Below are 56,869 nucleotides of genomic sequence, written 5' to 3'. Positions count from 1 at the left end.
CACCGCGATTAACGGAACCGACATCAACAACTCCATGGAACTACGGAAACTCCTTTATTCCGAACTTAAAATTGGTGACAAAGCGACGCTCACCGTTTACTCAGGCTCCCAAAAACGTTCGGTCGAATTGACATTGACAAGTAATTCACCTGTTGAATAAATAGATAAACGCCTCTGCCATTTTCAGTTGTGGTAGAGGTTTTTATTTTTAATTCATAAACTATTCTTAAAAGTAATTCCATCTCAATTGGAGTGACGATATAATTATTGGTATCAAAGATAATTTTTAAAAAGGGGGAATGAGGATTGAAACCGATTATCGGCATTACTTCAAACATCGATTCCACTGCACACAAACTTCAAAACACTTACATCCAGGCAGTCATCACTGGAGGCGGCATACCTTTCATCATACCGACAGGGGTGGAAAGCGACGTCCGGCAGATCACCAAGCTCCTCGATGGATTGATCATTTCAGGCGGGGGCGACATGAATCCTCATCTTTTCAATGAGGAACCCTTGCCGCGGCTTGGCAACGTGACGCCCGAAAGAGATAAAATCGAGTTAAAACTTGCAAAGCATATGCTAACGCTGGATAAACCGATTCTCGGCATATGTCGAGGCCACCAGGTGCTGAACGTCGCATTCGGAGGAACACTTTTTCAGGACATCGACTCCCAATGCACCAACCCTATACTACAACACAATCAAAAAGCGAAAAGGGAGTACCAATCCCACACGGTGCATATTGTGAAAGGGACAATTCTCGAGTCCATCGCGGCCTCGGATAAAATCATGGTCAATTCATTTCATCACCAAGCATTGAAGGATGTCCCTTCTCCACTCGTCGTCTCAGGCAGGGCAAGTGACGGAATTGTGGAAGCAGTTGAAAGTACGGTCCATCATTTCGTTGTTGGCGTGCAATGGCATCCCGAGGCTTTGATGCAAAACGCTGACCAGGTTTCCAAGCGCTTATTCGAGGCTTATATGAAGGCTTGTATGGAGAGGATGATTGCCGTTGAATATCATTGATCTCCATTGTGATGTACTGGCAAAAATGAATCATGCAAAAGGGAATCTTTCATTTACGGACTCCAAAGATCTTGATGTCACGTACGAAAAGCTGAAGCAAGGCGGAGTCCGCATCCAAGCATTTGCCATATTCATATCACCGTCCATTAAGACAGACCAGCAATTCCAAGCGGCACTCGACCAGATTCATTATTTTTACACCGAAGTGATTGGCAAAAACCCGAATATGAAAGCACTGAAAACATGGGCTGATTTTGATCAGCTTCAAGAGGGGCAAATCGGTGCATTTCTGACGCTTGAGGGAGTCGATTGCATCGGAAATGATATGAATAAGCTGTCGATTCTACGTGAATTGGGTGTCCTTTCAGTCGGATTGACATGGAATAATGCGAATTTGGCAGCTGACGGTGTCGAGGAAGAGCGTGGAGCTGGTTTGACAACATTCGGGAAAGAGATTATTACATTCTGCAATCAATTCAAGATTCTTACGGATGTTTCCCATCTAAGCGAAAAAGCTTTTTGGGATGTAATGGAGATAGCCCACTATCCGATTGCAAGCCATTCCAATTCGAAAACGATTTGCAATCACCGGCGGAACTTGACGGATGAGCAGGCGACGCATTTATTTAACAGCAATGGAATGGTTCACGTCGTATACTACCCGCCATTCGTTATTGAAGAAGGCTCTGCATCTGTGTCAAACCTTATTACTCATATTGACCACTTTTGTTCCCTTGGAGGTAGTAGCCAGATAGGGCTGGGATCCGATTTTGATGGCATTACAGACAAGATCACCGGTCTTGAAGATGCTTCGATGCACCCCGTATTGCTCAACGAGTTGTTGAAAAAGTATAGCGAGGACGAAGTGAAAGGATTTGCATACAAGAACTTCCTTGACCACTGTCCTGGCACACGACTAACCCACTCACCTGCTTAGATGGCTAAGCGGGTTTTTCTTCTTCATTCCGTTATAATCATAGAATAGAAAAACCTTTACATAGGAGGCCTGAGATATGAAAATCCTCGTAATCGAAGACAATGAAAGTGTATCTTCCATGATTGAACTGTTTTTCGAAAAGGAAGGGATTTGCGGCGAGTTCGTAAAAGATGGACTCCAAGGCTATGAACAGGCTGTCTCGGGTAATTGGGATTGTCTGATTATCGACTGGATGCTGCCTGGCATGGATGGTGTGACAATCTGCCGGAAGTTGCGAAAAGCCGAAGTTGCAGTGCCGATTATTATGCTGACAGCGAAGGATAGTGAATCCGACCAGGTGCTGGGGCTTGAGATGGGTGCGGATGATTATGTAACAAAGCCGTTCAGTCCGCTTGCGCTCATGGCTCGCATTAAAGCTGTTACACGCAGGTATGCGATTGCGAAAGAAGATCGAGTTGATGTCGTCACACTGAAAACGAAGCACTTCACTATTAATACCGCTACCCGCGAAGTGCTCTTGGACGGCAAGCCGGTACCGAATTTGACGCCGAAGGAATTCGACCTTCTCCATTTCTTCATACAACATCCAAAGCAGGTGTTTTCGCGCGAGCAGCTTCTTGATCGAGTGTGGGGCTATGACTTCTACGGTGATGACCGGACAGTCGATGTGCATATCAAGCGATTGAGGTCGAAGGTGTCGAAGGCGGATCAGCCGTTTTTCCATACGGTATGGGGCGTAGGCTACCGATTCGACGAAGCGGCCGGTGAGCAAGAATGAAGATCAAATACTTCTATCAGCAGCTTGCAAGCCATTTCAGTGTCATCATCATCGCTTTTCTCATCCTGAGCCTGCTTTTTTCCCATTTTGTCGAGCAATTCGTCTATGATAATAAAACCGAGGAACTCGCCTCCTACGGACAATCGATTTTGACAGATATCGAGCAGGACCAACGAGACTCCCGATCCATTTTGAAATCATACGGATATGTGTTGGAGAGCAGGGATATCCAATACAGCTTGTTCGATGAAAAATCCGTCATCATTTATTCTACCGGGCTGAACACGCCTTTAATTGAACTGAATGAGGAAGAATGGCGTGCACTGCAAAGCGGGAAAACGATTACCGTGAAACAAGAACTCAAACGGTTCGGGCAGGCAGTCACTTTCGTCCTCCTCCCCTATTTCCATAGAGACCAGTTTGTCGGTGGTGTTTTATTAACCTCACCGATCAAAGGCTCTCGGGAAATCATCTCGCAGATGAACAGCTATTTGATTTACACAACTGTCATTGCGCTCGCAATTGCATTGTTATTGAGCGGGTTGCTATCGACGTTCCACGGCCGTCGCATCAATCGGCTTCGTTCGGCAACCGCGAATGTGTCGCAAGGCGATTATTCCGTGCGCATTCCGACCGAAGGCGTCGACGAAATCGGAGAGCTTGCGGGAGATTTCAACAGGATGGTCGAGAAGCTTGAAGCAGCAGCTGAGGAGATCGAAAACCTCGAAAACCGCCGCCGGCAATTCATGGCGGACGTGTCGCATGAACTACGGACGCCGCTCACCACAATCCGGGGTATTATCGAAGGATTGCGCAATGATATGATCTCTGAGTCTGAGAAAGAGCGCGGCCTGCAACTCGCAAGCAGCGAAACGATGAGACTCATCCGGCTTGTGAATGAAAACCTCGACTACGAGAGAATCCGTTCGAATCAGGTGACACTGGTAAAACAGGAAATCCAACTTGGTGAACTGCTCGAAATTATTCAGGAACAACTGGAGGATGCCGCTGCCGACCGCGGCGATGAAATTGTTGTAGAGGTCGCAGAGGATGTTCCGGTGTTTGCCGACTACGACCGTCTCACCCAAGTGTTGATCAATATCGCCAAAAACAGCATCCAATTCACGGAAAACGGAACGATCTGGCTACGTGGATATACGGCGGAGAAGCGGACTATCATCGAAATCGAGGATACAGGCATCGGAATGGATCCCGGGGAAATCGAAAAGATATGGAGCCGATTCTACAAAGCGATCGACTCACGGACAACGAATCCATACGGCGAATTTGGATTAGGATTATCGATTGTGAAGCAGTTAGTGACCATGCATGGTGGAACGATTGCTGTCGAGAGCGCAAAGGGCACGGGGACGAAATTCCGGATTGAGCTGCCCGGTGACGGGAAGGGCTAGGAATAATGGCAGCGTAATCTATTTAAAATATAGAAAGGTCTGTCACCGGCTCCCCGCCGATTGACAGACCTTTTTGGAGCTATGATTATTGTTCAATCTGATATTTTACTCCCTCTATAGGCTATTTCAAAGGGAAGTTGGCAGTAATTTCAAATTCATTCAACTCAAAAACGCATAAAGTCTTTTAAAAGCTCATAAATGTCTCCAAAAAAGCATAACCCACAGTAAAAGTCCATAAATCCCGAGAATCACGCATGAAACTTTTTATTCACGCATAAATTTAAAAAACCGACCCCTACAGGATCGGCTTTTCAAGTTAAAAATTCATACGATACCATTCCGCTGCCGCGTCCACTTCCGTCCGGGTCAACGAGTGGCCGTTCATTTCCCAATGGACTTCCGTTGAAGCGCCTGCTCCTGCCAGCAACTCCTGCAAATCGATTGTCTCCTGCGCCGGACAGATTGGGTCATTCTTCCCTGCAGCGATGAACACTGGAAGGTCCGCCATATCGGGCAGCTGGATCCCCCGCCTCGGTACCATCGGATGATGCAAGATGGCCCCTTTTAACGAATCCGCATAATGGAACAACAGGCTCGCCGCAATATTCGCTCCGTTCGAATAGCCGACTGCGACAATAGTCGACCTGTCAAATCCATGCTCTTCCGCCGCTTCGTCAAGAAATGAATGAAGTTCCTTCGTTCGGAAAATCAAGTCCTCCTCATCAAAAACACCTTCCGCGAGACGCCGGAAAAACCGGGGCATCCCGTTTTCCAGCACATTCCCCCGCACACTTAGTACGGAGGCTTCAGAATCGATCAATCCTGCGAGCGGTAATAAATCCTCTTCCGTTCCACCGGTTCCATGCAATAAAAGAAGAGTCGGTTTCGAAGGGTCGGTTCCTTGCTTAAAAATATGTCTCATAGTTGCTCCCCCTTGATTTCTCAAATTGAAATGAACACAACGAGTCGTTCACGATAGTTAAGCTGCTAGTTAACAGCCTTTGAATCAAATGTAATTTATCTCGAATTCAAGGTAATGGTAACAGAACAATTACCCGCTGTCAAAAGGGCTGTTTTATTCAAAATTCGAGCAACGCCAATAATGGTAGGCAATTGCTTCAGACATGAAGGCAAGCCCTCTGCTTTCGACTTGCAGGATAGGCTGCCATTCCTCTCCTCTTCCCTTCATCAAATAGATCTCATGATGGGGAGCAGGATCGAAATAACCTGACATATCATATGTTCCATGCCTTCTAAACACAGCATTCACTTCATAGTCGATCTTCGGCGCGGCCGTCAACGGATTACCGACAGAATGCTCCAATAAAAAACCGCTTTCCCCTTTTTTGTGGTCTGTCCTACTCATCGTTATTCCATCAGCTGAAGCCTTCGCTTTTACCCTGAAGCGCTTCAGATGATCATAGGCGACTGTCGGCCCTACTTCCTTCGAAAACTTCATCGGCTCGCCTTTCTCATCATAAGCCAGCTCAATATCGACGCGCGTCCGGAAGCCTTCCCCGTTCGGATCAAAACTTCTCTTATCACCTTCAAAAAAATGATTCGGTGACAGGGGATTCGGATTTCGTATCCACTTATCCGCGAGGAACGTCGTGTAGCGGAATTTCCACCGATCAACAGTTTCTATTTCCTGTTCGCGTTCGTTGACCGGCCGAAGCAACTTGGAGGGCTTGCCGATTGACTTGATTGTCGTAAACGTTTCGACTGCTGATTCTGATGTGGACGTAGATGGATTCAACATGCCGAACAAATTGGATACTGCCGATTTCACTGACGTCAACATCTCCTCTGACTGATTCAGCGGGCGTCTGGAACGGATGGAATAGACATATGATTGGTCCGCATCAATGTCACGGTCGATGAAACTGTTGCCGCCGACTTTCGCCATAAACTCCCCATTCCGGTACACTTCATATTCATCGACTTCTTTAATCCTCTCCCATGAGAGAGCAATTTGCGTTTTCGCGACGATTGTCGTCATGACAAGCGACTTCAACGGGTTTTCAATACTCTTCTCTTCAGCGAAAGCCGATGTCTGTACTGCAATGACGTCGACGACTTGATTATTTTCCACTCGCTCAATTATATAGTGATAGAGCTTGCCATGTTTGAAGTCGCCATCCTGGAATTCCGGAACGGACCCTTCATACAAGTGCTCGCCATCTTTGTACACATTGTAAAATCCACCGACATCATTCCATGTGAATGAAATCAGGTCATGCTTGTGCTTCACTGATTTGATTTCAAATAGCATACGGACGACCTCCTATTTTCATTTTGCTGCATTGACGGATTGCCTAAACACTTACGACTTTTTTATTGTCAATGCCCTTGTTGCAGTTCTGTGAAACAATTGCTTGCACGGGGCTTAAGTCACTTTTCGGCGATAAATTCGTAAATAGATATCTCGCTGAATTCAATAGATAACTTTCCACATTCAACAGATAACTCTACCTATTCAATAGATAAAGTTTGGATAGCATAAAAAAATCCCTTCGTTCATAACGAAAGGATCGCGAATTACAGCCAATACTTCATCTGAGAACCTCTTCCTTCCAAATCCGATCTACTTGCGCACCGTTATCGGTCACATGAACTCGAAACACATCCGGATTCGTCAACGCCAGCCATTCCTGAAAACCAATCCGTTCGTTATAGCATCTCAACAGCAAAGTCATCAGATTTCCATGTGTCACGAGCACGGTTTTCGAACCGTCAGGCAGTTCATCCACCACTTTACAGACGCGCTCCATCGCTTCCTGGGAAGACTCTCCGCCTTCATATTTCAACTGTAAATCTAGAAATGAATCCTCCAATTTCAATAGCCAATCCTCAAATGCATGCGAACTCAATGTCCGTTCCGCCAATCGGCTGTCCTCTTCGATGTGAATCTTTTTTCCGTCCGCAATCGGCTCCGCGGTTCTTCGCGCACGGATGAAAGGACTCGAAATGACCCGGTCTACATCCAACTCCAAGAAAAATTCTGCCAGCTTCTCTGCCTCCACAATTCCTTCCGCAGTCAAATCCGCATGCGGCGACTGACCTTCCGCTGAACAATGGCGCACAATATAAATCACCTTTTCCAATTCAACCACCTCCATTCCTATTTTTCCCTTGGTTGCTTCAAAGAAAACATTGTTGCTCTTTTCTAAATAATAACACTTCATGCAAGGGCATAAATAGCAAATTATATGGAACTCTAATGCCATGGAGGTGGAGCATATGAAGATTTCAAAAAAAATCACTGAAGCAGGAACCGATATCGAAGAAGTGAAACGGCAAAATGCTAACTCGGGGTTGACCTATAATGAAGTGAAAGAAGTTCTTGCCCGCACCGGTGGCATAGGAACTGCGCAATACAGTGACACCGATCCTGCGCAAGTCCGAAAAGCAAACGAACCGGCTGATTCAAAAGCGTAGGGTGGCGGTTAACTGCGACAGGCATAAGACATTCAGAGGAAGGCAGTCTAAAATCGCCACCTCCTGTGGCAAAGACTGCATACCCGCATCCATGCTGGCACGAAACGGCGCTCTTTGCCGTGCAGCAGAGCTGACTTATGACCCGAGCTGTTGCCACCCGGAGTCTAGACGAATAAAAAAACGGTTCCCATGACGGGAACCGAATTTTATTCACTTCATATAGCGATTCAAGAAATGACCGACCTTCACTTTATAGGTCTCCCCGGCAAGCGCAAAGGCTTCGCCGTGGTTTGCGTTCGGGACGAGGAATATTTCACTGTCGCTCGAAGTGTTCCGCTCCAATTCCCCGGCCATTTCGGTCGGCACGAATGTATCATTCATTCCGTGGATATAAAATACAGGCACGCTCGTTTTCTTCACCTGCTTCAACGCGCTGGCTTCTCTGAATGAATAACCTGCACGGACTTTCGTCATTGCGCTTGTGCTATCCAATAACGGGAAAGCCGGCAGATGGAACATCCGATTCATTTGGTAGGTAAATAATTGGTAGACTGATTGGTACGGACTATCCGCGATGATGGCTTTCACTTGCCGCGGAAGCTCTTCCTCGCCGCTCGCCATTAACACAGTAGCCGCCCCCATCGATAATCCATGGTAGGCCACTTCCGACTTCGGTCCAAGCCTCTGTACCAACAAATTCGTCCAATCGATGAGATCGAGCCGATCCGGCCATCCGAACCCATAATAGTCACCTTCGCTTTTTCCATGACCCCGTGCATCCGGCATGAAGATGTTGTAGCCTAGATCATTATGATAATACTGTCCGAAAAGCCCCATCTGTTTGGCGTGGCCTAAATAGCCATGCGGCAAAATGACAAGTTTATTCGTCGGCTTGGCGGCAGGTAAATAGTAGCCCGATAGCTTCAGTCCATCCCGTGAAGTCATATGGAGCGTTTCGAACTTCTGGGCGGCGACCCATTTCTTCCAATCCCCTTTTAAATAAAGATCCAATGTCTCTTCTGACACTTCCAAATCGGCATTTCCCTGCAAGTATTCTTTCGGTCCGCGCTTGACAGCCAGTTCAAAGAAAAAGAAGCTGCCCGCAATCTGTATGACTAGGAAGACGGTTGACAAAATAACCAATAATTTCTTCCAATTTATTTTAATTGTTCTCATTCCCTCTTATAGTCTCTTGGCAGTTAACTGCCTGCTCTTATTATATCGGATAAAAGTTAAGTTTATATATACTATTTAATAGTTCTTTAAATTACCAATATGAAATGATTGTTTAACTCAATCTGCACAGGGTAACGATTAGCATACATGAAGTCTATGTGAAATAGGTGACTGACATGAAATTTTTTACAATCGGTCATTCATCCCATTCAAATGAGCAATTTCTGAAACTGCTGCATGACGGAGAAATTACTCTGCTTATTGATGTACGTGCCTTTCCCGGCAGTCGAAAATTCCCTCATTTCCACGAAGACCGAATGAAGGAATGGCTGCCGGAAAGCGGCATTGGCTATAAGACTATGTAGTCGTTGGGCGGACGCAGGAATAAATCGAAAGTGATCGATAACGAGGTGAATGCCGCGTGGAATAATCAATCCTTTCATAAGTACGCGGATTATACATTGCAGCCTGAATTCCAGAAGAGGATTGAAATACTGAAAGAGGAAGTTGTCTCAAATAGGGTTGCCATTTGTTGCTCGGAACGCCACCCAGCCCGGTGCCACCGTTAGTAATCAGCAATTGGCTTGCGTTGAATGGATGGACGGTCTGCCACATCTTAGATGGAACAAAAGGCGTCACTCTCATCGAGCAGCATGAGCCCGGCAAATGGAGGCACCTCCGCGGCGAAATACAGATGGAACGATAACGTATCTGCAAACGAATTAAAAAAGCCGCGACCGATTGCAGGGGGGTTGCAATCAATCGTGGCATTTTCATTATTGGCCTTTTTTTCGATTTTTATTCCCATCTTCTTTAGCAGCTTTGTCTGCACTCTTGAATTCCTTTGCATATAACACTTCTTGGGTAGAACTCAAGCCATTGTTTTTTTCGGTGAACCTTTCATGTGGCTCTTTTTTCTGATTCAAAGTGAACGCTCCTTTCCGTCTAGCTATATTCAGTTTTCCCGGACCGCTGAAATTTAACCGATTGTTTTTATCGCATTGACCCCCTCTTCCTAATAAAATCTTCGTAGTAGCAATAAGTTCATTTCTCTTAACAATTAATAACGTGTATCGTTATAAGTTTTTTATTTCGTATGAAAACGGAACAACCGTCTTGGTTGTCCGCGCGAGAATCGAGTATAGTAAGAACAGGTGATGATATGAAAACAAAGATATATATTGAGAATGATACATTTGTTGCAGGAACGACGTTGAAGGACGGCACTGCAACTGAGCATAATAATATGGCGTTTCACGCATGTGAGAAGCCCGAATCCGTCCTCGAAAACAGGAAGCGATTGGCAGATTCCCTACAATGTGAGCTGACGGATTTTGTCAGCGCCAGTCAAACGCATAGTGCGAACTTCCATAAGGTGACGGTTGCCGATAAGGGGCGTGGCGCTGAGGTTGGAGCGACCGCCATTCCGGATACGGATGCACTTTACACCATTGAACCAAATATTCTGCTCTGCAGTTTCACCGCAGATTGCGTGCCCGTCATTTTTTGGAATGAAGCGAATGGCCTCATCGGTGTAATCCATTCGGGCTGGCAAGGAACAATAAAGGAAATCACATTTAAGTTGTTTGACCATCTGAATAAAGTTGAAGGGTGCAAGCCGGAAGATTTCCACGTGCAGATCGGAATGGCGATAAGTCAGGAGAAATTCGAAGTGGACGAGGATGTATATATAAAATTCAAGACACTCGGCTATGCTGATGATTTCATGTACTTCAATGAAGCGACGAATAAATACCATATCGACAACCAGAAAACCGTGAAGAAGCAACTCGAGCTAGCGGGCATCCCATCCGAACGGATTTCGCTTGATCGGACATGCACCTACATGAGCGCCGATGGCTTCTCGCATCGCCAAGACAAGAAAGCGGGAAGACATTTGAGCTTTATTATGAGAAAAGGCAAATGACTCAATACCTTAGTAAGCCGATCCGAGCATAAAAAGAGGTACCCGTCCTGCATGACGGGTACTTTTTTGTGTTGCTATTATGACTCACTGAACTTTTAATTGCTCAGATTGCTTGTTTTCGCTATCTAGAAAAATCGAGTTCGGCACGTAGCCCGGTTTCTACAATTCGGTCGGAAATGATGTTGCGTATCGAATACGTTGTTTCTTCGGTTACGCGAAGTGACGCGATTCCTGCTTGTGCAACGGCGATTACGGGATGTTACCTTCATTTTGTTTCCGCCACAACTGTTACATGACATAACCCGACTCGTGCTTTGGCGGCTTCGGAAAGTATTTCGAACTCGGCTTGTGTGTTTACGATTCTCCGCAGTGTTTCGTACTCTGCTTGTGCGCTTACGATTTTCCGAAGTGTTTCGTACTCTGCTTGTGCGTTTACGATTTTCCGAAGTGTTTCGTACAATACTTGTGCGATTGCGATTCCGCATAGTTACCCGGACTCTATTTTTGTGTTTGTGGTGCCAGAATGCTCCCCAAACATCGTTTGTACGACGACGCTTACGGGATGTTACCCGAACTCTGCTCGTATGACGGCGCTTGCGGGAAGTTACCCGAACTCTGCTCGTACGGCGGCGTTTTCGTGAAGTTACCCGAACTCTGCTCGTACGGCGGCGTTTTCGTGAAGTTACCCGAACTCTGCTCGTACGGCGGTGTTTTCGTGAAGTTACCCGAACTCTGCTTGTAAAGCGACGTTTTCGTGAAGTTACCCGAACTCTGCTTGTAAAGCGACGTTTTCGTGAAGTTACCCGAACTCTGCTTGTATGGCGGTGTTTTCGTGAAGTTACCCGAACTCTGCTTGTACGGCGGTGTTTTCGTGAAGTTACCCGAACTCTGCTCGTTCTACGTTTTTTCCGTGATGTCCTTTTGTTGCTTCGAGGATCTTGAAACATAAAGTCATCAAGCCCCAAACGACTGACCTTCTCTCTCGCTCTTTGAATTTCGTTTTCAAAAAAGAGTGACATGTCCAAACCTCCCCTCTCATGATGTAGAGAAAGTATCCGTGTGTTTCACATTTTCCTTCCTCTTCTTAAAGTACGTTGCATATTTAGCAGGGGTTGAGTTAAGTGCACAACTTAGGATAAATAATGTCATGGAAACATCTTTCATTATTATTCATAGAAATAGAATAATGAATGAAGGAGTGGGATTTTCATGGAAACTATCGAGAAATTACCTGAATATCGACTTTTTATTCACCCTTTGGATCTGAACGAACTCAGAAAAGATATTTGGATTGATGATCCTGTTTCTGCAAAACTCACGATTCACGGAAAAAAATACGAAGTTGATATCGCTTATCGTGGATCCCATATCCGTGACTTTCCTAAAAAGTCCTATCATGTCTCTTTCTATAAACCTTCAACTTATCGAAATGCTAAAGCATTACATTTAAATGCAGAATTTAAGGATCCATCAATGATTAGAAATAAACTTTCCTTTGATTTTTTCAATGAAATTGGTTGCCTAGCGCCGCAAGCACGGTTTGTTTTTTTGAAAGTGAATGGAAGAAATGAAGGAGTGTACTTGGAGTTGGAATCAGTGGACGATCGATTCCTTGCAAACCGAAAATTGCCGGATGGTTCTATTTTTTATGGAGTCGACGGGGATGCTAATTTTTCTTTAATGAGCGATTTGGACAAAGAAGTGAAGAAATCACTTACGTTCGGGTATGAACAACAATGCGGGGCAGAGGAAGATGCAAACCATTTACAAAAAATGATTATCGACATTAATACGATTCCAAGGGAAGAATTTGAAAAAGAAATTGTAGACTATATAAATGTGGATAAGTATTTGCGTTGGCTCGCCGGTGTCGTTTTCACTCAGAATTTCGATGGATTCGTCCATAATTATGCACTTTACCGAAACAAGGAGAGCGGATTGTATGAAATCATCCCTTGGGATTACGATGCGACATGGGGACGGGACGTGAATGGCGAGGAAATGGACAGTGATTATTTACGAATTACAGGATTCAATACACTAACAGCAAGGATTCTTGATGTGAAAAAGTTTCGGAACCAATACAAAAGTTTAGTGCAAGATATTTTAAGGAATCAATTCACCGTGGACTATTTGAAACCCAAAATACAAAGGATGCATGCATTGCTTCGCCCTTATTTATTATTGGATCCGTATAAAAAGGACAGTATCGATCACTTTGACAGAGAACCCGACTACATCTTTAATTTTATCGAAGAACGATCTGCATTTATTAAAAGAGAAATAGTGCTGCTTGATTAATTCAAAATAAAAAATCCACGCAGCTCTTTTTGAAGTTGCGTGGATTTCATTCTTATAGTGGACGAAGATCCACATATTCTATTTGCTTCAGCTCTTCGATCATATCCAGCCAACGTTGTGGTTTATTTGACAACACGGAATAATAGTCCGTCAAAAAATCGACGACAAGACTGGAAGCAATCTCTGTCACTTGCTCATCTGTCGGCATGAAGCAGAAATCCAAACCTTCCACCGCCACGCCGTCATTTTTCCATGATGGGTGGACGTAAGTGAAATCGAGGCGCTTGTAGCCGAGATGGGACAGCACTTCCCTCCGGACGTACGGATTCATGGCCATGACACCGCCGAAAGCGAAATCTTCGCGTTCATACGGATTGTAGATTTCAGCGAACATACCGAATAATGTCTTGCCATTTTCCTGCGCCAGCCGCTGTAAATCCTCTTCGCGCTTCTTTGCCAAGAAACGACCGATGCCGAGGCCAGACTGCCCGATGATCGTAAAATCCGTCATTGCGATATTCCAGTCCGGATAATAGCGGTACTCCGTTGCACCGACGACTTCCCCTTCATGCACCGCTACGAAAACGCGGATGCTCGGGTCTTCAAGCGGTTCTTTCCACAAATCGAACTCCAAAACCTCTTCCGGCGGAAAGATCTCCCCTAGCACTGTGTGCATTTTCGCAAACAGCGGATCTTCAATATTATTTACTCGAATAAATTCCATTCCCTATTTCCCCCTCTTGAACGGATTCTTCCATTCCATCAACAACGCATAGTTATACGAGTCTTCATCATCTAAATAGTTTTCAATTAATTTAACCGGCATGCGTCCGCAACGCAGTAGAAATGTAATGACCGGATCCACCAGTGTGCCTTGAACGATCTTCTCGACGTATTGACCAGCAGTCAACTCACCGGCGACCTTCCCGTACCCTGGCATCCGCCCTCCGCCAAGGACCCGCCCAACATCCAGCTTGACGGCCAGCTGGTAGACCGCCTGCATCATCCACTTGCCCAGCCCGGCCTTTCGGAACTCTGGGCTGATGCAAATATCGACAATATAGAGCGTATTGCCATCGGGATTATGGTTCCGAATAAATCCGCAATCCGTCGCCTCTTCCCACGTATGCATTGGCTCATCTGGATTAAAATACACGAGTAGTGTCGTGAGGGAACCGATGATCCGACCGTTGTATTCAACACAAATGGCCCCTTCCGGAAACAAGCTTACGTGATTCCCGAGCTGCTCTTCATTCCACCAAAGTTCCTCCGGGAATGGAGGCGGAAAGCAATCGGCCTGCAAAGCAATCATGGAATCGAAATCCGCCCTCGTATAATTGCGGACGGCAACAGGAATGAAAGTCCCGTTATGGGGGACCATCACTTCACTGTGATACGCCATTGCTCTCACTTCCGATTGGTTTTGCTCCCCAATCCGTATACAAATCCGTTCTGCGATCGCGCCAGGTTGTGACCGAACCTTTCTCACGGACTTCGTACAGCAGGTTCAAATCCAAATCAGCCGTAACGAGCATGTCGTGATTCAGTTCGCCTTCCGAAGCCAACCCTTTCGGCGGGAACGGTATGTCATTCGGTGTGATGATTGCGGCTTGCCCAAAGTTCGCGCGCATGAAATCAACAGTTGGCAAGGACCCGACAGTCCCTGTCAATACAACGTAGACTTGGTTTTCAATCGCCCGCGCGTGGCTCGTGTATCTGACGCGATGAAACCCATGACGATCGTCGGTGCAGGAAGGGCAAAAGATGACGTCCGCCCCCGCCGCTTTCACCATCCGGACGATTTCAGGGAATTCGATATCATAGCACGTCAAAATGGCGATTCTGCCCTTTTCGGTGTCGAACACTTTCAACTCCTCGCCCGCTGCCATATTCCAGCCTTCAATTTCGAATGGGGTGATGTGCAACTTCGCCTGCTCCTCCACTGTGCCGTCCGGGAAGAAAAGATGAGCGACGTTATAAAGGCGCCCCTCACGCTGGATGACGTGAGTGCCGCCGATAATATGCATGTTCGTCTCTTTTGCGAGTGCCGTGAACAATTTGATGTATTGATCCGTAAAGCCAGGCAACGCCTCGATCGACAGCGCTTTTCCGTTGTCATCACCAATGGAAAGCAGCTGTGTGGTGAAGAATTCCGGGAATAAAACAAACTCTGCGCCATATTCCTGCGCATTTCGGATATAGTGCTCACATTGCGCCGCAAACTCGTCAAAGGAGCTAATGGTATGCAGATGATATTGCACAGCGGAAACACGAAGTTTCATTGACAAAACCCCCTATTATATGTGATTAGCAACATCATAATATAGGTATGGGGTAAAGTCATGCTTTATTTTCCAAATTGATGGCAGAGCGAGGGCCATCTAGTAAGTCACGAAACGAGCATAACTGTGGCAAACTCGGGCAAAACCTGACTAGACTCGAGTAAAACTACCTCAAACTCGAGCAAAACCTGCTGTTACTCAACAAATGAAAAGGATGCCCCCGCAGCCGGAAGGCATCCTTGATAAGAATTTATTTCTTCTGTTGTCGTTTTACTTCATTCTGTGCTTCCTCTTTAATCGCATCTACTTTCATCTCCGCCTTTTTCGCGGCATCATTTGCCAGTGCAGCGGAGTCTTTCGGTTGCCCGTTCTGTTTATCTTCTTTGTCGCCTGCATAGCTTTTCGTCATGATGATCACTCCTTATGTTGATACAGATAGTATTCCCAACTAGGAGCCCATCCAAAACCTTTAGTTCATCTCATCAACGCATAATAAAGAACGTACAGCCAACTAAGGACTCCATGGAAGATTGCCCATAGGATTGATTTATGGACACTCCAAGAAATGACGACCGCCAGACAAGTGCCGAGACCGATGCCGCGCTCCAACATCTTTTTCTCCAACTCATCCCTCCCTTAATCCAATATAAGTACGGCCGCCTCCTTTCATGAAAGTTAACTGGGTGTGACGCTTATTTTTATTCTGCAAGGGTAAACTTCTACTAAAAAGGATGAATGGTTTCATGATGTATGACTGTGTCATTGTCGGCGGCGGACCGGCTGGCTTGAACGCCGCCCTCGTGCTTGGACGAGCGAGAAGAAATGTGCTGCTTTTTGATAATAATCAAGCCCGGAACCGGGTGACGCGCGAAGCCCATGGATTCATTACACGCGACGGCATCCTTCCTGACGAGTTCAGACGGCTTGCTCATCGGGATATCGGCAACTATCCGTCCGTGGAGATTAAAAGTGAAAAGGTTGCTGCTATTAAAAAGCTGGAAAACAACCATTTTGAACTGGAAACTGCAGAAGGCAACAGCTTTCAAACGATTAAAATCATCTTGGCGACAGGCTTGAAGGACGAGCAGCCGAACATCCCGAACATCGAAAAGTTCTATGGGACGAGCATGTTCAGCTGTCCGTACTGCGACGGATGGGAGCTTCGTGACAAACCGCTTGCCGTCATTGCAGATAAAAATGTGTATAAGCTGGCAAAGGAAGTTTTTGTTTGGAGCAAAGATTTGGCAGTGTTCACGAATGGCGAAGGACGGCTCGAGTCGGATGAATGTGAGAAGCTGCTCGCGAAAGGCATCCAAGTTTATGAAGATGCAATTGCGTCATTGGAGGGTGAAAATGGCCAGCTGAAAGGGATCTGCCTGGAGGACGGGACGCTCATTGAACGCGCCGGCGGGTTTGTCACGCCCCTTTGGAGCCATTGCAATCCGTTCGCCGAAGAGCTCGGCTGTGAGTTGAATAAATACGGCGGCATCCAAACCGATGGATACGGCAGGACGAATGTGTGGAATGTCTATGCCGCTGGGGACGTCGCCCATATTGTCCCTGCTCAGCTTGTCATTGCTGCGGGAACCGGGAGTGCGGCTGCTATCGGGGTGAATGGTGATTTGACGAATGAATATTTTGGCGATTAATTCGGATATGTATAAGCGCCTGTGCAGTAGTTGATGCACAGGCTTTTCTTGGCATTCTTCCTTTTCCATTCCTATTCTCTCGGCAACCGCTCTTTTACATCTCGTAGTTCTTCCACAATCTCATCATATTTGTGTGCCATCGCTTCCAATAAAAACTGATTACGCTTCTCCCTGGATTCACTGCTTTTCACTTGATACCAAAACAGCCATACGAATAGGACGGCAAACGGGCCCTGTGTCAAAAAATAACTTAGCAGCTCTTTAGTAGCCATGGCCATCCTCCTTTTTAGGAAAATAAAAAGATCTCCCAATGCGGATGACTTTTACACTGTAGATCATCCAGTGATAACCTTTCACTCCATGTTCCATTTCCTCCTTCAACATATCAATCACCCCTTATGGTGGTTTCACTAATGAAACCTATTAGCCATACTTTACCACGCCTTAGTTTCACTTGCAACTACTTAGTTGTCAGCCAAGAAACTTTGGTATATAATAACTATAACGAACAGGGGGTTTCATGATGTATTCAATAGGCCGCGAAATTAAAAAGATCCGGAGCGCACATGAATTGTCCCAAGAGGAATTTGCCGATCGGATCAATCAAAAGCTAGGTCTCTCGATTACAAAAGGGATGGTATCGAAGTGGGAGTCCGATTCAATCGAGCCGAAAACGAGGATGATCAAGGCGATTGCGGAGACATTCCATGTTTCATTGGATCAAATGCTTGGGTTGAAAATGCCGGAAAAGCCATCTACAGTTGAAACGATCGCCGCCCATATCGATGATGACCTGACCGAGGAAGAGCTGGCGGACATAAAAAAATACATCCAATTCATCAAGTCTCAACGAAAGTGAGGTGGTTCCATGACCTATGAATCCCTGATTGCCCAATACCCCCATTTGGTCATCAAGGAAGTCAAAACACTCCCATCCGGTCTTGCCGGCCTTTATATGGACGAAGTCGTACTCATTGATAAAAATCGGAGCCATTATGAAAAGCATTGCATTTTAGCGGAGGAAATCGGCCATTATGAAACGACGTATGGAGATATTACGGATCTTCAGAAGCTCACGAATTTGAAATTAGAGCTGGCTGCGAGGAGATGGGGATATGAAAAAATCGTCTCGTTGGATAAATTGATCGAATGCTATGAAGAGGGTTTTAAGACAGTTGAGGAAGTGTGCACGCATCTTGAGGTGACGGAGGAATATTTGATGACGTCCATCGCCCATTACCATTCACGGTTTGGCGTATCGACAATTCATGAGGGATATGAGATTTTCTTTGATCCACTTTATTTGCGGAAGCAATAATTTTTTTTGGAGGGAAGACGAACATACGTTTGATTATACGGTTGAAAAAAAGACCAAATCCATTATAGGTTTGGTCTCTTTTTGATGTTAATAATTATCGTAATTAGATTTATGAGCGAGTATAGCGATTTATGATCACTTAAATCGGTTTATGAGCGCATGCAAGGTTTTATAAGCACTTATCCGGATTTTTGAGCGCTTGCCACGATTTATGATCATTTATACAGATTTATGAGCATTGCCATTTTTATGTCCCGCAGAATGTCCTGTATGGGGTTGTCGCCGCTGAAGGTGCGACGTATTTTTCTTGTTCGACCGAGTAGGCGTATGGGTTTTCAAGTGCATTCAGCAATTCTTCCATTACGCTGAAGTCTCCTTCAGTTGCGGCTTTCAACGCTTCTTCCACACGATGGTTGCGCGGAATAATGGATGGATTGTTCTCTTGCATAAGCTGTTTAACGGCAGCCTCCGATTCCTGCTGCCTTTCTAGCCGCGATTTCCAGCGGGAATGCCATTCGTCGAACTCCGGCGTCTTGCACATCGGCAACGCGTTCAAATCGCCGATTGTCAATGCTCGGAACGTATTCGTGTAATCCGCTTGATTGTCCTTCATTATCTGTAACAGATCCTTCACGAGCGCTTCGTCATGCTCTTCTTCATTGAATAAACCGAGCTTGCTTCGCATTCCTATAAGCCAATGGCCATAATACAGCCTTGCATACCCAGAAAGCGCTTGTTGCGCGATGTGGACAGCTTTTTCCTGGTCTTCATGGAAGAGCGGTAAAAGCGTTTCGGCGAATCGTGAAAGATTCCATTCTGCAATTCCGGGTTGATTGCCATACGCATAGCGGCCTTGTCGATCGATGGAACTGAAGACGGTCGCCGGGTCATAAGTGTCCATGAAGGCGCACGGCCCATAGTCGATCGTTTCGCCGCTGATTGTCATATTATCCGTATTCATGACGCCGTGAATGAAACCGACCAGCTGCCATTTGGCAATTAACGACGCTTGCATTCCCATCACTTTTTGCAGCAATGATACGTAAGGATTCGGATCCTTCGCCACTTCCGGATAATGTCTTTCAATTGTATAATCCGCGAGCGTCCGTAAATCATCTGCGACTTGGCGCGCGGCTGCGTACTGGAACGTGCCGACACGGATGTGGCTTGCCGCAACACGCGTCAAAACAGCTCCTTCGAGTGTCTCCTCACGATAGACGGGTGCTCCCGTCACAGCAACCGCAAGACTCCGCGTCGTTGGGATGCCGAGTGCATGCATCGCCTCACTAATGATGAATTCGCGCAGCATCGGTCCAAGTCCCGCACGGCCATCGCCGCCCCTGGAAAACGGCGTCTTGCCTGAACCTTTCAGCTGAATATCGAACCGCTTGTCTTCAGGTGTCATCTGCTCGCCAAGCAGCACTGCCCGTCCATCCCCGAGCATTGTAAAATGGCCGAATTGGTGTCCGGCATATGCTTGCGCAATCGGTTCTGCACCTTCAGGTATCATATTTCCTGCAAAAATCTCTGCCCCTTCTTCGCTTTCCAATAACTCGGCATCCAGACCGAGCGATTCCGCCAAGGGATGATTAAATACAACCAATTCCGGTGAAGGCGCTTCTTCAGGATTAGTTTCCGCATAGAACGTATCCGGTAGACGGGTATAGCTATTATCGAAACGCCATCCGAACCCTTTTCTCTCTGTCATCGTCTTCAACTCCCGTTTCATAAGATGTCCGCTTCGAAATTAAAAGGGATTTATTTCTTTTCCAATACAGCAAAATAATTATCTTCATTGTCAGCAAAGTTGAACACTCTGCCTGTAGGCATCGTGACCAATTCACCGACTTTTACTTGTTTGCTTTTGAGGTCTTCATAAAGAGCATCCAAGTTTTCCGTGAATAATAGAAGTGAAGGAGGTGCAAGATTCAATTCAGGCTCCATTTTTGCGACCAGCTCTTTATTATGCAGAACGATGCTCGTTTCCGCCTCTGCAGTCGGTGCAATTTCAATCCACTTCACCCCATGGCCGTTGTCTTCTTCCGAGAGCACAGTGAAACCGACTTTTTCAGTCCAAAACGCTTTTGATTCGTCTTGATTGTTTACATACAACATAATTTGCCCGATTTTATGAATCATTTCCTATTCCCTACTTTCCATATTTTACATCGCGTTAGTTCTAATCCTCATCTTACAACATAGGGATTCGCTTCTCCATTATGAATAAAAGCTACTTTACCCTTGGTATACCCAATTCAAATGGATTCACATTAAGAACTGCATTCATAAATTGAAAAATACAGGGAACTGTATAGGTGAGGTTGAACAAAGAGGGGAAAGGAGGAATTTGGAAATGGTGAGAATTGCTGTTGAACAACCGTATGAAGACGTCATGAATGCACTCATGGCAAAAGGATATGAAGCGAAAATGTTTACCACGGATGAAGATGTCACCGGCTACGATATCGGCGTTGTCCGGGCTATCAATGAAGGGGATACACATGAATTCAACTTCCCAGTCATTACGATGAAGGGCATGTCGATTGACGACGTTGTCCAAGCAGTCGAAAAGAAAGCAAACCTCCTCCAGTAAGCTTCCCCGAAAAACAGAATCTATGGCAGTTGCCTTAGGTCTTGTGTTCCCCTAGTCTACAGGACATCCCGCCAATCGACTAACTGATTGGCGGGATGTATTGATTTCATGCATGATAATAATACGTCTGCCGTCTGCGAGATGCCTCGCGCTGTTCCGCCTTATACCTACGCTGAAATGCACGAAGTTCATCCAACTGTCCATTTAAACGGGGATCCTGCGACATCATTTCCTTTAATCCCGAAGGACCGACTTTCCTCTTCACTTTTTCTATTTCATCCTCAAAAAATAATGACATGTCCATACCTCCTCCCCTTTGATTGGCAAGGGATGGCGGATTAGCTATGCTCATTACTCACCATTCCCCCGTTACCGTATAGTACGTCGGTTTATCGACAGGACAAGAGGAAAGTGTACAGTTTTTTCTATTTTAGTTGAAAAAGGGTACATAAAACAGAACCTGCAGCAGCTGCCGCAGGTTCTATTTTTTCATCATGACTTGTTAGGATTCCATTAGGACCGTAATGATGATGCCAAGCAAAATTCCTGCGAAGACAGTTGCTGAATATAGAAGAACCCGCCTCATTTCCTCATCCTTCCGTCGCTCTTTTATCCAATATATTAATAGGCGGGACAAAACATGTAGACCCGAGCGTAAGATGCATTTCGGCTCAGTCCTAAGACGTATGTGAAAATCAATCATACGACTGGTAAGTTTTTCAATTGAATAAGGTAGAATAGAATAAAATGGGGCAGAAGGAGAATGAAAATGAATAAGGTATTAGGAATTGCATTGCTGACGGGTTTTCTAGTCGTTTTCGGCATCTACGGGTATAACAAATGGTTTGCTAAAGCTAGCGGGAATGAGGAAATTTTGATTGAGAAAGACAATGCTGATGCTCTGGATGTGGACATCGACTTCGGGATTGGCAAGCTATTCATCCAAGGTGGTTCCCCGGAATGGGTCAGTGGTGAATTCACCTACAATCACAAAAAACTTGAACCAAAAGTTACGTATAAGAAAAAGAAGGATGTCGGCTACGTCAAAATCAAACAAGGCTCAAAGACAACATTCGGTTTCAATAAACGAAAATTAAAAAACGAGTGGGACCTCCAGCTAACGAATGAGATTCCAATCAACTTGGACGTTGACATGGGCGTTTCAACTTCAACATTGAATCTGAAAGGTCTTCAACTGAACAGCCTATCAGTCGATAGTGGCGTCGGTGAATCGGTTATCGACATGAGCGGCGATTGGAAAAAAGGTTTCCGGGCCGATATGGACTTGGGTGTTGGAGATGTAACCATCATCCTCCCTAAAAATACTGGCGTTAGGCTAAACGTCTCGAAAGGAATTGGAAACGTAGATTTGAAAGATTTCACCATGCAAAAAGACGGTGAGTATGTCAACGAAGCCTTCGGGGGCGCAGACGTCATCATCGACATTACAGTCGACATCGGCGTCGGCGACGTCAAATTCAAAACCGCTGATTGAATTGTGCAAGAATTGTGTGGGTGCCTGTGCATGGTGCATTTATGACAATTCATTAACTTGAATAGAAATACAGCGGGAAGCCTACGAATTGTTGAATTCATTGGCTTCCCTTTTCTGCGATATACAATTGTAGTGCATTATCTGAATTGTGTCGTGCACAGGCACCAAAATAGGCACCAAAATATTAAATTCATTTTATTTTCATTTTTCACTTGCAATTGAATCGGGTTGTATGTAAACTGATAGTTAATTTAACAATATCTTATTTCGCAAGTTTTGAAGTAAGGATAGAGGCGCAAAGACCATCAGTATACAATCGGAGGATGATGAGATCCTATGAAGGTTGTGGAAAGGGGAATTTGCCGAAGTGGAGAGAGGCTCATTTATCTCGAAGCTGGTTCTGGGTTGAACAAGTCCAGGATTGTCATATAGGAAACTATATGGAGGGCTATCTTATGCAATGAAATAATTTAGTTATTATTTCAAGCAACAACGAGCCCTCGTTGTTGCTTTTTGCGTTCATTTTCAAACCGCCCTCTCCCCTCTAATTTTTTCAAAAAAATTAATTATAGGAGTGGAGAACTAATGAACTTTGGACAAATCGTAACTGCAATGGTAACACCTTTCGACGCAAACGGTGAAATTGATTTTGATGCCACACGGAACCTGATCAATCATTTGATCGCCAATGGATCCGACAGCTTGGTCGTTTCAGGTACGACCGGTGAATCACCGACATTAACAAGTGAAGAAAAGGTCAATTTATTCAGGTACACAGTGGAAGTTGTAAACGGAAGAGTCCCGGTCATTGCCGGTACAGGCTCTAACAACACGAGAGAGTCGATTGAACTGACAATGCTGGCAGAGGATGTAGGTGTCGACGCAATCATGCTAGTCACTCCGTACTATAACAATCCTTGCCAAGAAGGGATCTATCAGCACTTCACGACAATTGCGGCGGCAACTTCTTTACCGGTCATGCTGTACAATGTTCCTGGACGCACTGTTGTCAACATCGATGTCGATACAGTCGTACGCCTTTCCAAAATACCAAACATCGTTTCCATCAAAGAGGCGAGCGGCAATTTAGAGGCAATGGCCAAAATTATCGAGCAAACACCACCAAGTTTTTCATTATACAGCGGCGATGATGCATTGACACTTCCAGTATTAGCAATCGGCGGCACAGGAGTCGTTTCTGTATCAGCCCATGTGCTGGGGAATGAAATGCAAACGATGATCCGAAACTTCAAAATAGGCAATACCGCAGAAGCGGCAAGCAACCACCGCAGACTAGTGCCTATGATGAAAGCACTCTTTGCAGCCCCCAACCCATCACCTGTCAAAGCGGCTTTGAATCTGAAAGGAATTCCTGTCGGCGGAGTCCGCTTGCCAATGATCCCTTTGAATGAAGAGCAACAGCTTTCATTGCAACAGGCGTTGGCTATGTATGAAGAAAAAGTGAATATCATAGCGTAGGTCCCCTAAAGGGATCGCATATATATATAAATAACCCATCGGAGAGGCTGCCTCAAGGATGGGTTATTTTTTATGGAGAAATGACAATACGAGGAATTTCATTCTATAGATTGTTTAGGAACCACTGTTATCCCGTAACTCCTTCTCTTCATTACCAAAAATCCAAATGTGAATGTAATTAACATCAAGATATATGCACAAAACATAATCGTCGTCCCGTTACTGAGGAATGGCAACATTCTAGCTGCCCCATAAACAAATGCCAGCATATAGTGTTGCGATAACATTGCCAAATCCATACTTCTAGAAGCTCCATCCAGCACGACAAACTGCCAAACAAACAAGATGAACGAAATCAACCAAACGGAATTCCCCATCATAAAACTCTTCCAAACAGGCATATCCAATTTAGAAAATTGAGCACCTACATAGAACCAAAATACTAAAAGTACAAATTGCATGATAAAAGGAAATAAAGGAATCACCATTACATTTACGAAAAATCCATAAACGAACGGTACCAATAGCAATACGAAATGCAACGTATACCCACTTAAGCTTTTCATACAAATCCTCCAATCGCATCGTCTAAAGTAGACATTCTACAACTATCCCGAAAGTCCTTTATTCAAAGCTGATCGTTAATTGACATGGCACTTACTCCGGAAAATAAAACCCTTCCACCGGCAAGGGGCCAAAAAGGGTACATTGCGCCAAAATTATTTTTTGAAACAAAATTTGAGCAGCCAGTATTCTGGTGTATTTCTTACGACTTGAACAACTCGAATAGAATACGTATAATAAGGGTAGATAATGAATATAGTAAAAAAGACCGCCCAATGATTGCGCATTGAACGGTCAATATGATAGCGTAGGTTCCCTAAGGGGATCGGCGTTGACAGGAATAACCCATCAGAGCGGCTAACTCAAGGATGGGTTATTTTTTATGGTTAAATGACAATATTGCTACGACTAGTGCTGCGAATGTATATACAAGCATCTGCGCTTCGAATACTGTCATATCGACCACCTCCCTTCACGGGAAAATGGCCGATCATCCTTGAGTCACCTATTCTATTATTCATTTATTTTACCACACGTACGTTCCTACTTCTAGCATTATCCCAAACAATTAGAACAACTCTCTCCATTCTGCAGTTGTTAGATTAAACGAATTCCACTTCAACCTCACCTCTTCCGTCTTTCGGATATAATCCTTCAAATAATCCGCAGCATTGGAATTAGGCGAACCGCTGAAAATATTATTATAAAACACTCTTACTTAGCCGCCTGCATTAATTTCGCCGGCATAACCTCATGCAACCGCCAAACAAAACTAATCGGCTTATTCCCCTGATGACTGACATAGTCAGCAGTTCCTAAGAAAATAAACGGTGCCGTATAACCCTCCATCTGTTTATACTCCCGTACAAATAGTGCTATTTTATTCCCCGTATTTCGTTGGTTAATATATCTTTTTCCAGTTGGACTGGTATCAGATGTTCTATTTTGAGATTGCCAATGAAACAGTTTATCGCTTATGGCGTAATCTTCATATTGTGTGGAAGGCGAGAAGTCTTTATCCGACTTATTAAGGGTGATGAAAAAGATATCTGTCTGTTTGTCCTCAAGATATTTGACCCCTTCCCGAAATGCAGGTTTACCATCTTCATTAAAATAGCCGAATCCAGCGAGCACTTGATCAGTTGTGTATTGTGCATGCACTCGAAGCGGTGATACATAGTCAAACGGCGATGGCTTTTCTACCGATCGAATATTTTCGATACAAACATCAAGCACTTGTTGAATTTCGCGCCTAATTGCTGGCGTTGAGATTAAATGCTGAACCCCTTCGTGCATTGAAGTAAACTCAAGATTCTTTGGCGGTGTATCGAAAAAAGAATAATAAAGCATTCCCACCATAAGATGTTGCTCTTCATTTTCAATTAACCCGCATTCCAAATAACCTTTCAAAAACTTTAGTAATTCAATCGAATCCAAATGAAAAAGCGATTGAATTCTTCGGTTAATGGTACCCTCATACTCACTTTGAAAATCTTCCGAGAGCCCCGCTTCTACCTTAAGTCTTTCAAATGAGCGATTTCTGCTGTTTCCGTAAAAATCCGCAAGTGTTAAATGATGATATTGAAGGAAGTTTGATAACGCAAGCTTTTCCCCTGTATCTTCTTCAAAGTATTTAAGCTTCGCAATCAAATTTTGCTTTGTATTTTTTACGTCTTTTATGTTCCGTAGAATATACTCCTTAGCCTGCTTCTCCATTTGAATAACGGATCCTTTCGGTAAATGAAAGAAGCCGTTCTCAATATAGTGTTTGATGGAATGCTTTGTCCTTCCGACAAGGGCGCGAAACTTTTCTTCGAAGGGATAATCGGCGTGAGCTTGTCCTACAAAATCCAGGACAGTTAGACATTCCTTGTCATCAGCCAAGCGCAACCCTCGTCCTAACTGTTGTAAAAAAACAGTTAGACTTTCTGTTGGTCGCAGGAATAAAACTGTATTGACTTCTGGAATATCAATTCCCTCATTATATAAATCCACGACAAATATAAATTTAATTTCACCGCATACTAATTTTCGCTTTGCTGTATTCCGCTCCTCATCAGACGATTCCCCATGTAAAGCAATGGAAGGAATTTTCTTTGAGTTAAAGTAAGAAGCCATATACTTTGCGTGACACACAGAATCCTAAAGCTTTCACTTGATCTAGCGCAGTAACATACTTATTGACGCTACGGATAACAAGATCACTTCGACGGTCGTTGGAGGTATAAACATTCGTAAGCTCGTCAGTATCGTACCCTCTTCTTGACCATGTAATAGCCGAGAGATCGACATTATCGGTAACGCAAAAATAATGAAAAGGGCTAAGCAATTTACGATCAATCGCTTCCGTCAAACGCATTTCAGATGCGATCCGATCATCAAAATAACTAAGGACATTCTGATTATCCATCCGTTCAGGAGTAGCTGTTAGTCCCAACAGAATTGTTGGCTCATAAAACTCTAATAAGGTCCGGTACGTTGGCGCTGTCGCATGGTGGAATTCATCCACAATGATAAAGTCATAGAAGTCGGCCGTAGTTTTTTCTTTCATCTTTCTACTATTCCAGCTTTGAATACTCATAAATAGTTGATCAAATGATGTGGGTTCAAAACGACCTACAAACATTTCACCAAAGTTGGCATCTTTTAAAACAGCACGGAACGTATACATACTTTGTTTAAGGATTTCTTCTCGATGGGCAATAAAGAGTAACTTAGCGTTCGGCTTTTGCTGCAAAAAACGCTTGAAATCAAAGGCAGAAATAACTGTTTTACCAACCCCTGTGGCCGCTACTACTAAGTTTTTCATATGTCCATGTACAGTACGTTCAACTTCTAGTTCATCAAGAATTTCTTGCTGATAATGATATGGCCGAATATCGAGGAAATACTGCTCTTTCGTCTCTTCCACTTGCTCTTTCATCAATGATTGACGAACCTTTGACCAGTTTTCTTCTTCATCATCCGACAGACTTTTAAACTCTTCATCATTCCAATAACCTTCAAAGGTCGCTTCGAACTTTCGTATAATATCAAATGAATCTTTTTCCGTTACTTTTAAGTTCCACTCAAGTCCCGAAGTTAATGCTGGATTAGAAAGGTTAGAAGAGCCAATATACGCTGTACTGAACCCTGTTTTTCGTTTAAACAAATAGGCTTTTGCATGTAATCTAGTTCTTTCTTTATCTAACGAAACCCTAATTTCGGTATTAGCCAGCTTGCTTAATTCTTGAAGTGCTTTGTAATCAGTTGCCTCCATATATGACGTCGTAATAATCCTGAGACGGCCGCCACGTTCAGTGAAATTACGAAGCTCCTCGATAATAATCCGCAAACCAGACCATTTAATAAATGAAACAAGCCATTCTATTTCGTCAGAAGTAGCAATTTCCTTTTTTAACTCTTCCAACATGTTAGGCTCAGCATGTGATCCCGTGAATAAAGAGCTCTGTGTTAAAGGTGTAACTGGTCTAATCGGCTTTCTCCTACTCAGGGATTGAGCTGTGTTAATTGTTTTATAAATCGAGGTTAGAATTTCTGCATGGTCATCTAATTTAAGTCTAGCAAAATCATCGTCATTTAGTTTTTGGTGAAGCACATCAATTATTTCATTACAAATTTGTATTTGTCTAAGGAGTGCATCTTCCTTATTTCCACCATCTCGAATATGTGATAAAGCATTTCGAGTTACTGATGAAATGTAATTCGATAGAAGTACCCTCGCCTCAGCTTCATCTATTTCTTCCTTTTCCACAGCAAAAACATCTGGAAGATCGTCTAATTCAGCTTTAATTTTTTTATTAATTAATTGCTCATAAATTCCTTCTTGCATTGTTGTATCACCCTTTCAATGGCTGGGATACTTGCAGGCGTCCATTGTAATGAATTAGGTTCTTTGAATGGCACCCATTTTATTTCACTATGCTCATATGGAATTGGCGTTCCATAAATGATCTCGGCATAATAAGTTACTAAATGCACCGTAAATAGATCGTATGTAAATGTGGTATCTTCAACAAATTCCCCAATTTTAATTTGGCAATGAAGCTCTTCTTTTATTTCGCGAAGCAAAGCAGCCTGTGGTGTTTCACCTGGTTCTATTTTACCGACGGGAAATTCCCAATACCCAGGCAAAGTCATATTCCGCGAACGTTTCGCACAGAGAACTCGCCTTCTTCGTTATGTATGACCGCGCCGACTACATGAATAGTTTTAGTCATTCGAAATCCCCACCGTTTGACTTAATTAATCAGTTTTGATTTTTGTACAACCCTTATACTTTCAAAACCACATTTTTCACAGCAGCTTGTTTCATCCTCATGCATTTCATGGCAAGCTTTACAAACGTATAGCACTTATTCATTACTTTGCATTTGACGATAGACCTCCTGACTCTTTATCGAAAGCACTAACTGGATACTGTTTCCATTGTAGCATTTTTCTCAATTCGACCAATTGTCTTTTGAAAATTCAACAAGAAAATGGTCCTTCATGATTTTCCTTTCGTCTCGTAAATCCTCTTATTCCCCGCAATAATTAACAAACCCCTATTGTTCTCCCTAGTCCCTATCCATCACCCAATTCTCCTATTCATCTCCAACTAAAAATGCGAATTTACAAATTTCATATTAATTTGACAGTTTAATATATTGTTGCTACTATGAAAGCGCATTCAAAATCTATGATTGGGGGAATAGGAATGGCGAAAACAATGTACGCATTAGATTTGAGTAAGCCGATGGAAGAGCAAGCACATCCGGGTCACAATCGGTGGCATCCGGATATTCCTGCTGCTTTTGCTGTAGATCCTGGTACTTCTTTTAGGATGGATTGTAAGGAATGGACGGATGGGCAGATTGGAAATAATGATAGTGCGGAGGATGTCCGAAGTGTCAATCTTGCGCGTGTTCATGTTTTGAGTGGCCCGGTGTATGTAAATGGTGCGGAGCCTGGTGATTTGCTTGTTGTCGATATTTTGGATATCGGGGCGCATCAGGGGTATGAATGGGGTTTTAATGGGATTTTTGCAAAGGAGAACGGCGGAAGCTTTTTGGTGGACCAGTTTCCGGAAGCGCAAAAGTCGATTTGGGATTTTGAAGGTATTTATACGACGTCGAGGCATGTGCCTGGCGTGAAATTTGCAGGTCTAATTCATCCAGGTTTGATTGGCGTAGCCCCTTCTATGGAACTTTTGCAAAAGTGGAATGACCGGGAACAAAAACTGATCGATACTGATCCGAACCGTGTGCCGGCGCTTGCGAATGCTCCGAATCCAGAGAGTGTTGTGCTTGGTACGTTATCGGGTGCGGAGTTTGATAGAATTGCAAAGGAAGGCGCTCGTACAGTACCTCCGCGGGAAAATGGTGGAAACTGTGATATTAAGAATTTATCTAAGGGATCTAGGATTTTCTTCCCGACATTTGTCGACGGGGCGAAGCTATCGGTCGGCGATCTTCATTTCTCCCAAGGCGACGGGGAAATTACGTTCTGCGGCGGGATTGAGATGTCCGGCTGGATCGAGTTGAAGGTGGACATTATTAAGGGCGGCATGGAGAAGTATAAAATTACTGAAAACCCTGTGTTCCAACCTGGTCCGGTTGAACCGAATTATAATGATTATCTCGTGTTCCAAGGGATTTCGGTTGATGATCGCAATGGCCAGCAGACGTATTTGGATGCTAATATCGCGTTCCGCAGGGCGTGCTTGAATGCAATCGAGTATTTGAAGACTCTCGGGTATACGGGCGAGCAGGCATATATGCTTCTAAGTACCGCACCGGTTGAGGGACGCATTAACGGCATTGTCGATATTCCGAATGCTTGCTGTACAATCGCAATTCCTACTAAAATTTTCGATAAGGATATTATGCCGAAATAAGGGGGGCTCATTTTGCCTAGTTATACATTCCGTTGTAAGGACTGCGGTGAATTTACGCTGTTCTTCAAATCAATGGCCGGCAATAAAGAGATGGCAGACTGCCCGGACTGTGGCCACGTGTCAACTAGAGTTTTTTTAGCACCTAACCTTCATACACTTTCAAGAGAAGTGAGTTCACGCATTGAAAAAGGGATGGAGCCTCAGCGAATGACGCGGGCTGAATTAGGCGCTAAACAGCCAAAGAAAAAGGCGAAGGTCAATCGTCCTTGGCAAGTTGGATAAGTGAATAGGACAAGCTTACATCCACGGAGGCTCTTTCGGCTTGTGTGGATTTTTTTGCGTCCAGTCCGCATTAGTATATCCCATCCCCGATTGGACACCCTAACCATAAATTTGAAAGGGTGTGTATTCCAATGATGCCAGAACGGGAACTCTTTGCGGAGTTGAATGAGGATCAGTTGAAGGCATTGAGTGCTTTAGAGGATGAGCTGGGTGTAACGCTCGTTGCGTATGAAAGTCCGATGCATGATGATCATCACATTGTGGAGTCGGAAGTTTGATTGGTGAGGGCTATCTTCGGGTAGTCCTTATTTTGATGGGCGGAATAGGTTATTACCGACTTAGCAGGATTTATCACCGATTCCCGATTGCTTATCACCGACTTGAAGCACTTTATCACCGGCTCTATACCGTTTATCACCGACTTGTTTGAATTTATCAGTGTTTGGCTACATATGAACGTATTTTATCCACAAAAAATTGAAAGCCCTCATCTTAGATTATCAGGTAATCCTCGATTCAGGCTCTTCAAAGGTGCTTCATATTAGTTAGGAAGATTGAGCTGCCATGAAACCCCGAAGCGGTCATTTAACCATCCGAATTTTTTACTGAAACCATAATCCCCTAACGGCATGAGTGCTGATCCACCTTCGATGAGTTCATGATAAAGATTGTCAAGTTCCTCTTCAGTATCACAAGTTACAAAAATGGAGAATGAAGGTGTGAATGAAAATTGATGCTTCACACTACTGTCAATACACATAAATTCTTGCCCTTTTAACGTAAAAGTAGCCTGCATGACAGTTCCTTCTTTCCCAGACTCGCCAGGCCCGTATCGAACAATGCTGGTAATTTTCGAATCCTCGATGAGGGATGTGTAAAAATTCATCGCTTCTTCTGCATTGTCCTCTTGAAACATTAAGAATGATGCTACCTTCTCCATTAACCATCTACACCTTTCCACTAGCTATCCTCTAAAGTATAATTCATTTCTTGTCAAAGTATCCATTCAATATGCGAGTAGTACTTCCCCGCTCACTCCTCATATACTGGTATCGATTATGCACTTTCTTAAAGAGGAGGAATGGCGTGGACATTACAGTGCGGCGGGGAGATTCGCTCTGGTACTATAGCCAGTTGTTTAGGCTTCCGCTTCAATTGATCATAGATTCGAATCGTGATGCAAACTTGCAGGCTCTCTCTGTCGGACAACGGATTCGAATTCCGGGGTATGTGGCATTCGAGGTGCAAATCAATCAGGGAGAAACGTTATGGTTGATTGCGCAGCGGAGAAATGTCTCACTTGAAGCGATTCTCCTTGCGAATCCACTGCTCAATCCAAATCGCCTGCGGGTCGGGGAGACAATCCGGGTTCCCCTGCGTATCACGTGGAGGCTCGTCAACGGAAGGCAGACGTACAGCTATGCGATGATGATTAACGACTTGAGAAGGCTTCAATCTGTGTATCCCTTCATCTCGAATACATCAATCGGAAGTTCGGTGCTCGGAAGGAATATTCCTGAGATCCGACTTGGAACGGGTCCGAAACGGGTTCATTACAATGCTTCCTTCCATGCAAATGAATGGATTACGACGCCCGTCCTTATGACCTTTCTCAATGACTATTTGCTTTCCCTTACGAATCAAATTCCGATACGCGGATTATCCACGTTCCCTTTGTACCAACAATCCTCATTGTCCATTGTCCCTATGGTGAATCCCGACGGCGTTACGCTTGTGCAGCAAGGGCCTCCTGAAACGGAGCCATGGAGAACTAGAGTCGTCGAATGGAACAATGGCAGCATGGATTTCTCTGGTTGGAAAGCAAATATTCGAGGCGTCGATTTGAACGATCAGTTCCCGGCGTTATGGGAATTGGATCGGCAACAGCCACGTAATCGGAAAACACCCGGTCCGCGTAATTACAGCGGAGAACGACCGCTCTCGGAACCGGAAGCCATTGCGATGGCAGACCTGACAAGGAGACGGGACTTTGCAAGGGTGCTCGCGTTCCATACACAAGGCCGGGTCATCTACTGGGGCTTCCAAGGGTTGGAGCCGCCGGAGTCGGAAACGATGGCCAATGAATTTAGCCGGGTAAGCGGCTATGAGCCGGTTCAAACAATTGAAAGTTACGCCGGCTATAAGGATTGGTTCATTCAAGATTGGCGAAGACCAGGATTCACCGTTGAGCTAGGATTTGGGGTTAATCCATTGCCAATTAATCAGTTCGGTGAAATCTATCAGGAAGCGTTGGGCATTTTTCTAGCTGGGTTGTATTTGTAGGGGGGTAAATTTGCGCTGCAATTGGTTTATGCGTGGCTTCAACGGTTTATGCGTGGCTTCAACGGTTTATGCGTGGCTTCAACGGTTTATGCGCGAAAAAACCGATTTATGCGTTTCTAAATGAATTTATGAGCTTTTGAATGGATTTATGCGTTTTTCTAGCGGTTTATGCGTTAAAATCGGCTTTTATGCGCTTTTGGGATTTACCCCATCAAAAAACCTCACTTCACGTGAGGTTTAGTCCCTTTCGAGGGGCATGGAGCAGCAGCGGAAGGAGCCGCCGGATTTGATGATTTCGGAGAAGTCGACTTCGATGACTTCGAATCCGTGTGCGCGCATGGCGGTGTTGACCTTTTCGTTCTGCGGGAGGCTGAATACTTTGCCGCCGCCGATTGATAATACGTTGGTGCCCATCGTAAATTGTTCTTCTGGGGACACTTCGATCAATTTATATGTGTTGGAAAGTGTTTCGACCATGTCTGCTGAAAGTGCATCCGGGAAGATGAGTCCGATTTCAGGCGACAGTATGTTGAATACGCAATCCAGGTGTAAATATTTTTCATTGAATGGTACGCGGATGATTTTGTGTTTTGGCAAATCGCGTTGCAAATTGCGGACGGCTTCGTCTGATGTACGGCTGCTGATGCCGACATATACTTTGTCGCGATCGACGATAACATCTCCGCCTTCGACCCGATCAATAGTCGTCTGGTATGAAATGTTTTCGTCCTCGAGAAATTCCTCGAGTGCCTCTTCCTCGCCTTTTCGGATATCGCTTGCCATTTCGGAGACGAATATTTCCTCCCCGACTGTGAATCCGATGTCCCTCGTGAATACTTGTTCAGGGAATCGTTCGGAGGAAGGTAGTTTAATTACTTCCACGCCGTGTTCACGGAGCAGCTTTTCGAATTCCCTATGCTGCTTCATCGCCAATTCCACGTCGATGTTTTCGTCTGCATATGCCTTTTGAGTATCGTTGATAATATCTTCGATTGCCATGAATTTCGGTTGGCAAAGAATGACTCGCTTTAATGAATCATATTCTGTATTGCACTTCGTTTTTGATTTATCGTTCACAGGGGAACTCATTAGTCCATCCTCCAAATTAATTTTATCCTTCAAACCTATTCCCTCTTCCAGTCAAATCAAACCAGTAGTTTAGGGTTCCCCGTTACGGGAATTGATAACCAAATAAAGGTTGGGGGGAAGATTGATTGATTGAAGAAAGAACAAATACGTTATTGACGAAAGAGGATTTTGCAAACCGGTCTGATTTGCCGGAGTGGTTATTGGACAGTTATCGGACGTTCCGCGAAACGGTGACGGATAAGACGTTTCCGTGTTATTTCGGCATGGGCGGAGAAATGAAAGGTGAGCTGCGTTATGCCTATGTGACGCAGAAGGATTGGTCGAACTTGCCTTCCGCACTTTATGCATTTTTGAAGTTATTTGAGGATCCGCAGCATAAACGGCATGGTCTGTTCGTCTTCGTAGAGCCTTTTGAGACGGAAAGCGATTTAGAGGCGTACCGGAAGCAATTCTGGGATATTCTGCAGTATTTGCATGACGTTGATAAAGTGGAATGGCCGGCTGACAGCCCTCGAGATCCAGATCATTACTTATGGGACTTCCATTTTGGCGGAGAACCGATTTTCGTGTTCGGAAATGCGCCTGCCTATAAGCAGCGGAAAACAAGGGATTTAGGCCAATCAATGGTGCTTGGCTTCCAACCTAGACGTATTTTTGAAGGATTGAAGGGCACTGAAAAAGGCGGCATCATGTCCCGCGAAAAGGTACGTGAACGCGTCGAAGTGTGGGATCAATTACCGAAGCATCCGGACATTAGCCATTACGGCGATCCGACGCATAATGAATGGAAACAGTTCTTCATTGGTGACGATATTGAACCGATTGTCGGGAAATGTCCGTTTTCACATAAAGAAATGAAAAGTGATTGAATGAAAAAGGTGCCGAAGGATTATTTCGGCACCTTTTCTTATTTCCCGCGTTCTATTTCCCGGTTGATTTCTGCTCGGGAAAGCCGTCATTTCCACAGTTTCTTGTCGTTGCTTGACGGAATATTTCCCGAAGTGTGTCGATTTCCCGGGAAATAGAGATTATTTCCTGCCGATTCCATAGTAGATATCCATTTCTGTTTCAGGCACCATCCCGCCCCCCGTCGCCCAGACGAGATGGATGGCTGAAGGCGCATCGGCTTTTTCCACTTTATTGCGAATGACTTGGAGTGGACCTGTCATTCCAGCAAGTGCCGACGGTTCGAGGCGGATGTCCTCGGTATCTGCAATCATTGTCAGCAGCTCAAACATCGTATCATCGCCAATTGTATAGCAGCCTTCAAGGAGCGGCTCCATCTTCTTACCGACAAATGCCGATGCTGTGCCGACAGCAAGTCCGTCCGCGGCAGTCTGATTGTCCAAACCGAAGTCCGCTACGGATACTTTGTCATGCAATCCCGTCATCATGCCGATTGTCATGCATGGCGAATGCGTCGGTTCCGCAAAGAAGCAGTGGACATTGTCGCCGAATTGAAGCTTCAGGCCGAAAGCGACTCCTCCCGGTCCCCCGCCAACACCGCAAGGCAAATAGACGAATAGTGGATTGTTTTCATCGACAAGGATCCCACTCTCTTTTAGTTGCGCAGCGACCCGTTCGCCTGCAACAGCGTACCCGAGAAATAGGTCGAGTGAGTTTTCATCATCGATGAAGTGGCAAAGTGGGTCCGCTTCTGCCTGGCGTCTGCCTTCCTCGACCGCCTTGCTGTAATCATCTGCATATTCGACGACTGTCACGCCTTTTTCACGGAGGAGATCCTTCTTCCATTGCTTCGCATCCGCGGACATATGGACCGTGACATTGAAGCCGAGCTTCGCACTCATGATTCCGATGCTTAACCCGAGATTCCCCGTCGAGCCGACAGCAATTTTATGCTTCGCAAATAAATTACGGAATTCTGGCTCCGCGAATTTTGTGTAGTCCCCATCCTGTTTGATGAGACCATGCTCCAAGGCAAGTGTTTCGGCATGCTTCAACACTTCGTAGATGCCGCCGCGCGCTTTAATAGAACCCGATATCGGGAGGGCGTTGTCTTGCTTCAACAGCAATTTCCCGGGAATTACAGTTTCATATGTAGATGCAAGCGCTTCTTTCATGTTAGGGATGGCTGTGATTGGTGACTCGATAATGCCATTGGTTTCTGCTGTTTCAGGAAATACTTTTGCGATATACGGAGCAAAACGCTTTAACCGTTCACTTGCATCTTTGACGTCGGCTGCTGTGATGCCTGATTGGGCAATTCCTATTGCGCTGTTGCCGTTCAACGGGTTTATCCATAGCACTTCCTGTTTTTCGATGATCTTTTGCAGTAATGGCAATTTTTCAATCCACTCGGATTTTTCTGTTTCATTCATGCTATCGTCCCCCATTAAAAGAATTTTCCCTATTATAGCATGCAGAGATCTTTTATTTATTTATTTAACACATATCGGTCGATTAAATCGCGGGTCAGTTCGAAACGGGGAGTGGACGTATCGCTCCCCTCCGCTTCGACGCCGATGACGACCGTAATGATCCGCTTACCTTCATAGATGCCTGTGCTTGCAAAACATGGCCCGGCTTCTTCGGTGTACCCCGTTTTCAACCCTTCCATGCCAGTCATCGCTTGCGGCATTCCCGGTAGCATGAGGTTCGTGTTCCACAGCTTCGTTCCTGCGCTCGTGGTGAAATCCGTCATTCGAGTGAATTCCAGTACTTCCGGATATGTTGTCAGAAGTTCATTCGCGATGGCGGCAACATCCCGAACTGTTGCGCGATTCGTCTCATCTTCATCCAATCCGGTTGCATTGATGAAGCTGGTGTTTTGCAAGCCGAATGAGTTGGCTTTCTTGTTCATCTGTATTACAAATTCCTCTTCCGTGCCGCTCACCATTTCGGCGAGTGCGACAGCCGCATCGTTTGCGGATGTGACGGTCATGGCGGCGAAAAGTTCGCGGACATTGTAGGTTTTATGCTTGTCCATTCCTAAAATGACCGCATCTTTCGGTTGTTTCAGCGCGGCTGTGGACGGCTTATATTGGCTGTCCCATGCGAGTCTATCAGCGGCAATCGCTTCGAGGACGATGTATTGAGTCATCAGCTTTGACATGCTTGCGATCGGCAACGCTTCCTTGGCATTTTGCTCATAGAGAATCTTTCCGGAATCCGCTTCCATGACGATGGCAGCCTTTGCCTCGCTGTAAAGGGGGTCCGCTTCTTTGCGAGCATCTTTGTCTTTAATAAAGAAGAAAAACGCCATTGCGGCGACGAATAGGATTGCGAGATTTTTTTTCATATAAAACCACACCTTTCTGTACTACTTCTATTGTCTACAACAAAGATGAAGATTCATTCATGGATTATCTGAAGAATTTCTGAAGATGGGCAACTCCCCGCAATAGGATCATAGCCCTTCTGCACACACCATCATCATCCGGGCTGAATACGCTAGTAGTAATAACGTCAGTGATGGTGGTGATTTGCATGGAGAGTGCGGGGATTTTAGCAGGGCCGATGTTACGGCGCGTCGATACAGAATCTGTTGCTATTTGGGTGGCGACGGACTGTCCTGTCGAGGTGAATGCTGCCATTTACTGTCTTCATACGCTTATTCAGCTCGACACCGAAACGAAGACGACATCTATACGAGCAGGCCATCGTTTGTTCATCCACCTAGTGCAGGTGCATGGGCAATTTCCAACGGAGACACTCCTTGGCTATGACCTGCTTTTTCGCGTTGAAAAAAAAGGATATAATTTGGCAAGCCTCGGATTAATTCACGATAATGAAGATTCCATCGCGTACGATGGGCTTCCTTATCCTTCGTTTTTCATCCCCGCAAGTGCAACTCCAACTTTTCTATATGCATCTTGTCGGAAATTTCACGGGAAGGGAGATGATGCTCTCGTTGCGGCGGATGTGCTTTTGCAAAGGGAAACGAGTAATCTTGCGGCACGGCCGTGCGCTTTGTTTCTTACCGGAGACCAGATTTACGCGGATGACGTGGCGGATCCTTTATTTCCAGTCATCAGAACGGTTGCCGAACACTATATTGGTAAGGAAGACCTTGGGCAGTTCGATTGGCGCTTGCGGGAGGAGCCTTTTTCTAGTGCTTTGACGCAAGTAAATGGCCGGCAGTTTATTACGGAGCGATTTTGCCGGTTTACTTCAGGCAACGCTTCGAATCATCTGCTCACATTCGGGGAGTACGCAGCGATGTATTTACTATCTTGGAGTCCCTCGATGTGGGCAGGTGTGTACCTCCCTACTTTCGATGAGTTAGTGAGGGAAGATGGCCTGTATTTATATTATCCTGACGATCATGGTGAGATCGAGAAATGCAGGGTCCGTTTTGAAGAACAGACCGGGCAGCTTTTACAGGCAATCGGTTCTCTCCATCGGATTCGTAGGCTATTTGCAAACGTGCCTACGTACATGATATTCGATGATCATGATGTGACGGATGACTGGAATTTATCTGCAGATTGGCGCAGTGCGGTGCTCGCTTCGCCTCTAGGAAAACATGTGATTGCGAACGGGCTTTGTGCATATTGGGCGTTCCAAGGTTGGGGCAATGAGCCACAACGGTTCGGGGAGGGGTTCCTACAGTCGATGTGTAGTCATTTCGACGGGTTCATTGCTGACTCAACTTCTTATAAGGTTTGGGCGGATCGTCTCTGGTCATTCAATGGCTGGCAATTCGTAGCGCCCACTACACCTGCTGCGCTGTTTTTTAGATACGAGGACAATGCGTCAATTTGAAGATGAGCCGAAACCGGTGAAAGTTGGACGGATGTATAAAGAGAGCGTCCAAACTCCGAGGTTGATCGGCACGTCCGGTTGGAAGGTGACGGCCCGGACGCTATTAAAATCCCGATGGACACGGGGAGACCCGCTGATCATTGTTTCACCGACGCCGTTATATGGATTGGGCCTCATCGAATCAGTTCTCCATTCGTATGTGTATCCGCTCAGGACGCTTGGGTTTCCGATTCATGAAGTGCTTGATTTCGAGGCATGGAAGTATAACGGCAGAGGGTTCACCGATTTTATCGGCCAGCTGTTCCATTGGAGCCTGTCCCGATGCATCATCCTGTCGGGGGATGTCCATTATGCTTCCTCGGTCCGGTCGCGCTTGACTTCGAAGCGGGAAGTGCTTGATATTTTGCAATTCACGAGCAGTCCTTCCCATAATATGAGCTTCTCGGGTGTTTGGGGAAAGCTTATGAAGATGGCGATCTGGGGAAATGCGAGGCGGCGGGTGAAGAAGACAATCTACAGGTATTGCGATGTTGGTTTTTCGATTCGGAATGGCGGGAAAGCGATTGACTGTCCGAAGGATGCCAAATGGCAGGAGGCTCTCCGTTATTTGGAGATGCAAGGCGGGACGATTGTCGAGACGGAGAACAATATCGGGTTGGTCACCGTCGGGGATGCCGTTATCAGGCATTCTCTGCTGCAGATGGTCAGAGGAGAGATGAAAGAGATTCATTTTGAGGATAGTGAAGCTTCGCCGGTGTGAGCCGGCGGGGCTTTTATGTGTGGACGCGGGGATTTATGCGTAAGTTTTATGATTTATGCGGCTTTCGGGACGGTTATGCGTACATTTTATGATTTATGCGTGATTGTGGGATTTTATGGGTTTCTGCTGGAGTTTATGCGTGTTTCGCGGCGGTTATGCGTGTTTGGATGTTTCTCGCTCGCGCTGAATGCCTTTCACAAACGTAGGATTAATTAAAAAAAGAGACTACCCATCGGATAGCCTCTCTCACTCTATTCATAGCTTCGTCCGTACATCCCACAGTTCAGGGAAGAATCTATGATCCAGGACAGATTTCAGATAGTCGACGCCTGAAGAGCCGCCGGTGCCTGTTTTGAAGCCGATAATCCGTTCTACTGTTTTCATGTGGCGGAAGCGCCATTGCTGGTGACTGTCTTCGATGTCGACGAGCTTTTCGGCAAGCTGGTACAATTCCCAATAACGTTCGACGTCGCGGTATACTTCCAGCCATGCGGATGCCACGGTCGGATCGCCTGTGTATGTGACCGAAAAATCGCGATTCAGCAAATCGGGATTGATCGGGAAGCCAGCACGTGCAAGTGCGCGGATGGCGACGTCATAAATACCCGGTACCCCGAAAGCTGTCTGCAAGTCACTTGCGAGCTCGGGGTCTTTCTCGTAGATTTTCAATATGTGCGGCTGTTTGTAGCCGAGCGCAAACTCGATCTGCCGATTTTGGTAGGATTGGAAGCCCGATGCTCGACCGAGGCTTTCCCGGAACTCCATGTATTCCGCTGGTGTTAATGTCGACAGGACATCCCACGCCTGGATGATCTGTGTCTGCACCCGGGAGACGCGCGCCAGCATTTTGAAGGCTTCCGGCAGTTCGTCTTTTTCAATCGATTCGATTGCCGTGTTCAGTTCATGCAAAATGAGTTTCATCCATAGCTCACTCACTTGGTGGATGATGATGAACAGCATTTCATCGTGATGGCCGGATAACCGTTCCTGGCTAGAGAGCACTTTATCGAGGCGCAAATATTCCCCGTACGTCATATTGTCCCGGAAATCGGTATGAATGCCATTTTCTTTTTCACTCATGACGGCCACCTCCTCATTACTGCGCGTACAGGACTGCCGTCTCCGCCCTCGATCGGCAGCGGCAAGGCGATCAATTCATAGTCGCCAGGTTCTACTTCAGTCAAAACGATGTTCTCCAAAATAAGCACGCGGTTGTCATAAAGCGAATGGTGGGCATCCAATGTCTTGCTATGCTCAGAGTCGACGGATGGGGTATCGACCCCGATCAGCCTTACACCTCGTTCCTTCAATAAAGGGCCGATATCCGCCCGCAAAACCGAATACGTTTCCGGGAACACATCGGGATCTGGACGGCTTGAGGTCTTCAATAAAATCCGTTCAACATTGCCGAAATCGATTCCTTCCAAATCGGATCGTCCAATGCTTTCCAGCCCCGAGACATCGATGACACGTGCCTTTCCGATATAGACATCGATCGGCAGCTCATGCACTTTCATTCCGTTGTCGTCATAATGGAAAGGCGCGTCAATATGCGTCCCCATATGCGTGCTCGTCGTTATCTTTCCGATATTGACGGAACCTGTTTCCGCTTTTGGGAACTCGATTTTGTAGGAAAACGGCGTATCTCCCGGCCATTCGGCGATTCCATTATGCAGACGCTGCGAAATATCAATCCACTCCCCCGTCATGCGACAACACCTCTTTTATTCTCAAACTTTTCATAACGCTTTTCATCCATGATCAATTTCAGCTTCTGTATTGTGCGCCAGACGTCTTCAAACGTATTGTAAAGGGCGACAGGCGCGAGCCGTATGCCGTTCGGTGCACGGAAATCCGGTATGACGCCATCTTCCTTCAACGCCTTGCATATGCGCGCCGCTTCTACATGTTCAAGCAGAAGGTGGCCGCCGCGTGTTTTGTCGACCGGATTGCCGATTGTGAAGCCAAAACCCTGTAGTTCCTGTTCAATCAATTCAAGCATATAGCCCGTCAGCTCGAACGATTTCGCACGGATTGCCGACATGCCGACTTCCTCGAACATCTCGAGCGAGCCGATGACTGGCGCCAAGCTTAGCACATGGGGAGTACCGATTTGATAAGCGCCAGCGTCTAGCGCCGGATCCATTGTATGTTCCATATCGAATTGCGCTTCCTTTTTCGAGCCGAACCAGCCAGCGAGTCCCGGTTCCATGCCGAAATGCTGTTCATGGATGAACAGGCCACCGACTGAACCTGGTCCGCCGTTCAGATGCTTATACGTGCACCAGAATGCGAAATCCGTTCCCCAGTCGTGAAGCGAATGCTCGACTGCTCCGATTGAATGGCAAAGGTCGAAGCCGATCGGGATATTCCGTTCATTCGCAGCCTTCGTCAATTTCTCCATATCGAGAACTTGGCCGCTTCTGTAGAGAACCGCCGGCAACACAATGAGCGCCACGTCGTCGGTCATCGCTTCGATAATGTCATCTTCTTTTAAATAGCGGCCGTCCCGACTTTTGATACGGATAAGATGCGTGTCCGGATCGTACCCTTTTAGTCGGAGCTGGCTTTTCAGTGCGTAGATATCAGAAGGAAAGTTCAATTCATCGGCGAGGATTTTTGTTTTATTGCCATCAGGCTTGTAAAACGTAGAGACGAGCTGATGCAGGTTTGTTGTCGTGGAGCCCGTCGCAATGACTTCGCTCTTCATTCCCCCGACGAGCGGCGCCATTTTCTCCCCTACCTGTTCGGATAAATAAAACCACGGATGTGTCCCTTCCGTCCACCCGTCAATGCCGAGCGTTTTCCATGAATTGAGCAAGTCGTGCAGCGTGCGCTCTGCCCGTTTGGATAATAAACCAAGTGAGTTGCCATCCATGTAGATTGCGTTCGCCGGTATGTAAAATTCGTCCCGATAAGAAGCGAGTTTGTCGAGTCGATCACGATCCTGTGCATTGGATAATGTGTGTTGTGACATACGGATCCCCCTTTTGTATTCTTATGAAAAGCATAGCATATTGGAGGAAGAGGGGACATTCTGAATTTGGAGATTCTTTGTGCGCGGGGCGGCTTGCTTTGGGTGCGGAACGCCTCGCTTTGGGCGCGAAACGGCCTACTTTGGGCGCGGAACGCCTTGCTTTGGGCGCGAAACGGCCTACTTTGGGCGCGGAGGCGGCTTGCTTGAGACGCGATTAAAAAAAAGGCGAAGGAAATAGCTCCTTCGCCTGTTAACACATCCTATTTGAACCATCCTTTTTCCTTAAAACGAGAAATCGCTTCAATTCGATTGCCGACCTCCAGCTTTTCGAGAATGACCGATATGTAGTTCCTCACCGTTCCTGGTGTTAAAAACAGCTCACTCGCGATTTCTTTCGTCGTCTTTCCCTCTGCGACGAGGCCAAGCACTTGGCTTTCGCGGTCAGTCAGCGGGTTTTCCGAGTCGTCTTCGTACGCGATATCGACGAGCTCAGGTGCGTAGATCCGGCGTCCTTCCTGAATTGCATGGATGGAACTGACAAGCTCCTCGATCGGACTGTCTTTCAATAAATAACCGCGGACCTTGGCCTTTCGCGCGCGCTCGAAATAGCCCGCCCGCGCAAACGTCGTCAAGATGATGATTTTGCAATCCATCCCGCTGAGTTCCTCCGCAGCATCCAAACCGGTCATGACCGGCATCTCGATATCCATGATGCAGATGTCGGGTTCCTGCTCCTTCACGAGGCGAACCGCTTCCTCGCCGTTCCGCGCCATTCCGACGACTTGCATATCATCTTCCATGTTCAAAAGGGAGCCTAATGCGCCTAACATCATTCCTTGGTCTTCCGCAATGACGATTCGTATCATGACTTACCCCTCCTCCACTTGATGTGTAATGACGACCGGAATCTGGATCGTCAATGTTGTTCCGTTCCCCTCTTCGATTTCGAGCGAGCCGTTCACAAATTCCAGACGCTCCCTCATGCCCTTCAATCCCGTGCTGACTGATTTTGCCGCTTTCATCCCTTTGCCGTTATCATGGACGATAATCGACATTTCCTCTTCCTTCTGCTTGAAAATGACATTGCAAACCGTCGCTTCACTATGCTTTACAACATTCGTGATCGCCTCTTTCAGGCACATGCCGAGTACATTTTCAAAGTTTGACGGAATATGGGTCACGGCCGGGTCTCCCTCAATCCTCAATTCGATTTCTGCGGCAGCCAGTATTTGGCGGGCGCGCATCACTTCATCCACGAGCCTTGTCGCACGCATATCCGCCACAAGTTCACGCACTTCCTTCAGCGCTGTGCTTACCGTTTGGCGGATATCGTTAAGTTCTTGCTCCGCCGCTTCCGGATTTTTCGAAATCAGCCTCCGGGCCAAGTCGCTTTTTAACCCGATCATCGATAATTTCTGCCCGAGCGTGTCATGCAGATCCCTTGCGATCCGCTCCCGTTCTTCCAGCAACATCAATTCTGAAATCCGGTCATTCGCATTCTCCAGCTGATCCTCCAGCTTTTCGCGCTTGCTTCGGTTGTACAGATTAAACGGAAGCAGGATGACGCCGATCACCGTTATAAGGATGAAATGGACTTGCGGCAAAAAGAGGTTGATCTCCAGGAAAAATCCTGTGACGATTGCTCCGACCGTAAAAAAGATATGGAGACCATACATGATGAAGAATCCGACCGTTGATCTGATATTCCCGATGAAGAATGCTGTGAAAATGGACAGGTACACGTAACCGAACAAAAGCGTCATGACGATATTGATGACGATTTCGAAGCTGACCCACATATAGACGAGGCCGCTCTTTGACTTGAATGAAAAGAAGTAAGAGATGAAGAAAAGCGCTAAAAGTCCGATGCCGACTGAAATTCCGACCGCCGACCATGTCCGGAAGATGAAGAAGAACGGCAAGAGGCAAAAGACGACCCATGCATAAATACTGAGCCACCGATTTTTCGGGAAGATACTGTACCATTTTTGCATCCAATTCACCGTCCTGTTTCTTCCATTGTACCAAAAACATACAGCCGCCTCATAGGAAGGCGGCTGCATCTTGTTATTTACTGTCAAAGCTAGTTCGTTTCCGTTTCAAATCATTCAAATCAATGCTTGGCGTTGCTCGTTTGACTGCACTTTTCACTTCTTTGAATGTGATGAACCGTTTGTTTTTCGGATCATAGAGTTTGTATCGGAGCGATTCCAAGCTCGTTTTGATATTGATTGTCGTCGCCATTTGAAGCGGCGGCGTGGATTCGTGCGCTTTTTCCAAGTTGTAGTTCGGAACGCGCGGCGCTAAATGATGGACGTGGTGGAAGCCTATGTTGCCTGTCGCCCATTGGAGGACTTTCGGCAATTTGTAATATGAACTGCCTTCCACTGCCGCCTTCACATAATCCCATTCGGATTCTTCTTCGAAATAAGAATCCTCGAATGTGTGCTGGATGTAGAACAACCAGATGCCGAGCGCTGCCGCCACAAACATGATCGATCCTTGCACGATGAGGAATGCCTGCCAACCGACGAGCCATACCATGAAGGCATAAAGCGCGACGAGAACGACATTCGTCAAGTATGTGTTGTTACGTTCTTTAGAACGTGCATCTTTTCGGTTTACCCTGCCTGTAATGAGTACCAAATATAACGGTCCAAATCCGAACATGACCAGGGGATTCCGGTAGCATCGATACTTGAACTTAACCCAATTCGACGCTTCGACATATTCTTCAACCGTCATGACCCAGATGTCACCGACGCCCCGCTTATCCAAGTTGGAGCTTGTCGCGTGGTGAATCGCATGCTCGCGTTTCCATTTCTCGTATGGAAACAGCGTGAGGATTCCTGTTATCGTACCGACAATGTCATTCGCTTTTTTATTCTTGAAAAATGAACCATGCGTGCAGTCGTGGAAAATGATGAATGTCCTTACGACAAAGCCCGCTGTGAGGATTGCAATTCCGATCGTCAACCAAATTGATACCGATAAGCTCTGATACGCCAAAAACCATAGAATAAATATAGGCGGAACCGTATTAATCAATTGGATGATACTCTTTTTTAAGTCCGATTTGGCATAAGGTGCAACGTTCTTGTGCAACTGCTTCGTTTTTTCCTTGCTCATTGTAAAACGCCTCCTCGATATTTTTCCTTATGTTCATACTAACCTGCATACCCATTTTGCAGAATAGATGAACGTCATAACTTTACATATGACAAGTGTCATTTATTGTGAAGAGATTCACAAGATTCAACAAAAAAAACAGACATCCCATTTAGAGATGTCTGCGATTTCACCCGTTCGCTTCGACAGCCGCGCCGATATTGGATTGGCTGATTTCATAATGGCTCGCATGCCATACTGCCTCGCCGTCCTTTACTAAGAAAAGCTGCGGGCTTTCATGCTGAATACTTAATTCGCTTTCGATGTCATTTGAAAGTCGACGGCTTCTTTGGACAATTAGATAGTATTTCGGGATTTCCGTTTCGAACTGGTCAAATGCCCGATACCCCGATGCGCTTATCGGGCACGTAGAGCTGTGTTTCATTAGGAAGACGGGTTCATTTTGAGATTGCTTGCGTACGTGTTCCCATTCTTCCATGGATCGGATCTCTTTCATTAGATGTCTCTCCTTTCTCTAAGTGAAGTTTCTTTCCCGTTGTGTATAGGCGGTCTACGGTTCGCCTTATTGCCTTCTATACCCCTTTGTAGCCAGGCAAATCTTTCCTATGTGCGAATAAAAGCAGGAGTACGACAAGGATGGCGATAACCGTTTGCGGCCATTCCTTCGTTAATCCGAACAGGAAAAGCGGTGACAGTGCCATTGCGCTTAATCCGGCAATGCTGAAGTTTCTCAGGATTGGATAGAAGAGTAGGAATACGACAACAAAACAAGTGACTACGAGTGGATTGAATGCAAGCATCCCCCCAATAAAAGCTGATACCCCTTGCCCGCCGCGGAACTTATGGAGTACAGGATAAATATGACCTGCCATGACGGCTAGAACGCACACCAGTTGCAGCCACTCGTCCATCCCCATCCATTTGGCAATCAATACGATGATGGCGCCTTTTAGTGCATCCCCAATGAACGTCAAGACAAAAGCAGTCTTGCCAAGCACCCTTCCCGCATTGCGTGCTCCTGGATTTCCGCTGCCTGCTGAGCGAATATCTTGGTGAAAGAATAAGTTCCCTACTACAGTGGCCATCAGCATATTTCCGATAAGATAGGCAACGATAAGCAATATTGCAATATCCATACACTTCCACTTCCCTTTCCCACTTCACTAGATGCAGCGATCCGCCTTTTCCTGTACAATATGTCGCAGAAGAAAGGATGATCTAGTTGAAGGTATCACCCATTCGCCCTTTTGTGGCCATCGTATTATGTATGTTATTCGGCGGCGCCTTCGCATTTATCGTTACAATGATTCTCGTCGATATGATCGAAGGCTTTGACAGATATGCCATTGATGCCATCCAAGGAATGGAAGCCAAGTGGCTGACGCCCATTATGCTAGCGTTTACATTTATCGGCTCCACGAAAGTTGTCATGCTCATTACCATCACAATGACAGTCCTTCTATTATGGAAGTTCGGCATAAGAAACCGCGCCTATTACTTTTTCTTCACAATGATTGGGACGATTATTTTATTCCAAGGTTTGAAAGTCATCTTCAAACGGCCGCGTCCTGAATTCCATCGGCTCGCCGATGTGGGCGGCTACAGCTTCCCGAGCGGTCATGCAATGATGGCTTTTAGCTTATACGTGTTGCTCGTCTATTTGTTATGGCGCCATATCCGTTCGAATGCAGGCAGGACCGCCTTAGCAGTCTTCGGCATTTTCATGTTCACCATGATTGCCGCAAGCCGTATCTACCTTGGTGTCCATTATCCGAGCGACATCCTCGGCGGCATATTCGCAAGCGCGCTTTGGCTTACACTTACATCGTTGCTGTTCGCCCTATTTCAAAAACGGAAGGAACGCAGCCTCGTCGAAGATGGATAAGGCTGCGTTTCATTAGCTAAACTTAGCCGTTTCCTCGTCGGATAAAATCCTCGGTTCGAAGTTCCCCACTTCCATATAGTCAACGCGCCCATCCACTGAAACCTTGAACACGTACGGATCGCTCGTCTTTTCAATGGATTGGACATTCGATTGCATTTTCACGTAATAGCCCTTCACTTCCTGCTCCACCCAAAATGGCACATCTCCTATCGGGTCCACTGCTTCTTCCTTTTCCTTCTGTTCTTCCTCCCATTGCCGCTTCGCTTCAGGATCCATGTGGAAATAAATCTTCTGCAAGGTATCAATGACTTCCCCGAAACCGATAATCAGCAACCCACAAAGAAAATGCGTAGCGACAATTCCGAGAAACGCAAACAACGCAGTGCCTGTAAGCCCGCCCGCATGCTGCATTTCACCCCACTCATTCATGAAATGGCCGCCCACTTGCACCATCATAAACAACGAGATGATGCCTTGGATGAGGCCCCACCCCATCACGACAACTCCGGCAATCTTAATGATATATCCGATGAAACTCTGTTTCATAAACAAGTTGTTCAACGTGACCACTCTCCCATTTTAATTTCCACCTATGTTGTGTACGATTGAATGACTTGGATAGTTTCATTTAGAGGAGGAAAGACAATGCTTCCATTTACAGAACGGGTTGTGCAGATCATCCAAGATATTCCCGCCGGCCGAGTCATGACCTATGGACAAGTGGCAAGCGCAGCAGGCAGTCCGCGAGGCGCAAGACAGGTCGTCAGGATTCTCCATTCGATGAGCTCCAAGTACGATTTGCCATGGCAGCGGATCATCAACGCGCAAGGCGGCATCTCGACCCCTTCCGATCGGGAAGAAAAAGGCGGCTTGCAGCGGGAGCTGTTGGAAGCGGAAGGCGTGGAGTTCAAGACAGATGGGAAAGTGGATCTTGGCCGCTATCGTCATTTTCCGGAAGAGGAATTCATGCGGTGATTCAAATCACCTGCCGTTCGCGGTTCACGACACGTTGGACGGACAAGACCCGTTCTATTTTGAACGTGCGCTTTTCGTGACGCAGATGGCAATAGGCTGTGAACGTATCGATGCCGACTGCGAGGATGCGCACCCGTCTCTTCGTCAGTGTGCCATCCGCCCGTATATAGATCATTTCAGCCAATTCATGACGTTGGCATATTTTGAGTAAAGCCTGTCTCATAGCTTTCATCTCCCGTTAAGAACGTTTGTTCTCATTATATGCGAACAAACGGAGGAAAACAACTATATTTCTTTTAAAAGGAGTACGTAATATGTGGAAAGAATTTAAGGAATTTGCGTTCAAAGGAAACGTCCTGGACCTTGCAATCGCCGTCGTCATCGGAGCAGCCTTCGGCAAGATTGTATCGTCGCTTGTCGATAACATCATTATGCCGATCCTCGTTGCGATCACAGGGAAGGTCGACGTATCCAAGCTTGAGGTGGCAATCGGGGCGACTCCCCTTAAATATGGCCTATTCTTGCAGTCCATCATTGATTTCATCATCATCGCCTTCTCAATCTTCCTATTTGTACGTTTACTGATGAAGTTCAAAAAGAAAGAGGAACCGGCAAAGGATGCAGAGCCTGCACTCGACGCGAAAGAGGAATTATTAAAAGAAATCCGTGATCTATTGAAAGAAAAACAATGACATGAAAAATGCCGGCATTTTTATAAGCCGGCATTTTTTGATTACTCTGCACCTGCGCCACCGCCGCCTCCATCTCCTCCTCCGCCGCTGTAGCCGCCAGAATCAGAGGATCCGCCTCCCCAAGAAGAGCCGTTTTTGCTGACGGACATCGGACCCCAAGTGGAATAGGTGAAATGAAGCGGATCCACTTGCAATGCGAATAAGGGCGCTAACGCTGAGGTTTCTGGAAGTCCACGTCTTAGCCTTGGAAGCCTTTTCTTTGATTTATTCAATAAATAAGCACGAGCAATCCACCGATCGGCTTCATCGGGACGGAGATAATCGGGTATGCCCCGCTTCATCTGCCGCCTGAATTTAGTGATGCTCATCTTTGTGTAAAGTGCGGTAAACGAGCTTGGAATCGCTTTCGGAATTAAGAAGAAGAAAAATGCACCGCAAATTACTGCAGAGAGGACAGCTTCTGTTACTTCTGAAGCAACGATTTGTGCTCCGGCAGAAAACATTCCGATAAAGAATAATATAGCAGGCCATTTCTTCCCGGGGTTTGTACTGTAAAAATAATACACGATGCCGGCAACAATCGCAGGGAAGGCAATGCCCCAGCCGCTAGCACCATCCGCATAAAATCCGAACATCGTCGTTATCGTTAGCAGAAGGAAAATAGCTACCTTCATCACACTCGGTATTTTCGTAGAAAGCGCCCCTGCATCTTCCATGAGACGGAGTACATCTTCATGCCAGACTTTGTGGTTTTCATGGAATTGCTTTTGTTTGCGCAAGTAGGTCCGATTCTCTTTATCCCCATGCACAGAAGGACCGGCTATGTCATGCAAATGGAATTTCCGATGACCGACCCTTCCTTTGAATAGCCACGTCACCAAATACTGTTCATGGGGCAATAATGTATGCTTCGATTTCTTCAGTTGTTCATTCGAATGAAGCAGGTGGAAGACAAGCGTCTTGTCAGGTGCTCCTTCCTTCCCTTGAAAGCGTGCCGCCGATTCCGTCAGTTCCACTTTAATGATTTCCTTCTCAACGAGCGAAAACAGCCCTGACAGAAAGCTTTTCCGGTTGAACTTCCCGTTTTGATCGACAAAAGCCAAATAGGACGGATCGGTCTGCATAACAAGATCCGTGCTGCCCACCAGGGTGAACACCCGCTGTCTGATTAGGAAAAGCAAAATGATGAGTGCGATGAAGAAGATACTCAGGCCATCCGCTACATTTTTCGCGGCGGGAATATTCGCCCACCTTGACTCCATTTTATCAATAAGCTGCTGTTCCTTCCGGATTGCTTCCTCGAATGAAACAGGCTCTGCGATTTTTTGCTGCCCGGTCATAATTGTCGAAGGGAACAGCACACGGGTCCCCGTCACTGTGTATGCAGCTGATTTTGGTGTATGAAATGCGATGCCGTTGCGATAAACCTTACGTACCTGCCCTTCTCGGTCGTGCAGAAATCCATGGATTTGGTCCTTGCCGGCATCGCCTGGCATCGCGTAGGTGATCTCTACATTATTCAAGTCTATGTCATGATTGCTGCCTCCTTCGAAAAAGGTGACAGCCAAATCACTATATGTATCATATGAGGTCACCGCGTTCTGCATCTTGTAAACATACAGGACGGTCAACTTGTCATTCTCCGCCTGAACTTCAGTCGCGTACGTGCTACCTTTGCGGGACACCGCAGCTTTTGTCAAGGCGGATTCATCGATTTCCCCTACAATAGGGTCTTTGCTCGCGATTTGATACGCCTCAAAGTTATGAATCTGGCCGAGATGCTTCTCCGGAAACGACCGCGTCAATCGCGAAAACGATCCATCCAATGTATACGTGAACACCTCATTCACGAGCATATCGCCATCCGGCTGCACCCACCCCTTGATCTGCACCCGGTCAATCGTGAAGGACTTCGCATGGACATGGGTTGGTAAAAGGATGAATAGCATAATTATGAACACAACTATCTTCCGCATCGGAACACCCCCTATTGCTTTATTAGGATACGGGGAATGGCGGGGAAGGGTTTCAAAAGTATAATAAAACGGGCGGTTTGGCATGTTTTGTATAGGTAATAAGTTGCCGTTCTTCTATTAAAGAATTATCTATCGGATCCAGTGAGTTATCTATTGAATATCGGAAGTTATCTATTGAATATGAGAGGTTATCTATTGAATACGGAAAGTTATCTATTGAATCTTAGAACTTATCACCATATCAAGACCTTTTACCTATCAACTCTGTTCTGTTCGATAATGATTCAATGTCTTTTAAGCTCGCGACATAAAAGGTGCCTCTTTTTTCTCCGTGAGGAGGTATTTCCAACTGCTTTAATATACGGTTTGCTTTTTGATGACTATCCAGTCGTAAGAAATATCTGCAGTCTTTGTTCGTTATTCGATTATCAACAAGCATGAAGTAGTCCAGTAGCGAATCTAAGTGCGCATGCTGATTGGCATGACCACACAATTCACAACCCCATCCTTTATGAATGGATCGCATGCCAAATGATCCGCAACGAGTGCAACGGACGCCAGTTATTAGTTCAGACGGTGAAATGTTGTAGCTAGCTGAGAAAGGAAAAGGGTTATAATCACGATGGCTCTCTACTAAAGCTGTAGCAATGCTAGTCAGCGCATCGTCATCGAGAGTTGGGGATTGTTCTCCGATGTTTCGTAGATAGATTGGAATTTCAAGGGGGAAAAGCACTGTTAGATTATGACGCAGATTTTCGAAATGCTGCTGCGGTCTAGGAAAAACTACTGCTTTATGAATAGGGATCGATATATTTCGTGCGTGAAACCAATCGCTCAATAATAGTTGGTTGCGCTCAAGCTGAATCGAGGGACATTCAAATGAGTCGACTTGTCCATTATCCAGAGTCCGAGTCAGTTGATTCTGGTTTGCCGGAAAATTAATTCGTCCTGCTATATTTTTCATTTCCAATATGATTGCTCCTTGTTTGCATAGAAAAAGCGTATCAATTTGAAAGTAACCAGTGGACTTCAAATGAAGATCTTGAAATATGTAATGCTCAAATGGAAACAAATATTTTTGAAAAACCTCTCCTAATATTCGCTCTCCATTTTCACCAGCCCGTGTTGATCGTAGTGCATTTTCCATACTCAGAAACCTAGGATGTTGTTCTGGCAACCTTCGCAAGAGTCTCTCCAGCGCTATGCACTTAAATGAATTTCCTTTTTTCTTAATTATCAATATAAACCACCTCCTCGACTGATTGTAGCATGTCATGGCTACCTTTTCCATAAGAGTTTTTTCACACAATAGAGTTGCTTTAAAGTTATCTATTGAGTTGGAGAAGTTATCTATCGAATTATGAGTCTTATCTATTGAATACGGAAAGTTATCTATTGAATCCTCAAAGTTATCTATTGAATATCAAAACTTATCACCAAATCATGACTTTATAACTATCCTAGCGCCTTCAATAATCGCCCCATACCACAATTCCAACAACCCTGTGTCTCCCGTTGCCACCTTTCCGAAGTGATGATACAATGGAATGTAGGATTAACGATAAAAAGGAGTGAAGTCTTCATGTGGTTCCTATACATCATGTACACGCTGTTCGCTTTTATCATCCTTGGTACAACATTTGGTCTTGTCAGCACATTCAACAATCATAAGTGATTGTTGAAGTGCTTTTTTTTTTGGTTAATCGCGGCATGGCGCGTGTGATTTGAAAAGGTGTCCCGCGGCCTCGATCGGCTGTGGGACACCTTTTTCTTATACTTGTGGAGGTAAAATCGATGGTGGTGTTAGATTGTCTTTTCCTTTTGTGTTTGTGTGTACACTGTCATCCGGTTCCAATGCCAATGCGCTTCCTGTGCCTGCAAATGCCGCAAGCAATGCCGTCAACAAGACGATAGATAATTTTCGTTTCATCATTCCTTCTCCCCTTTTTCATAGTGATATAAACTGTACGTCGCGGCTTTTCCATAGTCGCCAGTGGATCGGTAATAGGTTGCCAATCTCCAAGCGATACTTCTTGCTTCCCCTATATAACCATGTTTCTTCATAAAAGGAAATACTACTTGTTCACAATAGTCAAATAGCTCTTGTTGGGAAAGTTTCGTGTGTCTAAAGTAATTCAACTGTATCTTTAAATACGGGTCATTCTTCCTCTCCGATAGCACTTTCAGTTCTTCCAGCAACGGATCGATTTCTTTATTTTTCTCAACGGCGGTTTGCAATAAATGAATGAGGACCGCTTGATAGTAATCTGTTCCCGGTTCCAACAGCGCTTTTAATTCCTGGAGCATTTCGTATGCAGACTCATGGAAGCCCCTGCGGTTCTGTAATACCGAATAATTATAGAGCGCCCCTTGATACAGCTGATCCATCTCCATCATCTTCGCATTGCGGAGGATTATTTTGAACAAGTCGTCCGCCTGCAGGGTGAAGTCTCGGTTTGTATAATTGATGGCGAGCAGTAGTTGGGCGTGCAGCAAACGGATGTAATTGCAGTCCTTCCGGAAGTAGTCGACAGCCATTTCTGCAAAGTAGGTCGATCTGCCGTATTGTGCTCGGTTATGAAGCAAATATGCTTTTTGATAAAACAACTCCCCTTCGAACATGAATGGAATCCGTTCGCGGTCTTCTTCTATCTGTTCAAGGAGATTTTCCGCCTCTGTAAAGTTTTGCGAAAAAATTTCGTACATCAGGTGAATGACTTTGGCTACGCCTTTTTCATAATCCGTGAAGGATTTCTCCATTCGTTTCAAGATGAAAACTTGTTGTGTGGCGCTAGGCATGTCCTGTTTGAATAAATAGTAACGTAATTTGTAGAGCTCGTACCGGTTCACTAAGTCCGTCGATTGCAGGTAGTCTATTTGCGTAGATAGCTCTTTGTATACCTCATCCATCGATTTTAAATCATAGTAGACCGAGTGCATGATGAAGGTTTCCAATTTTTCTTTCCATTTTTCATATGTAAGCACTTCCCGTTCCCAAACAACTCCCATCCGCTTGAACAATTCATTGATCGTTTCGCCGTTTGGAATGTATTTATTCGACTCGATCTTACTTAAATGGGAAATGGAGCAGACACCTTTGCAGAGTTCTGCCTGTGTCATGTTGTTTTTCATCCGGTAGTATTTCAGTATGGAGCCGATATTCATCAGTTGCACCCCCATAAATTTCTTATTATTCGAAACATACCACGTTGAATGAACGAAAGCATGAGAAAACAGTCCCAGGGGAGTATGGGACTGTTTTCGGCCTAATGTATGGGATTTTCATTAGGAGGCAATGTTAACGTACTCGTGCGAATCCAAATCCGGATGCAATGTCATCACCTTGTCCGGCATGGTAACCGCCGAGGATGTCATATGATTTCGCACGATTTTGCAAGTTGGCGCGAAGTTGGACGTTTGTGAAGCTTGGGTTTTCCGCCCAGACTTTCGCTGCCAAGCCAGCCACATGCGGCGTGGCCATGGATGTTCCGCTGATTGTTGCATACCCGCCGTTGTACCAAGTCGAGAAGATGGATGTGCCCGGTGCGGACAATTCAACATCCCCCGTTTGGATAAGGTGATCTCCTGCCGTCTTTGAATGACCGCGGGAAGAGGAGTTCGCGACACGATATGTGCCGTTTTCCAATCGATTTTCGAGATTCGCGACTGCAATTGCTGATGGCAAGGCTGCCGGATAATCGATTGAACCAGGAGAAAAGCCATCATTTCCTGCCGCCGCGACAATCAGCACGCCGCGGTCATACGCGTAATTCACGGCATTCGTAATCAACGAACTTTCTCCGTTCGAACCAAGGGACATGTTGATGACGACCTTCACCCGTTGTGTGTATGCCTCATCTGCCGCATGGCGGATTGCATTCGCGATATCATCCGCATAGCCGCTTCCGGAGTCGTTTAATACTTTATATGCCCAAAGCTTTGCATTCGGAGCTACTCCATAAACGCCCCTGCGATCATCGCCGCCCTCACCTAAGGCAGTTCCCGCAACATGGGTTCCGTGCCCGTTTCGATCGGTGCATGTATTATTCACTAGCGACGCGCTTTGCGTGAAATCCTTGCATTGTTCAGCGTTGTAGTATAAGTCGGCATGGTTCACATTGACGCCTGTATCGAGGACAGCTACTCTTACATTTGAGCCGCCCGTCGTAGCAGTTAAGTTATTGTCATTATAGATTGCCTTGATTCCCCAAGGAACGGATTGGCTGGCGGCCGCTGCATCCACCTCATTATTCAGCTTCAAAGAGGACGGGTCGATCTGGATAGAGAGGACATCCACTTTTTCAACAGTGATGTGCGACATGTTTTGCAGCATCGAGAATTCTTTCTCTGTCACATCTGTCGTGTAGGAATGGCCGTCGAATTCATTGCGGAGCTCGTAGTTTTGTTGAAGCTCTTGCAACTTTTGTTCAGTCTTTGCCGTGATGAGCACTCGGAACGTTTCGCCCCTTTGCTTCATCTGATTCTCTTTGAAATCTCGGAAATCGTCTTGTGCGTAGACAGCTCCTGTTGGCATTAACATACTTGCTGTAAGTGCCATTACCGCGAACACCTTCAATGGTCTCTTCATTCATTCTCCTCTTTTCCTAATAGATTCGGTTTTGCTATCTTTACTGTAGCAAACATTATGAGTATAGGAAATTGGGAAAATATCAGTCAGCTTTGACATTACTCATGCCTTGTATCTCTATCTTTCCACCCGCGTATAGGAAATTTTATAATTCAAAAGAACTGAAAAACATCAACCAATGACGCGGTTGATGTTGGGCAAATTATTAATTCTCTATTCAATTATACCTACCAATCAAGCCGTAACATCTCGTTTTATGAATGTCGTAAAGCTGATAAGAAGGAAAACCACGATATAAACTGCCAATACTGCGAGCGAAAAAGGCATCGTCAAGTCAGGCACTAACATCATGCCCGTTTTAAATTGGGTCAAGTCCATATGTGTGAACAGCAAGTACTTCCCAATCTCGTATTTCGAAAGCAGAGCACTGATCGTTGAGCCGGTGAAATAGATGAACAGTGACAGGCCGATTGCGAGCGAGCTGGAGCGGAAGACGCTGCCGATCGTGAACGCGAATGTCGCTGTGATGAATACGTTACCGAATGAAAGAAGCAGCATGTATAGACTATCGCTCCAAACAGACCAACTTGAGATGCTCTCTCCTGAACCCGATTTGAATAATAGCATCGCCAAGAGGAGATAGACGATGTAACCAATCAGCATGAGGAACATGCCAAATAGATTCACGGTCAGGAATTTGGATACAAGAACCTTCCACCGTTTCACCGGACGTGTCAGCAGCATCTTAATCGTTCCTTGTGAAAACTCGGACGCAACAATGCCTGCTGCAACAATGACCGTCAGCAATAAGACAGTCCCGCCAAGTGAAGATGGATCTTGGATCATCCCTTCCCTTGTCATCTCGCCGCCCATATTCTGCAAGCTAATCCATTTCATCAAGCCCATCATGCCGGCTGTCAAAATGACAAGTATACCGACCATGATCCAAGTCCCTTTTTTATGCCATAATTTCATCCATTCATTTTGCATTAGCTTCAGCAATTTGTCCACCTCCAGTCATCTCCAGGAACTCATCTTCCAATGTCTTCCGGTGCGGCTGAACCGCAAACACTTGCAGCCCTTCGGCAATGAACGACTCGATCAGGTCCGGGATTTGATGCTGCTCCGCATTGACGAGCAATCCATCCGTAAACGGCTTCACCGTAAATCCTCCATCCACAAGTAATTGCTCTGCCTGTTCCATCGGAGTCACTTCAATATAATAGAACGAGTCCCGCGCCTCGGATAT

Annotated in this window: 63 protein-coding genes, 2 pseudogenes and 1 riboswitch (2 of these 66 running past the window's edge); of the genes and pseudogenes, 25 read left to right on the top strand and 40 right to left on the bottom strand. The window is 45.7% G+C overall.

Features of this window, described 5'->3' with window-relative positions; all coding sequences use genetic code 11:
- The 5 genes from M3193_RS11475 to M3193_RS11455 form a co-directional block, all read left to right on the top strand.
- Positions 1-160, top strand: partial view of a S1C family serine protease gene (locus M3193_RS11475; RefSeq protein WP_251627776.1) — the end only. The gene continues 998 nt to the left of window position 1, outside the view; 160 of the gene's 1,158 nt are visible here — the last part of the coding sequence; its start codon lies beyond the left edge, outside the window; the stop codon is at positions 158-160.
- A 146-nt stretch (positions 161-306) separates the two neighbouring features.
- Complete coding sequence (locus M3193_RS11470; RefSeq protein ID WP_251627773.1) at positions 307-1,032, top strand: gamma-glutamyl-gamma-aminobutyrate hydrolase family protein; 726 nt, start codon at positions 307-309, stop codon at positions 1,030-1,032.
- Positions 1,019-1,969 carry a dipeptidase gene (locus M3193_RS11465; protein WP_251627771.1) on the top strand — a complete coding sequence of 317 codons (951 nt, stop codon included), beginning with the start codon at positions 1,019-1,021 and terminating at the stop codon, positions 1,967-1,969. The genes M3193_RS11470 and M3193_RS11465 overlap by 14 nt, the downstream gene beginning before the upstream one ends.
- A gap of 76 nt (positions 1,970-2,045) precedes the next feature.
- Entirely contained in the window at positions 2,046-2,747 is a 702-nt protein-coding gene (locus M3193_RS11460; RefSeq protein WP_251627769.1) for a response regulator transcription factor, read from the top strand.
- Positions 2,744-4,159, top strand: a complete 1,416-nt coding sequence (locus tag M3193_RS11455) for a sensor histidine kinase (RefSeq protein ID WP_251627767.1) — start codon at positions 2,744-2,746, stop codon at positions 4,157-4,159. Before M3193_RS11460 ends, M3193_RS11455 begins: the two co-directional genes overlap by 4 nt.
- A 316-nt stretch (positions 4,160-4,475) precedes the next feature.
- On the opposite strand, the gene M3193_RS11450 is transcribed toward M3193_RS11455, so the two are convergent.
- The 3 genes from M3193_RS11450 to M3193_RS11440 all read right to left on the bottom strand — a co-directional run bounded on the left by M3193_RS11450 (position 4,476) and on the right by M3193_RS11440 (position 7,254).
- A complete protein-coding gene (locus M3193_RS11450; RefSeq protein WP_251627765.1) occupies positions 4,476-5,081 on the bottom strand; it encodes an alpha/beta hydrolase in 606 nt (201 codons plus the stop codon).
- Positions 5,082-5,234: 153 nt separating this feature from the next.
- A complete protein-coding gene (locus tag M3193_RS11445) occupies positions 5,235-6,431 on the bottom strand; it encodes a DUF3238 domain-containing protein (protein WP_251627762.1) in 1,197 nt (398 codons plus the stop codon).
- A 280-nt stretch (positions 6,432-6,711) separates the two neighbouring features.
- Complete coding sequence (locus M3193_RS11440) at positions 6,712-7,254, bottom strand: histidine phosphatase family protein (RefSeq protein WP_251628287.1); 543 nt, start codon at positions 7,252-7,254, stop codon at positions 6,712-6,714.
- 145 nt (positions 7,255-7,399) lie between these two features.
- On the opposite strand from M3193_RS11440, the gene M3193_RS11435 reads away from it, so the two are divergent.
- Positions 7,400-7,597 carry a gamma-type small acid-soluble spore protein gene (locus M3193_RS11435; protein ID WP_251627761.1) on the top strand — a complete coding sequence of 66 codons (198 nt, stop codon included), beginning with the start codon at positions 7,400-7,402 and terminating at the stop codon, positions 7,595-7,597.
- A 210-nt stretch (positions 7,598-7,807) separates the two neighbouring features.
- Here M3193_RS11435 and M3193_RS11430 read toward each other — a convergent pair whose 3' ends face one another.
- A complete protein-coding gene (locus M3193_RS11430) occupies positions 7,808-8,773 on the bottom strand; it encodes an alpha/beta hydrolase (protein ID WP_251627759.1) in 966 nt (321 codons plus the stop codon).
- A 176-nt stretch (positions 8,774-8,949) separates the two neighbouring features.
- Between M3193_RS11430 and M3193_RS11425 the strand changes: the two are divergent.
- A pseudogene (locus M3193_RS11425) lies at positions 8,950-9,342 on the top strand (DUF488 domain-containing protein).
- A gap of 207 nt (positions 9,343-9,549) precedes the next feature.
- Here M3193_RS11425 and M3193_RS11420 read toward each other — a convergent pair.
- Positions 9,550-9,699 carry a YfhE family protein gene (locus M3193_RS11420; protein WP_251627757.1) on the bottom strand — a complete coding sequence of 50 codons (150 nt, stop codon included), beginning with the start codon at positions 9,697-9,699 and terminating at the stop codon, positions 9,550-9,552.
- A gap of 236 nt (positions 9,700-9,935) precedes the next feature.
- Between M3193_RS11420 and pgeF the strand changes: the two genes are divergently transcribed.
- Both pgeF and M3193_RS11410 read left to right on the top strand, forming a co-directional pair.
- Positions 9,936-10,700 (top strand): peptidoglycan editing factor PgeF, encoded by a 765-nt coding sequence (pgeF, locus tag M3193_RS11415; protein ID WP_251627755.1) that lies wholly within the window; start codon positions 9,936-9,938, stop codon positions 10,698-10,700.
- 1,209 nt (positions 10,701-11,909) lie between these two features.
- The gene (locus M3193_RS11410) at positions 11,910-13,001 is read left to right on the top strand and encodes a CotH kinase family protein (protein ID WP_251627753.1); all 1,092 of its coding nucleotides are present in this window, start codon (positions 11,910-11,912) and stop codon (positions 12,999-13,001) included.
- Positions 13,002-13,053: 52 nt separating this feature from the next.
- On the opposite strand, the gene M3193_RS11405 is transcribed toward M3193_RS11410, so the two are convergent.
- From M3193_RS11405 to M3193_RS11385, 5 genes are all read right to left on the bottom strand, one after another.
- Positions 13,054-13,725: a GNAT family N-acetyltransferase gene (locus tag M3193_RS11405; RefSeq protein WP_251627751.1), complete on the bottom strand. Its 672-nt coding sequence runs from the start codon at positions 13,723-13,725 to the stop codon at positions 13,054-13,056.
- 3 nt (positions 13,726-13,728) lie between these two features.
- Positions 13,729-14,403, bottom strand: a complete 675-nt coding sequence (locus M3193_RS11400; RefSeq protein WP_251627749.1) for a GNAT family N-acetyltransferase — start codon at positions 14,401-14,403, stop codon at positions 13,729-13,731.
- Positions 14,387-15,283, bottom strand: a complete 897-nt coding sequence (locus tag M3193_RS11395; protein ID WP_251627747.1) for a carbon-nitrogen hydrolase family protein — start codon at positions 15,281-15,283, stop codon at positions 14,387-14,389. Before M3193_RS11395 ends, M3193_RS11400 begins: the two co-directional genes overlap by 17 nt.
- A 250-nt stretch (positions 15,284-15,533) precedes the next feature.
- Entirely contained in the window at positions 15,534-15,692 is a 159-nt protein-coding gene (locus M3193_RS11390; RefSeq protein ID WP_251627745.1) for a hypothetical protein, read from the bottom strand.
- Positions 15,693-15,757: 65 nt separating this feature from the next.
- Entirely contained in the window at positions 15,758-15,907 is a 150-nt protein-coding gene (locus tag M3193_RS11385; RefSeq protein WP_251627743.1) for a hypothetical protein, read from the bottom strand.
- Between the two features lie 119 nt (positions 15,908-16,026).
- Here M3193_RS11385 and M3193_RS11380 point away from each other — a divergent pair, with 119 nt between their 5' ends.
- A complete protein-coding gene (locus M3193_RS11380; RefSeq protein WP_251627741.1) occupies positions 16,027-16,932 on the top strand; it encodes an NAD(P)/FAD-dependent oxidoreductase in 906 nt (301 codons plus the stop codon).
- A 71-nt stretch (positions 16,933-17,003) separates the two neighbouring features.
- Here the strand turns inward: M3193_RS11380 and M3193_RS11375 are convergent, their stop codons facing one another.
- Both M3193_RS11375 and M3193_RS16740 read right to left on the bottom strand, forming a co-directional pair.
- Positions 17,004-17,204 carry a BhlA/UviB family holin-like peptide gene (locus tag M3193_RS11375; RefSeq protein WP_251627739.1) on the bottom strand — a complete coding sequence of 67 codons (201 nt, stop codon included), beginning with the start codon at positions 17,202-17,204 and terminating at the stop codon, positions 17,004-17,006.
- Positions 17,194-17,316: a hypothetical protein gene (locus M3193_RS16740; protein ID WP_285851964.1), complete on the bottom strand. Its 123-nt coding sequence runs from the start codon at positions 17,314-17,316 to the stop codon at positions 17,194-17,196. The genes M3193_RS11375 and M3193_RS16740 overlap by 11 nt, the downstream gene beginning before the upstream one ends.
- A 139-nt stretch (positions 17,317-17,455) precedes the next feature.
- On the opposite strand from M3193_RS16740, the gene M3193_RS11370 reads away from it, so the two are divergent.
- On the top strand, positions 17,456-17,791 hold the full coding sequence (locus tag M3193_RS11370; RefSeq protein ID WP_251627730.1) for a helix-turn-helix domain-containing protein: 336 nt from the start codon (positions 17,456-17,458) through the stop codon (positions 17,789-17,791).
- Between the two features lie 9 nt (positions 17,792-17,800).
- Entirely contained in the window at positions 17,801-18,250 is a 450-nt protein-coding gene (locus tag M3193_RS11365) for an ImmA/IrrE family metallo-endopeptidase (RefSeq protein ID WP_251627728.1), read from the top strand.
- Between the two features lie 247 nt (positions 18,251-18,497).
- On the opposite strand, the gene M3193_RS11360 is transcribed toward M3193_RS11365, so the two are convergent.
- Entirely contained in the window at positions 18,498-19,958 is a 1,461-nt protein-coding gene (locus M3193_RS11360) for a protein adenylyltransferase SelO (RefSeq protein ID WP_251627726.1), read from the bottom strand.
- Between the two features lie 50 nt (positions 19,959-20,008).
- Positions 20,009-20,389 (bottom strand): VOC family protein, encoded by a 381-nt coding sequence (locus M3193_RS11355; RefSeq protein ID WP_251627724.1) that lies wholly within the window; start codon positions 20,387-20,389, stop codon positions 20,009-20,011.
- A gap of 214 nt (positions 20,390-20,603) precedes the next feature.
- On the opposite strand from M3193_RS11355, the gene M3193_RS11350 reads away from it, so the two are divergent.
- Positions 20,604-20,843, top strand: coding sequence for a YkuS family protein (locus M3193_RS11350; RefSeq protein ID WP_251627722.1), 240 nt, complete (start codon positions 20,604-20,606; stop codon positions 20,841-20,843).
- 106 nt (positions 20,844-20,949) lie between these two features.
- On the opposite strand, the gene M3193_RS11345 is transcribed toward M3193_RS11350, so the two are convergent.
- Positions 20,950-21,141 (bottom strand): hypothetical protein, encoded by a 192-nt coding sequence (locus M3193_RS11345; protein ID WP_251627720.1) that lies wholly within the window; start codon positions 21,139-21,141, stop codon positions 20,950-20,952.
- Positions 21,142-21,612: 471 nt separating this feature from the next.
- Here M3193_RS11345 and M3193_RS11340 point away from each other — a divergent pair, with 471 nt between their 5' ends.
- Entirely contained in the window at positions 21,613-22,338 is a 726-nt protein-coding gene (locus tag M3193_RS11340) for a toast rack family protein (RefSeq protein ID WP_251627718.1), read from the top strand.
- A 280-nt stretch (positions 22,339-22,618) separates the two neighbouring features.
- A riboswitch (Lysine riboswitch) is annotated at positions 22,619-22,797 on the top strand.
- Between the two features lie 126 nt (positions 22,798-22,923).
- A complete protein-coding gene (gene dapA / locus M3193_RS11335) occupies positions 22,924-23,817 on the top strand; it encodes a 4-hydroxy-tetrahydrodipicolinate synthase (RefSeq protein WP_251627716.1) in 894 nt (297 codons plus the stop codon).
- 98 nt (positions 23,818-23,915) lie between these two features.
- Here the strand turns inward: dapA and M3193_RS11330 are convergent, their stop codons facing one another.
- The 4 genes and pseudogenes from M3193_RS11330 to M3193_RS11315 all read right to left on the bottom strand — a co-directional run bounded on the left by M3193_RS11330 (position 23,916) and on the right by M3193_RS11315 (position 28,515).
- The gene (locus M3193_RS11330; RefSeq protein ID WP_251627714.1) at positions 23,916-24,383 is read right to left on the bottom strand and encodes a hypothetical protein; all 468 of its coding nucleotides are present in this window, start codon (positions 24,381-24,383) and stop codon (positions 23,916-23,918) included.
- A gap of 566 nt (positions 24,384-24,949) precedes the next feature.
- Positions 24,950-25,093, bottom strand: coding sequence for a hypothetical protein (locus M3193_RS11325; protein ID WP_251627712.1), 144 nt, complete (start codon positions 25,091-25,093; stop codon positions 24,950-24,952).
- Positions 25,094-25,095: 2 nt separating this feature from the next.
- Positions 25,096-28,213: pseudogene (locus tag M3193_RS11320) on the bottom strand (DUF3427 domain-containing protein).
- Complete coding sequence (locus tag M3193_RS11315) at positions 28,186-28,515, bottom strand: (deoxy)nucleoside triphosphate pyrophosphohydrolase (protein ID WP_353056402.1); 330 nt, start codon at positions 28,513-28,515, stop codon at positions 28,186-28,188. Before M3193_RS11315 ends, M3193_RS11320 begins: the two are co-directional and overlap by 28 nt.
- A gap of 565 nt (positions 28,516-29,080) precedes the next feature.
- Between M3193_RS11315 and fmdA the strand changes: the two genes are divergently transcribed.
- The 3 genes from fmdA (at position 29,081) to M3193_RS11300 (ending at position 30,819) form a co-directional block, all read left to right on the top strand.
- Positions 29,081-30,259 carry a formamidase gene (gene fmdA / locus M3193_RS11310; protein WP_251627711.1) on the top strand — a complete coding sequence of 393 codons (1,179 nt, stop codon included), beginning with the start codon at positions 29,081-29,083 and terminating at the stop codon, positions 30,257-30,259.
- Positions 30,260-30,271: 12 nt separating this feature from the next.
- Positions 30,272-30,541: an FmdB family zinc ribbon protein gene (locus M3193_RS11305; protein ID WP_251627709.1), complete on the top strand. Its 270-nt coding sequence runs from the start codon at positions 30,272-30,274 to the stop codon at positions 30,539-30,541.
- Positions 30,542-30,672: 131 nt separating this feature from the next.
- A complete protein-coding gene (locus M3193_RS11300) occupies positions 30,673-30,819 on the top strand; it encodes a hypothetical protein (RefSeq protein ID WP_251627707.1) in 147 nt (48 codons plus the stop codon).
- Positions 30,820-31,082: 263 nt separating this feature from the next.
- On the opposite strand, the gene M3193_RS11295 is transcribed toward M3193_RS11300, so the two are convergent.
- On the bottom strand, positions 31,083-31,481 hold the full coding sequence (locus M3193_RS11295) for a VOC family protein (protein ID WP_251627705.1): 399 nt from the start codon (positions 31,479-31,481) through the stop codon (positions 31,083-31,085).
- 146 nt (positions 31,482-31,627) lie between these two features.
- Here M3193_RS11295 and M3193_RS11290 point away from each other — a divergent pair, with 146 nt between their 5' ends.
- Complete coding sequence (locus M3193_RS11290; RefSeq protein ID WP_251627703.1) at positions 31,628-32,824, top strand: M14 family metallopeptidase; 1,197 nt, start codon at positions 31,628-31,630, stop codon at positions 32,822-32,824.
- 237 nt (positions 32,825-33,061) lie between these two features.
- Here the strand turns inward: M3193_RS11290 and M3193_RS11285 are convergent, their stop codons facing one another.
- On the bottom strand, positions 33,062-33,913 hold the full coding sequence (locus M3193_RS11285) for a dimethylarginine dimethylaminohydrolase family protein (protein ID WP_251628285.1): 852 nt from the start codon (positions 33,911-33,913) through the stop codon (positions 33,062-33,064).
- A 128-nt stretch (positions 33,914-34,041) separates the two neighbouring features.
- On the opposite strand from M3193_RS11285, the gene M3193_RS11280 reads away from it, so the two are divergent.
- Positions 34,042-34,782, top strand: coding sequence for a YqcI/YcgG family protein (locus M3193_RS11280; protein ID WP_251628278.1), 741 nt, complete (start codon positions 34,042-34,044; stop codon positions 34,780-34,782).
- A gap of 159 nt (positions 34,783-34,941) precedes the next feature.
- Here the strand turns inward: M3193_RS11280 and M3193_RS11275 are convergent, their stop codons facing one another.
- Together M3193_RS11275 and M3193_RS11270 are read right to left on the bottom strand one after the other, a co-directional pair.
- A complete protein-coding gene (locus M3193_RS11275; RefSeq protein WP_251627700.1) occupies positions 34,942-36,252 on the bottom strand; it encodes a D-serine ammonia-lyase in 1,311 nt (436 codons plus the stop codon).
- A 56-nt stretch (positions 36,253-36,308) separates the two neighbouring features.
- Positions 36,309-37,172, bottom strand: a complete 864-nt coding sequence (locus tag M3193_RS11270; protein ID WP_251627694.1) for a D-alanyl-D-alanine carboxypeptidase family protein — start codon at positions 37,170-37,172, stop codon at positions 36,309-36,311.
- Between the two features lie 188 nt (positions 37,173-37,360).
- Between M3193_RS11270 and M3193_RS11265 the strand changes: the two genes are divergently transcribed.
- On the top strand, positions 37,361-38,638 hold the full coding sequence (locus M3193_RS11265) for a DUF7800 domain-containing protein (RefSeq protein WP_251627692.1): 1,278 nt from the start codon (positions 37,361-37,363) through the stop codon (positions 38,636-38,638).
- Entirely contained in the window at positions 38,625-39,398 is a 774-nt protein-coding gene (locus tag M3193_RS11260; RefSeq protein ID WP_251627691.1) for a hypothetical protein, read from the top strand. The genes M3193_RS11265 and M3193_RS11260 overlap by 14 nt, the downstream gene beginning before the upstream one ends.
- A 255-nt stretch (positions 39,399-39,653) precedes the next feature.
- Here the strand turns inward: M3193_RS11260 and kynA are convergent, their stop codons facing one another.
- The 8 genes from kynA to M3193_RS11220 form a co-directional block, all read right to left on the bottom strand.
- Entirely contained in the window at positions 39,654-40,478 is an 825-nt protein-coding gene (kynA, locus tag M3193_RS11255; RefSeq protein WP_251627689.1) for a tryptophan 2,3-dioxygenase, read from the bottom strand.
- The gene (gene kynB, locus M3193_RS11250; protein WP_251627687.1) at positions 40,475-41,107 is read right to left on the bottom strand and encodes an arylformamidase; all 633 of its coding nucleotides are present in this window, start codon (positions 41,105-41,107) and stop codon (positions 40,475-40,477) included. The genes kynA and kynB overlap by 4 nt, the downstream gene beginning before the upstream one ends.
- Positions 41,104-42,375, bottom strand: a complete 1,272-nt coding sequence (gene kynU / locus M3193_RS11245) for a kynureninase (RefSeq protein ID WP_251627685.1) — start codon at positions 42,373-42,375, stop codon at positions 41,104-41,106. The genes kynB and kynU overlap by 4 nt, the downstream gene beginning before the upstream one ends.
- A 260-nt stretch (positions 42,376-42,635) precedes the next feature.
- Positions 42,636-43,241 (bottom strand): response regulator transcription factor, encoded by a 606-nt coding sequence (locus M3193_RS11240; RefSeq protein ID WP_251627684.1) that lies wholly within the window; start codon positions 43,239-43,241, stop codon positions 42,636-42,638.
- A gap of 3 nt (positions 43,242-43,244) precedes the next feature.
- The gene (locus M3193_RS11235) at positions 43,245-44,369 is read right to left on the bottom strand and encodes a sensor histidine kinase (protein ID WP_251627682.1); all 1,125 of its coding nucleotides are present in this window, start codon (positions 44,367-44,369) and stop codon (positions 43,245-43,247) included.
- 73 nt (positions 44,370-44,442) lie between these two features.
- Positions 44,443-45,504, bottom strand: a complete 1,062-nt coding sequence (locus M3193_RS11230) for a fatty acid desaturase (RefSeq protein WP_251627680.1) — start codon at positions 45,502-45,504, stop codon at positions 44,443-44,445.
- A gap of 169 nt (positions 45,505-45,673) precedes the next feature.
- Positions 45,674-46,000, bottom strand: coding sequence for a bacillithiol system redox-active protein YtxJ (gene ytxJ, locus M3193_RS11225; RefSeq protein WP_251627678.1), 327 nt, complete (start codon positions 45,998-46,000; stop codon positions 45,674-45,676).
- Positions 46,001-46,076: 76 nt separating this feature from the next.
- Positions 46,077-46,640: a glycerol-3-phosphate acyltransferase gene (locus tag M3193_RS11220; protein ID WP_251627676.1), complete on the bottom strand. Its 564-nt coding sequence runs from the start codon at positions 46,638-46,640 to the stop codon at positions 46,077-46,079.
- Positions 46,641-46,726: 86 nt separating this feature from the next.
- Between M3193_RS11220 and M3193_RS11215 the strand changes: the two genes are divergently transcribed.
- On the top strand, positions 46,727-47,389 hold the full coding sequence (locus M3193_RS11215; protein WP_251627674.1) for a phosphatase PAP2 family protein: 663 nt from the start codon (positions 46,727-46,729) through the stop codon (positions 47,387-47,389).
- A 12-nt stretch (positions 47,390-47,401) separates the two neighbouring features.
- On the opposite strand, the gene M3193_RS11210 is transcribed toward M3193_RS11215, so the two are convergent.
- The gene (locus tag M3193_RS11210) at positions 47,402-47,950 is read right to left on the bottom strand and encodes a hypothetical protein (protein ID WP_251627672.1); all 549 of its coding nucleotides are present in this window, start codon (positions 47,948-47,950) and stop codon (positions 47,402-47,404) included.
- 84 nt (positions 47,951-48,034) lie between these two features.
- Between M3193_RS11210 and M3193_RS11205 the strand changes: the two genes are divergently transcribed.
- Positions 48,035-48,364, top strand: a complete 330-nt coding sequence (locus M3193_RS11205) for an MGMT family protein (protein ID WP_251627670.1) — start codon at positions 48,035-48,037, stop codon at positions 48,362-48,364.
- A 1-nt stretch (position 48,365) separates the two neighbouring features.
- On the opposite strand, the gene M3193_RS11200 is transcribed toward M3193_RS11205, so the two are convergent.
- On the bottom strand, positions 48,366-48,587 hold the full coding sequence (locus M3193_RS11200; protein WP_251627668.1) for a transcriptional regulator: 222 nt from the start codon (positions 48,585-48,587) through the stop codon (positions 48,366-48,368).
- Positions 48,588-48,678: 91 nt separating this feature from the next.
- Here M3193_RS11200 and mscL point away from each other — a divergent pair, with 91 nt between their 5' ends.
- Entirely contained in the window at positions 48,679-49,056 is a 378-nt protein-coding gene (gene mscL, locus M3193_RS11195) for a large-conductance mechanosensitive channel protein MscL (protein WP_251627666.1), read from the top strand.
- A gap of 41 nt (positions 49,057-49,097) precedes the next feature.
- On the opposite strand, the gene M3193_RS11190 is transcribed toward mscL, so the two are convergent.
- From M3193_RS11190 to M3193_RS11160, 7 genes are all read right to left on the bottom strand, one after another.
- Positions 49,098-51,032, bottom strand: coding sequence for a DUF2207 domain-containing protein (locus M3193_RS11190; protein WP_251627665.1), 1,935 nt, complete (start codon positions 51,030-51,032; stop codon positions 49,098-49,100).
- 241 nt (positions 51,033-51,273) lie between these two features.
- Positions 51,274-52,272, bottom strand: a complete 999-nt coding sequence (locus M3193_RS11185) for a nuclease-related domain-containing protein (RefSeq protein ID WP_251627663.1) — start codon at positions 52,270-52,272, stop codon at positions 51,274-51,276.
- Between the two features lie 531 nt (positions 52,273-52,803).
- Positions 52,804-52,965 carry a hypothetical protein gene (locus tag M3193_RS11180; RefSeq protein WP_251627661.1) on the bottom strand — a complete coding sequence of 54 codons (162 nt, stop codon included), beginning with the start codon at positions 52,963-52,965 and terminating at the stop codon, positions 52,804-52,806.
- Positions 52,962-54,197, bottom strand: coding sequence for a helix-turn-helix domain-containing protein (locus M3193_RS11175; protein ID WP_251627659.1), 1,236 nt, complete (start codon positions 54,195-54,197; stop codon positions 52,962-52,964). Before M3193_RS11175 ends, M3193_RS11180 begins: the two co-directional genes overlap by 4 nt.
- Positions 54,198-54,330: 133 nt before the next feature.
- Positions 54,331-55,620 carry a S8 family peptidase gene (locus tag M3193_RS11170; RefSeq protein WP_251627657.1) on the bottom strand — a complete coding sequence of 430 codons (1,290 nt, stop codon included), beginning with the start codon at positions 55,618-55,620 and terminating at the stop codon, positions 54,331-54,333.
- Positions 55,621-55,854: 234 nt separating this feature from the next.
- Positions 55,855-56,622 carry an ABC transporter permease gene (locus tag M3193_RS11165; protein WP_251627655.1) on the bottom strand — a complete coding sequence of 256 codons (768 nt, stop codon included), beginning with the start codon at positions 56,620-56,622 and terminating at the stop codon, positions 55,855-55,857.
- On the bottom strand, positions 56,600-56,869 hold the 3' end of the coding sequence (locus tag M3193_RS11160) for an ABC transporter ATP-binding protein (protein WP_251627653.1). 648 nt of this gene lie beyond the right edge of the window; the window shows 270 of its 918 coding nt (coding positions 649-918); its start codon lies beyond the right edge, outside the window; its stop codon occupies positions 56,600-56,602. The genes M3193_RS11165 and M3193_RS11160 overlap by 23 nt, the downstream gene beginning before the upstream one ends.

It is taken from the genome of Sporosarcina luteola (genome assembly GCF_023715585.1).
Classification (GTDB): Bacteria; Bacillota; Bacilli; order Bacillales_A; family Planococcaceae; genus Sporosarcina; species Sporosarcina luteola_D.
This window is presented reverse-complemented; position numbering and strand designations above follow the sequence as displayed.

Excerpts from the sequence above, each read along its gene's own strand:
- M3193_RS11460 (WP_251627769.1), top strand. The coding sequence starts at position 2,046 with ATGAAAATCCTCGTAATCGAAGACAATGAAAGTGTATCTTCCATGATT.
- M3193_RS11455 (WP_251627767.1), top strand. The coding sequence starts at position 2,744 with ATGAAGATCAAATACTTCTATCAGCAGCTTGCAAGCCATTTCAGTGTC.
- M3193_RS11450 (WP_251627765.1), bottom strand. The coding sequence starts at position 5,081 with ATGAGACATATTTTTAAGCAAGGAACCGACCCTTCGAAACCGACTCTT.
- M3193_RS11445 (WP_251627762.1), bottom strand. The coding sequence starts at position 6,431 with ATGCTATTTGAAATCAAATCAGTGAAGCACAAGCATGACCTGATTTCA.
- M3193_RS11435 (WP_251627761.1), top strand. The coding sequence starts at position 7,400 with ATGAAGATTTCAAAAAAAATCACTGAAGCAGGAACCGATATCGAAGAA.
- M3193_RS11430 (WP_251627759.1), bottom strand. The coding sequence starts at position 8,773 with ATGAGAACAATTAAAATAAATTGGAAGAAATTATTGGTTATTTTGTCA.
- pgeF (WP_251627755.1), top strand. The coding sequence starts at position 9,936 with ATGAAAACAAAGATATATATTGAGAATGATACATTTGTTGCAGGAACG.
- M3193_RS11410 (WP_251627753.1), top strand. The coding sequence starts at position 11,910 with ATGGAAACTATCGAGAAATTACCTGAATATCGACTTTTTATTCACCCT.
- M3193_RS11405 (WP_251627751.1), bottom strand. The coding sequence starts at position 13,725 with ATGGAATTTATTCGAGTAAATAATATTGAAGATCCGCTGTTTGCGAAA.
- M3193_RS11400 (WP_251627749.1), bottom strand. The coding sequence starts at position 14,403 with ATGGCGTATCACAGTGAAGTGATGGTCCCCCATAACGGGACTTTCATT.
- M3193_RS11395 (WP_251627747.1), bottom strand. The coding sequence starts at position 15,283 with ATGAAACTTCGTGTTTCCGCTGTGCAATATCATCTGCATACCATTAGC.
- M3193_RS11390 (WP_251627745.1), bottom strand. The coding sequence starts at position 15,692 with ATGACGAAAAGCTATGCAGGCGACAAAGAAGATAAACAGAACGGGCAA.
- M3193_RS11380 (WP_251627741.1), top strand. The coding sequence starts at position 16,027 with ATGATGTATGACTGTGTCATTGTCGGCGGCGGACCGGCTGGCTTGAAC.
- M3193_RS11375 (WP_251627739.1), bottom strand. The coding sequence starts at position 17,204 with ATGGCTACTAAAGAGCTGCTAAGTTATTTTTTGACACAGGGCCCGTTT.
- M3193_RS16740 (WP_285851964.1), bottom strand. The coding sequence starts at position 17,316 with ATGTTGAAGGAGGAAATGGAACATGGAGTGAAAGGTTATCACTGGATG.
- M3193_RS11370 (WP_251627730.1), top strand. The coding sequence starts at position 17,456 with ATGTATTCAATAGGCCGCGAAATTAAAAAGATCCGGAGCGCACATGAA.
- M3193_RS11365 (WP_251627728.1), top strand. The coding sequence starts at position 17,801 with ATGACCTATGAATCCCTGATTGCCCAATACCCCCATTTGGTCATCAAG.
- M3193_RS11360 (WP_251627726.1), bottom strand. The coding sequence starts at position 19,958 with ATGACAGAGAGAAAAGGGTTCGGATGGCGTTTCGATAATAGCTATACC.
- M3193_RS11355 (WP_251627724.1), bottom strand. The coding sequence starts at position 20,389 with ATGATTCATAAAATCGGGCAAATTATGTTGTATGTAAACAATCAAGAC.
- M3193_RS11350 (WP_251627722.1), top strand. The coding sequence starts at position 20,604 with ATGGTGAGAATTGCTGTTGAACAACCGTATGAAGACGTCATGAATGCA.
- M3193_RS11345 (WP_251627720.1), bottom strand. The coding sequence starts at position 21,141 with ATGTCATTATTTTTTGAGGATGAAATAGAAAAAGTGAAGAGGAAAGTC.
- M3193_RS11340 (WP_251627718.1), top strand. The coding sequence starts at position 21,613 with ATGAATAAGGTATTAGGAATTGCATTGCTGACGGGTTTTCTAGTCGTT.
- dapA (WP_251627716.1), top strand. The coding sequence starts at position 22,924 with ATGAACTTTGGACAAATCGTAACTGCAATGGTAACACCTTTCGACGCA.
- M3193_RS11330 (WP_251627714.1), bottom strand. The coding sequence starts at position 24,383 with ATGAAAAGCTTAAGTGGGTATACGTTGCATTTCGTATTGCTATTGGTA.
- fmdA (WP_251627711.1), top strand. The coding sequence starts at position 29,081 with ATGGCGAAAACAATGTACGCATTAGATTTGAGTAAGCCGATGGAAGAG.
- M3193_RS11300 (WP_251627707.1), top strand. The coding sequence starts at position 30,673 with ATGATGCCAGAACGGGAACTCTTTGCGGAGTTGAATGAGGATCAGTTG.
- M3193_RS11295 (WP_251627705.1), bottom strand. The coding sequence starts at position 31,481 with ATGGAGAAGGTAGCATCATTCTTAATGTTTCAAGAGGACAATGCAGAA.
- M3193_RS11285 (WP_251628285.1), bottom strand. The coding sequence starts at position 33,913 with ATGAGTTCCCCTGTGAACGATAAATCAAAAACGAAGTGCAATACAGAA.
- M3193_RS11275 (WP_251627700.1), bottom strand. The coding sequence starts at position 36,252 with ATGAATGAAACAGAAAAATCCGAGTGGATTGAAAAATTGCCATTACTG.
- M3193_RS11270 (WP_251627694.1), bottom strand. The coding sequence starts at position 37,172 with ATGAAAAAAAATCTCGCAATCCTATTCGTCGCCGCAATGGCGTTTTTC.
- M3193_RS11265 (WP_251627692.1), top strand. The coding sequence starts at position 37,361 with ATGGAGAGTGCGGGGATTTTAGCAGGGCCGATGTTACGGCGCGTCGAT.
- M3193_RS11260 (WP_251627691.1), top strand. The coding sequence starts at position 38,625 with ATGCGTCAATTTGAAGATGAGCCGAAACCGGTGAAAGTTGGACGGATG.
- kynA (WP_251627689.1), bottom strand. The coding sequence starts at position 40,478 with ATGAGTGAAAAAGAAAATGGCATTCATACCGATTTCCGGGACAATATG.
- kynB (WP_251627687.1), bottom strand. The coding sequence starts at position 41,107 with ATGACGGGGGAGTGGATTGATATTTCGCAGCGTCTGCATAATGGAATC.
- kynU (WP_251627685.1), bottom strand. The coding sequence starts at position 42,375 with ATGTCACAACACACATTATCCAATGCACAGGATCGTGATCGACTCGAC.
- M3193_RS11240 (WP_251627684.1), bottom strand. The coding sequence starts at position 43,241 with ATGATACGAATCGTCATTGCGGAAGACCAAGGAATGATGTTAGGCGCA.
- M3193_RS11235 (WP_251627682.1), bottom strand. The coding sequence starts at position 44,369 with ATGCAAAAATGGTACAGTATCTTCCCGAAAAATCGGTGGCTCAGTATT.
- M3193_RS11230 (WP_251627680.1), bottom strand. The coding sequence starts at position 45,504 with ATGAGCAAGGAAAAAACGAAGCAGTTGCACAAGAACGTTGCACCTTAT.
- ytxJ (WP_251627678.1), bottom strand. The coding sequence starts at position 46,000 with ATGAAAGAGATCCGATCCATGGAAGAATGGGAACACGTACGCAAGCAA.
- M3193_RS11220 (WP_251627676.1), bottom strand. The coding sequence starts at position 46,640 with ATGGATATTGCAATATTGCTTATCGTTGCCTATCTTATCGGAAATATG.
- M3193_RS11205 (WP_251627670.1), top strand. The coding sequence starts at position 48,035 with ATGCTTCCATTTACAGAACGGGTTGTGCAGATCATCCAAGATATTCCC.
- M3193_RS11200 (WP_251627668.1), bottom strand. The coding sequence starts at position 48,587 with ATGAGACAGGCTTTACTCAAAATATGCCAACGTCATGAATTGGCTGAA.
- mscL (WP_251627666.1), top strand. The coding sequence starts at position 48,679 with ATGTGGAAAGAATTTAAGGAATTTGCGTTCAAAGGAAACGTCCTGGAC.
- M3193_RS11190 (WP_251627665.1), bottom strand. The coding sequence starts at position 51,032 with ATGCGGAAGATAGTTGTGTTCATAATTATGCTATTCATCCTTTTACCA.
- M3193_RS11180 (WP_251627661.1), bottom strand. The coding sequence starts at position 52,965 with ATGATGAAACGAAAATTATCTATCGTCTTGTTGACGGCATTGCTTGCG.
- M3193_RS11175 (WP_251627659.1), bottom strand. The coding sequence starts at position 54,197 with ATGAATATCGGCTCCATACTGAAATACTACCGGATGAAAAACAACATG.
- M3193_RS11170 (WP_251627657.1), bottom strand. The coding sequence starts at position 55,620 with ATGAAGAGACCATTGAAGGTGTTCGCGGTAATGGCACTTACAGCAAGT.